The organism is Rhizobium sp. NLR10b (assembly GCF_019685435.1).
GTDB lineage: Bacteria > Pseudomonadota > Alphaproteobacteria > Rhizobiales > Rhizobiaceae > Rhizobium.
Genome location: NZ_JABDWV010000001.1, coordinates 1 through 56,477 on the forward strand (window position 1 = coordinate 1; position 56,477 = coordinate 56,477).

Genomic DNA, 56,477 nt, shown 5'->3' on the forward strand with positions numbered 1-56,477 from the left:
TGGTTGACGACGACCTTCTGGTAATCGAAATGGTTGGAGACGACGCCGACGATGTCGATCGGCAGCGCCCCGATCTTCCAGCGGTAGAGCAGGTCGTTGAGGCAATGGCCGAAGCGCGACACCATCAGCAGCACCTTCATGCGGCTCTCGCTGTCGTGGAAGTCGTAATCCATCTCGAAGGGCGCGGCGACGGCGGCAAAATCGGCGCTGATGGCGGAGCCCGACAGTCCCTCTTCCGAAATGAAGCTGACGCGCATGAAGAACCTGCCGGTATCGAGATCGTCGAACTGGCTGGAGTCGATGATGTTGCAGCCTTTGTCGGCCAGATAGCTCGAAATCGCCGCAACGATGCCGCGCGTCGATTTGCAGGATACGGTGAGTACGAAGCTCTTCATGCTGTCTCTTCCTTCACCCTTTCAGGTATAGAGAGTCCGGTCATGCCGAGCTGTCCAACCCGGCATGGCGAAGACGTCGGTCCGGCTGCTCAGATATCGAGCGTGCTGTCGCGTTCCCACTGGGTGAAATGCGAGCAGTAGGCATTCCATTCCCGGTGCTTGAGCTTGAGATAGGCGGAGGAAAACTCAGCCCCGATTGCCGCCTTCAGGCCTTCGTCGGCATCAAAGGCGCGCAGCGCATCGAGCAGGTTGAGCGGCAGGCGCGGCGCGTCCTTCACCAGGTGTCCCTCGGCATACATATCGATATCATAGTGCTGGCCGGGGTCTGCCTGGCTGCGGATGCCGTCGAGGCCGGCCGCGATGATGATCGCCTGTAAGAGATATGGATTGACCGCACCGTCCGGCAGGCGCAGCTCGAAGCGCCCGGGCCCCGGCACGCGCACCATGTGAGTGCGGTTGTTGCCCGTCCACGTCACGGTGTTCGGCGACCATGTCGCGCCCGAGGTCGTGCGCGGCGCGTTTATGCGCTTGTAGGAATTGACCGTCGGATTGGTGATGGCAGCAAGCGCCGAAGCGTGCTTCATGATGCCGCCGAGGAAGGTTTTCCCCTGCGCGGAGAGGCCGAAGGCCATTTCCTTGTCGGCGAAGGCGTTGACCCTGCCGTCGATGTCCCAGACCGAGATGTGGGCATGGCAGCCGTTTCCGGTCAGGCCCTTGAAGGGCTTCGGCATGAAGGTGGCGCGAAGACCGTGTTTTTCGGCGACCGACTTGACCATGAACTTGAAGAAGGAGTGCTTGTCCGCCGTCTTCAGGACATCGTCATATTCCCAGTTCATCTCGAACTGGCCGTTCGCATCCTCGTGGTCGTTCTGATAGGGCTTCCAGCCGAGTTCCAGCATATAGTCGCAGATCTCGGCGATGACATCGTACCGACGCATCACGGCCTGCTGGTCGTAGCAAGGCTTCTCGGCGGTATCGAACTCGTCTGAAATCACCGAACCATCAGCAGAGATGAGAAAGAATTCGGGCTCCACGCCGGTCTTCACCCGGAGCCCTTCCTGCGCAGCTTCAGCCACCAGTCTTTTCAGCACGACACGCGGTGCCTGTTCGACAGGCTGATCGTCCATGACGCAGTCGGCGGCGACCCATGCGACGTCTCTCTTCCAGGGCAATTGGATGACGGAGGAAGCATCGGGAACCGCAAACAGGTCCGGATGGGCCGGCGTCAGATCGAGCCAGGTTGCAAAGCCTGCAAAGCCGGCGCCATCCTTCTGCATGTCGGCGATGGCTTCTGCCGGGACCAGCTTGGCGCGTTGACCGCCGAACAGGTCGGTATAGCTGATCATGAAATATTTGATGCCTTTGTCTCTCGCAAAAGCAGCAAGGTCCAGTGTCATTCTCGTTCCCCTTTGGATTTCTTCGAGACACTTTGGTTATGGAGATGAGACGGCCGGGACTTTGGCCCGGCCGGTAGAAATCAGAAGCCTCCCTTGCCGGGAATCCAGTTGGTGCCGGCGAGCGGCACCTGCGCCATGGCCGATGCCTCGATCGTCAGCGCGACGAGGTCTTCCGGCTCGAGATTGTGCAGGTGGTTCTTGCCGCAGGCGCGCGCGATCGTCTGGGCCTCGAGCGTCATGACCTTGAGGTAGTTGGCGAGACGGCGGCCGGCCGCAACCGGGTCCAGGCGTTTTGCGAGCTCCGGGTCCTGGGTGGTGATGCCGGCCGGATCCTTGCCTTCGTGCCAATCGTCATAGGCTCCGGCCGTGGTGCCGAGCTTCTGATATTCCTCTTCCCAGCGCGGATCATTGTCGCCGATGGCGACGAGCGCCGCCGTGCCGATCGCGACCGCATCGGCGCCGAGCGCCAGCGCCTTCGCCACGTCGGCGCCCGAGCGGATGCCGCCTGATATGATGAGCTGCACCTTTCGGTGCATGCCGAGATCCTGCAGCGCCTGCACGGCCGGGCGAATGCAGGCGAGCGTCGGCATGCCGACATTCTCGATGAAGACGTCCTGCGTCGCCGCCGTGCCGCCCTGCATGCCGTCGAGCACGACGACATCGGCGCCGGCCTTCACGGCAAGAGCGGTGTCGTAATAGGGACGCGCGCCGCCGACCTTGACGTAGATCGGCTTTTCCCAATCGGTGATCTCACGCAGCTCCATGATCTTGATTTCCAGATCATCGGGGCCGGTCCAGTCCGGATGGCGGCAGGCCGAGCGCTGATCGATGCCCTTCGGCAGGTTGCGCATATTGGCGACGCGGTCGGAGATCTTCTGGCCGAGGAGCATGCCGCCGCCGCCGGGTTTGGCGCCCTGGCCGACCACGACTTCGATCGCGTCGGCACGGCGCAGGTCCTTCGGGTTCATACCGTAGCGCGAGGGCAGATATTGGTAGACCAGCGTCTGCGAATGGCCGCGCTCTTCATCGGTCATGCCGCCGTCGCCCGTCGTGGTCGACGTGCCCGCGATCGTCGCACCCCGACCGAGCGCCTCCTTGGCGTTGCCGGACAGCGCACCGAAGCTCATGCCGGCGATGGTGATCGGCGTCTTCAGCGTGATCGGGTTCTTGGCGAAACGCGAGCCGAGCACCACAGTCGTGTCGCACTTCTCGCGGTAACCCTCGAGCGGGTAGCGCGAGATTGAGGCGCCGAGAAACAGCAGGTCGTCGAAATGCGGAACCTTGCGCTTGGTGCCGGCGCCGCGGATGTCATAGATGCCGGTCGCCGCCGCGCGGCGGATTTCGGCAAGTGTGTAGTCGTCGAAAGTCGCGGACTTGCGTGGCGGGGTATAGGGGTTGTGATAGCTCATGAGTGTCCCTCGCCTCAGTATGCGTCGGCGTTGTCGATGTTGAAATTGTAGAGCTTGCGGGCCGATCCGTAGCGCTTGAACTCTTCGGGTCTGACGTCCGTCACCCCCGCCTTGTCGAGGAGTTCGGCAAGCTTCTCCAGATGCTCCGGCCGCATCTCTTTCTCGATACAGTCGGAGCCGAGGCTCTTGACCTCGCCGCGGACGAACAGCTTGGCTTCGTAGAGCGAATCACCGAGCGCATCGCCGGCGTCGCCTAGCACGACGAGATGGCCGGACTGGCCCATGAAGGCCGACATGTGGCCGATGCTGCCATGAACGACGATGTCGATGCCCTTCATCGAAATGCCACAGCGCGACGCGGCATTGCCCTTGATGACCAGCAGGCCACCCCGGCCGGTCGCGCCAGCATATTGGCTGGCGTCGCCCTCGATGACGACGGTGCCGGACATCATGTTTTCGGCAACACCCGGACCGGCCGAGCCATGAACCGTCACCTTGCCGCCGTCATTCATGCCGGCGCAGTAATAGCCGACCGATCCCCTGACAGCGACCGTCACTGGGCTGTCGATGCCGACGGCGACGGCATGGCTGCCGCGCGGGTTGATGACCTCGAACTCAGTGTCGTTGGCGCCTTTGGAAAGAGCGTGCAGCGCGCTGTTCAGTTCGCGAAGAGGGGTGCTGGAAAGATCGAATGTGGGCATTGATTCCTCGTTGGAAGCCTCGTTTGTCCGGGAGGCGGTCTGCGCCGCCTCTTGGCTTTCAGGCGCCCCTCAGGCGGCCTTGTCGTGATCCCAGAAGTAGACAGTTGCCGGCTCCGGCTCCCAGACACGGGCATTCTCGATGCCGGGAAGATTGACCAGCGCGCGGTATTCCGAACCGAAGGCGACGTACTGGTCGGTCTCGGCCATGACGGCGGGCTTGCAGGCGATGGGGTCGCGCACCACGCCGAAGCCGGACTTGGTGCCGACGACGAAGGTGAAGAAGCCATCGAGATCGTCAAGCGCGCCGGTCAGCGCCTGGCCGAGATCCTTGCCCTTGGCCATTTCGGCCGTCAGATAGGCGGCGGCGACTTCGGAATCGTTCTGCGTCTCGAAGGTCATGCCTTCGCGCACCAGTTCGCGGCGCAGATTGTTGTGGTTGGACAGCGAACCGTTGTGCACCAGGCACTGGTCGGCGCCGGTCGAGAACGGGTGGGCGCCGAGCGTGGTGACGGCGGATTCGGTCGCCATGCGGGTATGGCCGATGCCGTGGGTTCCGCTCATCGCGCGGACGCCGAAGCGCGCCACGACGTCCTTGGGAAGGCCGATTTCCTTATAGATCTCGACGCTTTCGCCCGAGCCCATGAGGCGGACTGCCGGGCGGATCCGTTCGAGCGCCTCGCGCACCTCTGCAAGCTTGGAAGCATCGAGCTCGATGACCGCATGCGTGCTTTTGATCCACACATGGGCCTTGATGCCGGCTTTCTCCAGGTCGCCGGCGAGGCCTTCGAAGTCCGCCCCTGGATTGCTGGACTGGACGGTGATCTTTGCCTTGCCCGCTGCGGAGCCGCCATAGATCGCGATTCCGGCCGAGTCCGGGCCGCGATCGGTCATGGTGATCAGCATATCCGAGAGCAGATTCCCGAGCTGGGGTTCAAGGCTCTTGTCCTTGAGGAACAGTCCTACAATGCCGCACATGGCGCGTGCCTCCGTTCATGTTGACAAAGGAGTAGCAGGTCTCTATCGGGACATCAACTGGGAAGAATAAAGTTTTCCTCTAAGGCAATTCAGCTCCGCGAGCTCTGCTGGGGATAACTGATGATCGACAGGTATTTGCTCGGCAGTTTCACCAACTGTTCCGGCCCATGCGGCGCATCGGCGTCGAAGAACAGGCTGTCGCCCGGCTGCATCTGGAAAAGCTGGTCGCCGTGGCGGTAGACCACCTCGCCTTCGAGCATATAGAGAAACTCCATGCCCTCGTGCTGGAAGGTCGGGAAGATGTCGGAATCGGCCGTCAGCGTGATCAGATAGGGCTCGACGATGACCCCGCTGGTATTGTTGTCGATATGGCCGAGCAGATTATATTGGTGGCCGGCGCGGGTGCCGCGCCGTTCGAGTTCGACGCCCTGCCCCGCCTTGACGAAGACGGCATTGCGCGGCTCCTCGAAGCGGCGGAAAAAGGCGGTCAGCGGCACGCCGAGCGCCCGCGACAACGATTGCAGCGTCGTCAGCGACGGCGAGATATTGCCGTTCTCGATCTTCGACAGCATGCCGAGCGAAATGCCGGTCGCGGCCGCGAGATCGGTGACGGTGATGCCGAGTTTCTTGCGGTAGGCGCGCACCTCATGGCCGATTGCCATTTCGAGGTTGTTTTCCTTCGGTTCCCGAACGGCGTGCGGGTCCTGGGAAAAGGCAGCACGGCCGCCATGCGGCTGTTCCGGCTGCTCCGCCGCTTCTCGCTTGGATTTCATGGATTTTCCCCTGCCGCCTGCGCTTTTGTTCGGATGCAATCCTATCGTCATAGTGAAATTTCCTCAACCGTGAAGAAAACTATTCCCGCCGCGCCTCACGCGGAGTGACGCCGTAGGCGCTACGGAACATCCGGGAAAAATGGCTGAGGCTGGAAAAGCCGGTGGCAACCGCGATCTCCGAGACGGAAAGCGGGCTCTGCTTCAGCAGGCGATGGGCATGCTGCAGCCTGATCCTGTGGTATTGATCGAGGAAGCTGGTGCCGAGGTGGGCCGCAAACAGCCGGTCGAGATGGCGGGTGGTGACGCCGGCGATCCGCGCCATGGCGGCACGCTCGAGCGGCATCTCGATCGTCTCCTCCATTCGTTCGAGAACGCTGAGCAAGCCGGGGTGGTGGACACCGTAGCGCTCGGCAAGCGACGCACGCTGTGGTGCTGCCGGCTCGTTGACCTCCGTGTGAAGATACCAGTCGCTGACGCGACGGGCGAAATCCGGGCCCATGCGCTCGGCGATCAGCACATGCATCATGTCAAGTGGAGCGATGCCGCCGCCGCAGGTAATCCTGTTGCCGTCGATCACGAAGCGTGCCTGGCGCGGCGTGAGATCCGGAAAGGCTTCGAGAAGGGCTGCCGCATGCTCCCAATGGATGGTGAAGTCGCGGCCGCCGAGCAGTCCGGCGGCGGCCATTAGATAGGGACCGCCCGAGATGCCGCCGATCCTCACACCTTCGCGCGACAGCTGCCGCAAACAGGCAAGCACGCCGGGATATCGCCAGTCGCGCGGCGAACCGCCGGCGCAGACGAAGGCCGTTCCGAGCCCCGAGCCTCTGACGGGCAGAGGTTCGGCGGGTACGCTGATGCCGGAGGAAGAGAGTGCCGATGCGCCATCCGGCGAGAAGATCTGTAGCCGATAGATCTCGCGGCCCGCCAGCAAATTTGCCGCCCGCAACGGCTCCGTTGCCGAGGCATAGGACATCAGCGCAAATCCAGGAACCAGGATGAAGCCGATCGTCTGAACATTTCTGCTATCAAGTGAGGACATGTCCCTTTCTTAGCGATTCATGTCCCTATTGTGCAAGTCTGCCCGCTTCTTTCTGGCATCATGCTTCCGTTCTTTCCGGGTGACCCATGCGCTATTCCGCTCTTTCGATTTTTTTGAACGGCCTTCGCGGCAACAAAGGCTGGGCGCCCGCCTGGCGCGATCCGGCGCCGAAGCCGCATTACGACGTCGTCATCGTCGGCGGCGGCGGTCACGGCCTTGCCACCGCCTATTATCTCGCCAAGGAGTTCGGCATCACCAATGTCGCCGTGCTCGAAAAGGGCTATCTCGGCTCCGGCAATATCGGCAGGAACACCACGATCATCCGGTCGAACTACCTGTTGCCGGGCAACAATCCCTTCTACGAACTGTCGATGAAGCTCTGGGAAGGACTGGAGCAAGACTTCAACTTCAACGCCATGGTCTCGCAGCGCGGCGTACTGAACCTCTTCCATTCCGACGCGCAGCGCGACGCCTATACGCGCCGCGGCAACGCCATGCGGCTGCACGGCGTCGATGCCGAGCTGCTCGACCGGCAGGCGGTGCGCAAGAAGCTTCCGTTCCTCGATTTCGACAATGCCCGTTTCCCCGTCATGGGTGGTCTATACCAGCCGCGCGGCGGCACGGTGCGCCACGACGCGGTCGCCTGGGGTTATGCCCGCGGCGCAGACAACCGCGGCGTCGACATCATCACCCAATGCGAAGTCACCGGCATCCGCACCGAAAACGGGAAGGTGACCGGTGTCGAGACCAGCAGGGGCTTCATCGGCTGCGGCAAGCTGGCGCTGGCGGCGGCCGGCAATTCCACCGTCGTCGCCGATATGGCCGGCTTTCGCCTGCCGATCGAAAGCCATGTGCTGCAGGCCTTCGTCTCCGAAGGGCTGAAACCTTTCATCGACCATGTCGTCACCTTCGGGGCCGGGCATTTCTATGTGTCCCAGTCCGACAAGGGCGGGTTGGTCTTCGGCGGCGATATCGACGGCTACAATTCCTATGCGCAGCGCGGCAATCTCGCGACCGTCGAGCATGTGGCCGAAGCCGGGATCGCGATGATCCCGTCGCTGTCGCGCCTGCGCTACCTGCGCTCCTGGGGCGGGGTGATGGACATGAGCATGGACGGCTCGCCGATCATCGACCGTACCCATATCGACAATCTCTATCTCAACGCCGGCTGGTGTTACGGCGGCTTCAAGGCCACGCCCGCCTCCGGCTTCTGTTACGCCCATCTGATTGCCCGCAACACGCCGCACCAGACGGCGCGCGCCTTCCGGCTCGACCGCTTCGCGCGCGGCTACCCTATCGACGAAAAGGGCGTCGGCGCCCAGCCCAACCTGCATTGAGGACATTTAGACGATGGCAAGCCTGATTTCATGTCCTCATTGCGGCGTCCGGCCCAAGGAGGAATTCTCGATCCGCGGCGATGCGAACCTTGTCCGGCCGGCGCCGGATGCCGGCGCAGATGTCTGGTACGACTATGTCTATCTGCGTGACAATCCGAAGGGCCGGCATAGCGAATATTGGCACCATTCCTCCGGATGCCGCCGCTGGCTGATCGTCGAGCGCGATACCGTCACCCATAAGGTCCACGGCGTCAGGGATGCCGCCCTTGCCAAGCTCGGCGGAGAACCGGCATGACGAGCTTTCGTCTTTCCTCCGGCGGCCGCATCGACCGGGCCAGGACAATCGGCTTCACCTTCGACGGCAAGGCGCTGCAAGGCCATTCGGGCGATACGCTCGCCTCGGCGCTGCTGGCCAACGGTATCCAGCTCGTCGGCCGCAGCTTCAAATATCACCGCCCGCGCGGCATTCTGACGGCGGGGGCCGCCGAACCGAACGCGCTGGTGACGACAGGCAGCGGCGGGCGCACCGAACCGAACACACGCGCGACGATGATCGAGCTTTATGAGGGGCTGACGGCCAAGAGCCAGAACCGCTGGCCCTCGCTCGGTTTCGATGTCGGTGCGGTCAACGGCCTGCTCTCGCCTTTCCTCAGCGCCGGTTTCTACTACAAGACCTTCATGTGGCCGGCAGCCCTCTGGGAAAAGCTCTACGAGCCGGTGATCCGCAAGGCGGCGGGCCTCGGCCGCTCCTCCTACGAAGCCGATCCCGATGCCTATGAGAAATGCTGGGCGCATTGCGACCTGCTGGTGATCGGCGCCGGCCCTGCCGGCCTCGCCGCGGCGCTGACGGCCGGGCGCGCCGGCGCGCGCGTCATCCTCGCCGACGAAGGACCCGAACTCGGCGGCAGCCTGCTCTCGGACAATGGCGCCGTCGATGGCAAGCCGGCGGACGCCCTTCTCGGCGAGTTGCTGGCCGAACTCGAAGGGCTTTCGAATGTGCGCCGCCTGCCGCGCATGACCGTGTTCGGCTGGTACGACGACAATGTCTTCGGCGCCGTCGAACGTGTGCAGAAGCATGTGGCGCTGCCCGATCCCGAGGGCCCCGTCGAACGATTGTGGCGCATCGTCGCCCGCCAGGCGATCCTGGCGACAGGGGCCGAGGAGCGGCCGCTGGTCTTCGGCGGCAACGATATTCCCGGCGTGATGATGTCAGGCGCCATGCGTAGCTATCTCAACCGGCAGGCGGTCGCGCCGGGCCGAGGCACGGTGATCTTCACCACCAACGATAGCGGATATGACACCGCCGCTGACCTCGAATCCGCCGGCCTTCGAGTTGCGGCGATCGCCGACAGCCGCCCCGACGGCGGCAAGAACTGGCCGGGCCGCGCCGAGGTGCTGAGGGGCGCGCGGATTATCGATGCCCATGGCGGCCGGCGTCTGCGCGGCGTCAGCGTTAAAGCCGAAGACGGCATTCGCCGGATTGAAGCCGATGCACTTGCCATGTCGGGGGGCTGGAGCCCGGTCATCCATCTTGCCTGCCATCGCGGCGGCAAACCGCAATGGTCGAACGAGATTGCGGCGTTTCTGGCGCCGGCTGCGCAGGATGGTCTTGCCGTTGCCGGCGCGGCTGCCGGTCTTGCGCAGACTGCAGCCTGCCTCGGTGATGGAGCGGCAAAGGCGGCCGCTGCCCTGAACGCGATTGGTTTCGCAGCTGAACCGGCCTTTGCCTCAGCCACCGACACGGCTCAGCGCACGAAGTCGCTCTGGTCCGTCAAAGGTTCGAAGGGCAAGGCTTTCGTCGATTACCAAAACGACGTGCATCTCAAAGATCTCGGCCTCGCCGTCCGCGAAGGTTACGGCCATGTCGAACTTGCCAAGCGTTACACCACATCAGGCATGGCGACCGATCAGGGCAAGCTTTCCAACATCAACGCCATCGGCATTCTTGCCGAGGCGCGCGGCGTCTCGCCTGCCGAGGTGGGCACGACGACCTTCCGTCCCTTCTACACACCTGTCTCCTTCGGCGCTTTGACGGGGGCATCGCGCGGCAAGGATTTCCAGCCGGCGCGCAAATCGCCGTTGCATGGCTGGGCGAAAAAGAACGGCGCGGTCTTCGTCGAAACCGGCCTCTGGTACCGCTCCTCCTGGTTCCCGCGCGCCGGCGAAACGACCTGGCGTCAAAGCGTCGACCGCGAGGTGCTGAACATCCGCAAAAATGCCGGCCTCTGCGACGTCTCGACTCTCGGCAAGATCGAAATCTTCGGCAAGGATGCAGCGACCTTCCTCGATCGCGTCTATTGCAACGGTTTTGCCAAGCTGGCGGTCGGCAAGGCGCGCTACGGCATCATGCTGCGCGAGGACGGCTTCATCTATGACGACGGCACCACCAGCCGCTTCAGCGACGACCACTTCTTCATGACGACGACGACGGCGCTGGCCGCCGGCGTGCTGACCCATCTCGAATTCTGCGCCCAGACGCTGTGGCCGGAACTCGACGTCTACTTCGCCTCCTCGACCGATCAATGGGCGCAGATGGCCGTCGCCGGGCCGAAGTCGCGCGCGATCCTCTCGGAAATCGTCGACGAGGATCTTTCCGATGCGGCCTTCCCCTTCATGAGCGCCCGCAAGGTGTCGCTATTTGCAGGCCGCCTCGAAGGCCGGCTCTTCCGGATCTCCTTCTCGGGCGAACTGGCTTACGAGCTGGCGGTGCCGGCCGGCTACGGCGAAAGCGTTGCCGATGCCATCATGGCGTCAGGCGAGAAGCACGGCATCTCAGCCTATGGCGCGGAAGCGCTCGGTGTCATGCGCATCGAAAAGGGCCACGTCACCCATGCCGAGATCAACGGCACGGTCACCCCAGGCGATCTCGGCTTCGGCCGCATGGTTTCATCGACCAAGCCGGATTTCATCGGCAAGGCGATGCTCGCCCGCGAAGGCCTGCAGGATCCCGAGCGCCCGCGCCTCGTCGGTGTCAAGCCGCTCAATCCGGCAAGCGGCTTTCGCACCGGCTCGCATATCCTTGCCGAGGGCGCAGCGGCGACGCTCGAAAACGACCAGGGTTATGTCACCTCGAGCGCCTTCTCGCCGAGCCTCGGCCATACGATCGGCCTGGCGCTCGTCCGGCGCGGGCCGGAGCGCATCGGCGAAAAGGTGACGGTCTGGAACGGCCTGCGCAACGAAATCACCGATGCGGTGCTCTGCCATCCCGTCTTCATCGATCCCGAAAACGAGAAGCTCCATGCCTGAACTTCCCCAGCACAGACCGGTTCTCGCAGGAGCCAGATATAGCGGCATGGCAGGACCCGGCCTCCGGCTGGAAGCTTTGCCGGAGGGCCATCTCCTGCACGTGCTCGGCGCAATCGAGCCGACCGCACTTGCCGCCGAACTGGCGAAGATAGGCCTTGCGAAAAGTTCGATCCGCAAGGCCGGCTTCCGCCAATGGTTCGTCGCCGGCGACGAGCCGCTCTCGCCTGCCGGTCTGGACGCGCTTGCGGCGGCCCTTGCTGGAAAGGCCTTCGTCATGGACCAGAGCCACGGTCGCGTCCGCATCGGCATTTCCGGAGGGTCTTCGCGCGTGCTTCTTTCAAAGGGCACCGCAGTCGATCTCGATCCCGCCGTCTTTGCGGAAGGCAGTTCGGCGATGACCATGATGGGTCACATCTCCGTACAGATCGCCCGCACCGGCGATGACAGCTTCGAACTCACCGTTCTGCGCAGCTTCGCCGAAAGCCTCTGGGACGAGCTTAATCATATGGCGGCGAGCGCTGAAAAGGACGGTGGCGCATAGGGCCGTACCGGCACAAAGATCGATTATTAACCCAAATTAGCTGGAAGGTTCAACTTTTCGGTGCGATGGCACGCAGCCGTTGACCATCGAGCCCACACGAGAATTCGCTACAGTGGAGAGGATGGCGGCGAAATTGTTAGGCCGTGGAGATCGAGTTCACGGGGTCGCCGGCAAAAAATCTGCTGTTTCGGTAAAGGTCCGTTCGGGGCGGAAGATGTTAGATGTGTGAACATAGCCGCTAGCCAACGAGCTCGTGTGTTACTTTGCAGATCTAAGCAAGTTGACTTGAGGTTTACACCGGAGCTAGGGAAGGTAGGGCCATCGTAAATCAGTCGCATCTACAGGCACAGTATGAACCTTCAGTCTGGTAAGACTCTATATCGCAGGATAGTAGTATCCTTCGTATTTTGTATTGTGGTTATTTATATATACGGCGGATCTCTCCAGTCACATAAGAGCCCGAAAGAACAGACAATAGATATATTAAAGAAATACCTTGCCGAATTTGGGGAGGCTGATCGACTACAGTTTGCGAATTGCTTCAGAATCGAAAAATCAGAAACCGATCAGCTTCCAGATGTGAGCTTCTTTATTGGGTGCGAGGTTAAGAAACCGCTTTCGGCGGCCCCCCTTGCTCTCTCAGTGGCGTTCGGTGCTCGCGGGCAGGTTGAATTTACGGATATGTCGAGGGGCGAGAAATGATGGGAGGCTTTTCTAACCTGAATCTAAAAGCCGCCGCTGGACATCCTGGCCGAGGCGCGGCGGCAGCTGGCGCGTTATCCCACGATCAAGCTCGTCAGTGCCCGGGCCGAAAGTGTCTCCGGCGGCATCGACAACTTCTCCGTCCTCACTGGCGATGGCGAAAGCCTCACGGCGCGCCGCGTGATCCTGAGCTATGGCATCGTGGACCAGATGCCTGATGTTCCGGGCTTTGCCGAAAGCTGGGGCACCTCCATCGTGCCCTGCCCCTATTGCGACGGCTTTGAAGTCGCCGGCCAGCATTGGGGCCTCGTCTGGTCCGGCCGGCAGTCGCACAATCAGGCCAGGCTTTTCCACGATTGGACCGACAGGTTGACGCTGTTCGCCGATGGTCATGACATTCCGCCCGATATCCGGGCCGATCTCGCACCTCGCAACATACCTGTCGTCGAGGGCCGGATCACCGGGATCGTCCATCACGGGGGCCACAGCGCCGCCGTCAAACTCGATACCGGCCCCGATGTCGCGGTCGACATCCTGTTCGCCCATCCGCGCAACAAACCGTCCGCCAGTCTGCATGAATCACTGGGCCTCGCCACAGTCGATACGCCCAGCGGCATCGCCCTCAAGGTCGATGAGCGCCGCGAGACCAGCATGCCTGGCATCTACGCCGCCGGCGACCTCGCCAATCCCGGAATGCCCTCGGTCACCACGGCATCATGGCAAGGCGCGATGGCGGGTATCTTCGCCCAGCAGTCGATGCTGGTTTGAGAGCCGCGAATTCCTTCTCCGGGTTCTGGCGGGACGAGCGCGCCACCGGCGCTGGTTCCTCAGCCTCGAAATGTGTAGCCGCTGATCGAGGCCGGTTTCATCTCGATGGAGAAGCCCGGCAGGGTGGGCGGCATATAGGCGGCGTTGTCGATCCGGCAGGGGTCGAGGAAGTGTTCATGGAGATGATCGACATATTCGATCACGCGGCCATCCTTGGTGCCGGATACCGCGATGTAATCGATCATCGACAGATGCTGCACATATTCGCAGAGGCCGACGCCGCCGGCATGCGGCCAGACCGGCAGGCCGAACTTGGCGGCGATCAGCAGGACGGATAGGACCTCGTTCAGCCCTCCCATACGGCAGGAATCGATCTGGACGATGTCGATCGCGCCCTCGGCAATGAACTGCTTGAACATGATGCGGTTCTGGCACATCTCGCCGGTCGCGACCTTCACCGGGCTGATTGCCTGGCGGATCTTGCGGTGGCCGGCGACATCGTCGGGGCTTGTGGGTTCCTCAATGAAGAAGGGCTTGGCGAAAGCAAGCGCCCTGACCCAGTCGATCGCCTGGTCGACATCCCAGACTTGGTTGGCGTCGATCATCAGGTAACGATCGGGACCGATCACTTCGCGGGCGATCCTCAGACGCCGGATATCGTCTTCGAGATCGCGGCCGACCTTCATCTTGATATGGTTGAAGCCGGCATCGATCGCTTCCTGGCAGAGCCGGCGTAATTTCTCGTCCTCGTAACCCAGCCAGCCGGCCGAGGTCGTGTAGCAGGCGTAGCCCTCCTTTTCGAGGGTGGCGACCCGTTCCGCCTTGCCGGCTTCCGCCTTCTTGAGGATAGCGACCGCTTCGTCACGCGTCAGCACGTCGGTGAGGTAGCGGTAGTCGACGATATCGGCGATCTCTTCCGGCGACATCTCGGCGACCAGCCGCCAGACCGGCTTGCCGGCCTGTTTGGCGAGCAGATCCCAGACGGCGTTGACGATCGCGCCGGTTGCAAGGTGAATGGCGCCCTTTTCCGGGCCGATCCAGCGCAACTGGCTGTCGCTGGTCAGATGCCGCCAGAATTTGCCGGGATGGGCAAGCACCTCGCCGAGGTCGGCGCCGACGACGAGGTGGCGCATCGCTTCGATCGCCATGCAGCAAATGTCGTTGCCGCGGCCGATGGTGAAGGTCAAGCCATGGCCGGCAAGGCCTGGGACATCCGTGTCGAGGATGACATAGGCGGCCGAATAGTCGGGATCGGGATTCATCGCATCGGATCCATCCAGGCTTTGCGAGGTGGGAAAGCGGAGATCGAAGACGCGAAGGTCGGTGATGCGGGTCATTGTTGTTCCTCCCGATTTATGGGGCCACTTGCGATAGCCGGATCGGCCGGTTATCTGCCGATCGACCGGCCGACGTCAGATCGTCCAGCCGCCGTCGATGGCGATCGCCTGACCGGATGTGTAGGTGGCGCCGGCGAGATAGACGGCGAGATCGGCGATCTCTTCCGGCGAGCCGAGCCGGCCCATGGGCTGGCGGGCGATGAAGGCGGCGCGCGCCGCATCGTAATCGCCCTGGGCTCGCATGCGGTCCTGCAAGGATGGACTTTCCACCGTGCCGGGGCAGATGGCATTGCAGCGAATGCCTTGAGCAACATAGTCGGCGGCGACCGATTTGGTAAGGCCGATGACCGCCGCCTTGGTGACACCATAGGCGAAGCGATTCGGCACGCCCTTGATGCTGGAGGCGACGGAGGCCATGTTGATGATCGACCCGTCCTTGCGTTCGAGCATGCCGGGCAGCACCGCCCGGATGGTGCGGATCATCGCCTTGACGTTTAGATCGAAAGCGAATTCGAGATCGGCATCCGGCATTTCCAGGATCGAGCCGGCATGGACGAAGCCGGCGCAGTTGAACAGAACGTCCACAGTGCCGATTTCGGCGACGAGCGCCGCGACCGCATTCCCATCGAGCACGTTGAGCTTATGCGTGAAGACGCCGGTTTCCGCGGCAAGGGTCGCCAGCGCATCGGTATTTATGTCGGTTGCATGGACCTTGGCGCCGGCCGCGGCAAAGGCTGCCGCCGTCGCCCGGCCAATGCCCTGGCCGGCCGCGGTGATGAGAACGGTCTTGCCGGAAAGTCTGTGTGTCATGTCACGGGCCTCTTCTGGATTGTCTACATGAGACGATGCATGCGGTTATCTTGCCGAAGGCCGAGCGGTGATGGAATAGCTCGTCCGTCAAGGCCTGCCACTTTCTCTCTTTACGCGTTTCGGCCGGCCTTGGGTGGGCATGAAGCCTCGCCTCTCGTCGTTTCCGCTGATCGGTTGTCTTCAGTTATGATTTGTCTGTTTATAGACAAACAGACGATGGGCCAAGGGTCAAGCGTGAAGTTTTCCTTTTCCGGCCGTGGTTCTGCGTATATGCAGAATAATATTCACAGGAGGAAAGAATGGAGACCGACGAGTCAGACCGCTACCGCGCTCCTGCCCTCGACAAGGGTCTCGATATCCTGGAGCTGCTCGCCGGCGTCGACAGCGGCCTGACCCAGGCGGAGATCGCCAAGCGGCTCGACCGCAGCCCCAACGAATTCTATCGCATGCTCGACCGGCTGGTGCGTCGCGGTTACGTCACCCGGCTGGATGGCGACCGCTATTCGCTGACGCTGAAGCTCTTCGGCCTTGCGCAATTGCATGCGCCTGTGCGCCGGCTTGCCTCCTATGCCACGCCGCTGATGCGCGACCTTGCCCAGCGCACCCGCCAGGCCAATCATCTCGCCGTGTTCGATCGTGGCGCCGCGGTTGTCATCGCCCAGCAGGAAGCACCGGACTATTGGGGCTTCTCGATCCGCATCGGCGCCCATATCAGCCTGTTCGACACCGGCTCGGGGCATGTGCTGCTCGCCTTCCGCAGCGACGAGGAGCGGGAGATGATGATATCGGAACATGCGCGCAACCGCGCCGAGATCGACCTCGGTGCCGAATTCTACGATCGTCTCGACCAGATCCGCGAGCGCGGCTACGAGATGATGGCAAGCGCCCAGACATCGGGCGTCTATAATCTGTCGGCGCCCGTTCTCGGGCCGGATCGGCGTTGCATCGCCGCCCTGACCTGCCCCTTCATCGCCCTTGTCAACGCGCCGTCCGCCCCCGACATCACCCAGACGATCACGCTGGTGCAGAAGACCGCCACTCAGCTTTCGCTGCTGGCCGGGGCGGATGTCATCAATTCCGGCTGAACAGGTGGGAGGATCTCGGGAATTTCTATTTGAATAATCCATTCACGAGAAATAGGGTGCGGCAAAGCCAGTTCTGGAGGAGGAAAACGTGCTCATCGACACTCACCTGCACATTATCGACCGGTCGGCGCTTCCCTATCCCTGGCTCTCCGGCGTGCCGGCTCTCGATCATGACTTTCTCTATGAGACCTATGCGGCCGAGGCGCGGCGCTGCGGCATTACGACCGCGCTGCATATGGAGGTCGACGTCGATCCGGCCGTCATGCAGGCCGAGACCGACCACATTGCCTCTCTCGCCAAAAGGCAAGGCAACCTGATTGCTGGGGCGATTGTCTCCTGCCGTCCCGAGGAGGAAGGCTTTGCCGCCTATCTCGAGCGGCAGAAGGCCGATCCCTTCGTCAAAGGCTTCCGCCGCGTGCTGCATGTCGTCCCCGACACCGTCTCAGAAAGTGTCCTGTTTCGAGACAACATCCGGCGCATCGGTGGCAGCGGCCTGACCTTCGACCTCTGCACATTGCCGCATCAGGCCGGTCACGTCACCGCTCTCATCGATCTCGCGCCCGACGTGCAGTTCATCCTCGATCATTGCGGCGTGCCGGATATCCGCTCCAATGCTTTCGAGCCATGGAAAGCCGGCATATCGGAGATCGCCCGCCGGCCGAACGTGATCTGCAAGATATCAGGCGTCGTCGCTTATGCGGATGCGCAGACATGGACAGCCCAGACGCTGACGCCCTATATCGAACATGTGATCGCAAAATTCGGCTGGGATCGTGTCGTCTGGGGCAGCGACTGGCCGGTCTGCACGCTCGGCGGCGGCCTTTCCACCTGGGTTGCCGCCACGCATGCGGTGCTCGCCGGCAGCAGCGAAGCGGAACGCTCCAGGCTGCTCTTCGACAATGCCCAGCGCCTCTGGTCATTGTAACATTTTGTTTACGCCGTCCCGATCCTTTGGCTGGAAGGGCCGCAGCAAACCACCATGCTCGACACCCTGAAATCGGATGATGTACCCCCCAAAAGTGCTACTTTGGCATGTTTTTTGCTGCTGCTAATATGAAGCGATGCAATGTTTCGGTTTGGGACGACTTACAGCCAAACAATTGCTAGCTTTGTGTGTCTCAGGTACAAGTTGTCAGACACGGATATGGCGAATAACCTCATGTCCGTGTCCTCAGGAGGGAAAACAAAATGAAAGAAGAACCGCACGCAGTGGATGTTCATGTCGGAAAGACGATCCGCATACAGCGTCTGCTGCGCAAAGTTTCGCAGACGGAATTGGGCGACCGTGTTGGCGTAACGTTTCAGCAGATCCAGAAATACGAAAAAGGCTCCAACCGCGTTTCCGCCAGCATGCTGGTAGAAATCGCCGGTGCGCTGAATGTCGACGTCAGGACGTTCTTCGACGACCTGTCGACCCCTGAAACGGCTAACGACAACCCCGCTCCCAGCGAGGAATTCGTTATTTCGCGCGAGGGTGTCCTTTTGAACGCGGCGTTCTTCTCGATCAAAAACGAAGCGCTTCGCAAGAAGATCCTGAAGCTTGTTCAGGCAATCGCCCACACCGAACAGGCCGACGGTGAAGCGGCCGAATAGCCGGATCTCCTTCACGCGATCCTAACGGCGGCATGAAGGTCAATGGCGATCGATCAGGATCAGATTCTCGCTAGCGTCCTTCATTGCGATCTTGGCCTTGCTGCCGAGCAGTTTCTCGAGGTTGACGTCAAGCTCCCTGTCCGGATCTATGCCGTCCCAATCGATTACGACCTGCAGCAGTGCCATGTTCGTCAGGTGCATCAGATTACGCAGCTGAAGCTTTTCAGCCTCCTCCTTGGCTGCCGACAGCAGCCGGAAGATCCTTGCGTATTCACTGCCTGTACCTTCATTATGTTGTTCAAACATTGTTCCCGCCCCTTTGGCCGTGAAGCCTCAGATTCCATCACCACTGCATCATTTCGCCGAGACCGTTATTCTAGCGTTACAGGAGTCACATTGCGTGTGACTTCGGCGTGCAAAAGCTCCCAATGCGAGGTTGCGGCAAAGCGCCAGTCACGGTTGACGGGGGCGAATTCGTCGCGGTGCAGCCACTCCAGCACCAGCCGCGCGTCGTCGCGTTTGCGTTCGACGCGGTTCTTGCGCAGAGCGGCGAGGAGGTGGTCGCGGCGCGGCTTGCGGAAATGGCACTCGTCGAGCACGTGCGCATAGGTGCGTTCGGAGAAATGCAGGAAGCGGCCGGAGAGCAGCAGTTTCTTGCGCTCAGCCGTCGAAATCTCGCCGCAGGCATAAAGCGCATCGATCGTCGGCTCGAAATCGACCCAGGGTACGGAAAGCGGCAGCCAGCCAAGCGCCTGCGGCGCATGTACCAGCGCGACGGCCTCGTCGTCGAGCAGCCGCCCGGACTCGTAATCCTCGAAGATCGAGCCGAGGCCGACCATGCCGAACGGTGCGCATTCCGCGGCCCGCAACGCGCCCATGCTGGCGCCGCCGGCTACGGCGACATCACGTTCGAGCGCGTAGAGAATTTCCTTGTGCCAGACCGAAGGCAGATCGCCGAAATAGCCGTCGACGAGGCCGATCGCGGTGGCGCCATCCTCCACCGCCTTCAGGATGTCGCCGCGGGCGGCGGGCGGGCGGAAATCGATGCAGGGAGACATGTTTCTCGCTGCGGCAAGGCCGCCACCAAGGCTCGGACCGACGAACAGAACCTTCATGACTGCGCTCCTCTCATGGTGTTGACGGCGCGCAGGCCGAGTTGGACGTACTGTCCTGATATATCGACCTCCAGGCCCGGCACGATCACCCTGACGACCGAGACCGGCAAAGCCGGATGGGCAAAGGGCACGGCGACGATCTGCTCGATCCCGCTCGCCACCAGCCGGTCGGCTATGTGGCGGATGGTCTTCTGGATCGTCGCGGCACGGCGATGGCGGCTCTGGAAGGCGCGCATCCGGCCGTCGCTCTCGCAGAGTTCGACCAGCTGCTGCATCGCCGCACTCCGATCGAGCCGCTGATAGATGCGCGGCGAGAAATCGTCGCGGCTGCCGGCGATCGCGGTCAGCCGGCTCTGGGCCGCTTCGGTAATGGCGCGCAGCGCGGCGCGCACAGGATCGGGATGGCAGCCGCAGCCGCCGCAGACATGCGACCAGCGCGCGTCGACGCGGTCGGAAAGATTGCCCGGCATGATGACGGCCAGAAAAGCCGGAACGCCGATATCCGTGGTCATGTCGAGCAGCAGCAGCCGCATGCCAGCGCGCGTGATCCGGTCGGTCATGACGTCGATGACCGCATCGCCGAAGGAGACGGGGTCGATGCGGCTCTCCTTGAGGCGCTGCGGCGATTTCAACTGGGTCAAAGCCCAGGCATCACGCTCCACCAGCTCGCAAAGTCCGTGCAGGACGGCTTCGGCCGGCGTATTGCCGGAGGCAAGCCCATCGCTCGACTGCTCGAAGCCCGGCGGCCGCTCGCCGCGATGGTCGAGGCCGACAAGCCACCAGGGGACGAAGACGCTGCTGCCGGACAGAATGTCGAGGCCGGAGCACCATGGGATGGGGTCGCCGCCGATTTCATCGGGCGCACAGCGTGCGACATTATCGAGATCGATCATGGCGGCGCGTTCCGCCCGCATGCTCTCCACCGTCGCCTGCGTCAGGTCGGCAGGCGCATTTTCCGCGATCCGCGTCTCGATCGCCTCCATGGCGGCCGAGGCCATGGCGGCATCATTATCGATGCCTTTGCCCTGGAAGACCGAAAGCGTGTGGCTGTTCGGCCTCGTTGCGAAGGCGACGGGGATGTTCAGCACGTCGAGAGCGGTCAGCAGACCGACGCGCGTAATACCGAATTCGCGCAGATGCGGCCTGATGGCTGCAAGTGTCTGTGCCGGCGTGACTGCACGGTCGTGATAGTCGCTGACGCCGGCCGATGATCGCTTGAGATCATCGGCTAGCATTTCAAGATCGGCGAAGGCGGACATACCGATCTCGCTCTTAGCGGAACTTCAGCGCATGGGTCAGGTTTTCGAGAGCATTTGCCGTGACGTTGAGTTCGTCCTGCTTCATCGCAGCCTTGGCTGCGGCCGAGAAGCGCGGCTGAGAGGGCATTGCTGCATGGGTTTCAACAGTGGTTTTCATTGTCCATCTCCAATGGGATAGGCAGCCGGCTGCCGTTAACCATTGCAGAGGAACACTGTCTGCGTCATTTAACCGTTACAGGCTTCGTTAAAAGGCCATGCAATCAGGGAAGTCCGGCCAGTTGGAGGCCATGAATCAGCGTTTCCGTGTAGCGGGGATCGCGGTCGGGAACGAAATGGCGGATGTCCTCGCTGCGGAAATCCGGGAAATTTTCCAGAACGACGTTGGCGTATTTGCCGGCTTTTTTCATATCGCCCGCCATGGCATGGGCAGCCGCCAGCAGTCGCGCGGTCGCCTGTTTCGACTGCACCGGCTCAAGCGCCTCGATCGCCTGGTTATATTCGCCGCGATCGAAGTGGATGCCGCCACGATTCCAGTAGTAATAGTCCGGCGGCAGCGGATTGAGCTTGAAAGCCGCGTTGTTCAGATCCAGCGCCTTGTCAAAGTCGCCGTAGTGGCAGAGCGCGTCGGCATAATCGGCAAGGATGTCGGCGTCGTTGGGATTGAGATCCTGAGCCTGCTGGAAATAGTCCAGGCTTTCGTCGAAACGGCGGCGATACAGCGCCACGAAACCGAGTTCGCGGTAGGCCCGGCCGCTGTTCGGGTCGGATTGCTGCGCCAGTCGGGCGGCGCCATTCGCCTCGTCGAGCAGTTCGGTGTCCTGCATGCCCCGGATCAGCCATTCCATGCCGAGCGCGCGCGACACGCCGGCATGGGCGGCCGAGAAATTCTCGTAGCGATTGAGCGAGGATCTGAACCACTTGCGCGCCTGGCGCAGATGCTGCAGGTCTGTTTGGGCGATCAGGCGCTTGCCTTCGAGATAAAGACGGTAAGCCGATGGCGGCGCCTCGCCGATCGGCATCGCCAGCTCGCAGCGTTCGACGGTGTCGGCGAGCGAGGAGACGATGCGCCGTGTCAGATGCGCGAAGGATTCACTGATCTTCTGCATGACCAGCGGCAGTTCCAGAGCCCAGATCACCTCTGAGGTCGCCGTCCGCGTCAGACGGCAGGTCGCATAGACATCCTCGTCGCGGCCCTGGATGGTGACGTAGACCGCATAGTCGAAGCTGAGGTCGAGCGCACGTGGCACAGCGCGAGCCGGATCGACCGAACGGCTGAGGATTTCAAGGCTCGTATGGGCTGCGATCACCTTGAAGCCGCGCTGCTGGCTGAGGCCGATGGTGACATCTTCAAGAAGGGCCCTGCCGACGCGCTCCATCAGCGGATCGGTGAAAATGCTTTCCGGCGGCAGGATGATGATCCGCGGCTGGCCGAGCAGATCGGCGAAGCCGCCGGGCGCTGCCGACGGACGTTCGGCCGCCGCGGGTTGAGCTGCCGGGATCAGGCCGAGTTCGCGGGCGAGCGCGGTGGTGCTTTCCTCCGGCTCGGTGTCGAATTCGTCCTTCAGCTGGCTCTTGCACTTCAGATAGGATTGGCGGGCCGCGGCCGGATCGTTCATCCTGACATAAGTGCGCATCAGGGCGCGATAGGCCGTCTCGCTGGCGGGATCGAGCTCCAGCAGGCGACGGGCAAAGGCCACCTGCTCATCATCCGATCTGTCGTCAGCGGTTTCCACCAGCCGCGTCAGATGGGCGGCGCGCAATTCGTCGACGCGCTGGCGCTCGTATGTCAGCCAGTCTTCGGCGCCCTGCGTCGGCGACTTGGCGCCTTCAAGCAATTCGCCGTTCAGAATGTCGCCGTCTTCGGCTGCGATGGGCCCCTTCTGTTTCATTATATGGACGTCGACTTCCCAGCCGTCGGCAAGGCCGATATGGGTTCGGGTCGCTTTCAGCAGCGGCGGCAGGTCGGCGGGAATGCTTTGCTCGATACGCGCCAGCAGCTGGCGCAGACTGCCCGCGCGTTTTTCCGGGGCTTCCGATTGCCAGAGCTGCCGCCTGACGGTTTCGCGGTCGAGTTCGAGATTGGCTTCGGCGGCGAGCATGGCGAAGAGAAAATAAGACTTCTCCGGCAAGGGGAGTTCCCTCCCCGCTGCCAGCAATCGCGGTCTTCCGAGCAGGCAGAGCCTGTTCGTCGACATCTGTCCGGATGTCCGTTGCATCCCGCTTCTCACCCCTGAAGACCAGACGCGCATGCGCGCCGGCCACTCAGGAACATGTTAGAGCGATAATAAGCCCGCGCATAGCGCAAAAAGAAGTTTTTACACCGAATATTTGCATTTTCTCACATGAGCGGCCGGAAATGCTTGCCAACACTTTGCCCCCGACGTGATTTGGATCGATTATTCCAGCCGCTGCGGCCTCTACAGCCGCAACCAACAGCAAGCGAGCCTGATCGATCACAGCATCTGCGCGATCTATTTGGTGCTGGTTTGCGTCGCGCCGGCGGCCTCGACGAAATCGAGGCCGATATCCAGCACTGGTGCGCTGTGCGTTAGCCAACCGACCGAAATAAGGTCGACGCCGGAAGCGGCGATTGCGGCGGCCGTTGCCGGCGTCACCCGGCCGGATGCCTCGGTGATTGCCCGCCCGGCAACGATTGCGACGGCCTCGCGCAGCTGGTCCGGCGTCATATTGTCGAGCAGAACGGCATCGACACCGACGGCCATCGCTTCCTGCAACTGATCGAGCCTGTCCACTTCGACCTCGATCTTGACCAGATGACCGACGCCGGCCCGCGCCCGGCGGATCGCCTGGGCAACACCCCCTGATATGGCCACGTGGTTGTCCTTGATCAGCACTGCGTCATAAAGCGCGAAACGGTGGTTCACGCCGCCGCCGGCCCGCACTGCATATTTCTCCAGAGCCCGCAGCCCGGGCGTCGTCTTGCGCGTGCAGGCGACCGAGGCCTTGGTGCCGCTGATGGCTGCGGCAATCCCGGCCGTGACGGTGGCGACGCCCGAGAGATGGCCGAGGAAATTCAGCGCGGTGCGCTCACCGGTCAAGAGCCCGCGCGACGGGCCTTCGATCGTGGCGATGACGTCACCTGATTTGACTGCATCACCGTCGTTGAGATGGCGGCGCATGACGATCTGAGGATCGACGAGCGTGAAAGCGAGGTCGGCCGCATCGAGGCCGGCGATCACGCCCGGTTGGCGAGCGGCCATCACCACCGTGGAGCGGTGATCTGAGGGAATGACCGACGCCGAGGTGATGTCGCCGGCAAGGCCGAGATCTTCGAGCAGGGCTGCCCGCACCAAGGGTTCGATAATCAGACGCGGAAGCGGAACGAGGCTCATGTCAGGCGCTCCTGGCCAGCGAATAGGGTGGTGTGGCGCGGGCAATCTCCAGCGCTTGGGAAAGGCGCATCCGGCGGCGTTGCGCATCGGCGAGCTGCAGGGGAAAATCGGTGCGGGCGTGGGCGCCGCGCGATTCCACCCGTAGGCTGGCAAAGACGGCGATCAGCAATGCAACAATGGCCGGATCGGAGCCGGGGCCGTCGCCCTCGGCAAGTGGCAGCAATGCGGCGATTGCGCCTTGGAGGGCATCCGCATTGCGCAGCACGCCGAGATGGCGCGAGACGATCGTGCGGATGGAGGATGCGTCGGCCGGCTCCGGAAGCTGTTCTGCGAAGATGGCACCGGCGCCGCCCGCCGGCATGGCCGATATGTCGCGCGCCGCCCGCATGCCCATGACAGCCGCCTCGAGCAGCGAATTGCTGGCAAGCCGGTTCGCGCCGTGCAGACCGGTCGAGGCGGCCTCGCCGGCGACCCAGAGGCCGGCGACCGAGCTGCGGCCATTCGCATCCGTCGCGACGCCACCCATTTGGTAGTGCACGGCCGGACGCACCGGGACGAGGTCTTTGGCCGGATCGATGCCGGCCTCGCCGCCAAGGGCAGCGATGACGGGGAAGCGCGCGGCAAAGCGACTGCCGAGCGCCTTGCGAGCATCGAGGAAGACGCGGCCGCCGCGGGCGATCTCGGCACTGATGGCGCGCGCCACCACGTCGCGCGGCGCAAGTTCGGCGCCCGCTATGCCGGCCATGAACCGTTCGCCGCGTTCGTTGACAAGCAAGGCCCCCTCGCCGCGCACCGCCTCGCTGACAAGCGCCAGGGGCCTGCGGCGTGAATCGAGCGCCGTCGGATGAAACTGCACGAATTCCATATCGGCAAGCTCGGCACCCGCCCTTGCCGCGAGCGCAATCCCCTGACCAAAATTGCCCATCGGATTGGTCGTCGCATCATAAAGTCCGCCGATCCCGCCGGTGGCGAGCACCAGCCTTGTCGTCGAAAGGACGGCGGCCGCGCCGCTTGCGGTCGCGCAGAGCAGCCCGGCGACGCGCTCGCCGTCCATCAAAATCCGTCGCGCCTCGAGGCCTTCGAGCACGGTGATGGCCGGCGTCCGCGCCACGGCCCGCACCAGCGCTGCGATGATCGCCGCACCTGAGCCGTCGCCTTCGGCATGGACGATGCGGCGGCGGCTATGGGCAGCCTCCAATCCGAGCGAGAGTTCCCCGGAGTCATTGCGGTCGAAGCGGACCCCGGCTTGTTCCAGTGCTGCAATGGCCGCCGGCGCCTCCGCAATGATGCCGGCGGCGACCCTTCGGTCGCAGAGCCCGTCGCCGGCGGCAAGCGTATCGGCAAGATGCAGTGCGGCGCTGTCGTCGGCGCCGATACTGGCGGCAATGCCACCCTGCGCCCACGCGCTGGAAGTCTCGGCGCCGAGGCCGGCGCGGGTGACGATGACCGAAGGTTCCGGCGCCAGCGTCAGCGCCGTCATCAGCCCGGCAAGGCCGCTGCCGACGATGACGGTGCGGCCAGTCAACTGCTCAAGGATCTCGGTCATATCGAAAGCATCCTCTCGACGGCGCGGCGCGCGGCCACAGCGATTGCCGGATCGACCGTCACCTCGTGGCGGTTTTCCTCGAGTGCGGCGCGGATATTGGCGAGCGTGATCCGCTTCATATGCGGGCACAGATTGCAGGGGCGGATGAATTCGACGTCAGGGTGGTGGACGGCGACATTGTCGCTCATCGAGCACTCGGTGAGCAGCACCACCCGTGCCGGCTTCTGCCTGCCGACATAATCGGACATGACAGCGGTGGAGCCGGCAAAATCGGCCTCCGCCACCACGTCGGGCGGGCATTCCGGATGGGCAAGCACCGTCACGCCGGGATGGTTTTCACGCAGCTGGCGGACATCGTCAGCGGTGAACAGTTCATGCACTTCGCAATGCCCATGCCAGGCGATGATCTCGACATCGGTCTCGCGGGCGACGTTGCGGGCGAGATATTCATCGGGGATCATCAGCACCTTCGGCACGCCGAGCGACTCCACCACCTGTTTGGCGTTGCCCGAGGTGCAGCAGATGTCGGAGGCGGCCTTCACCGCGGCCGAGGTATTGACATAGGTGATGACGGGGACGCCGGGATGGGCCTGGCGCAGCAGCGCAATATCCTCCGGCGTGATCGATTCCGCCAGCGAGCAGCCGGCGCCGAGATCGGGGATCAGCACGGTTTTTTCGGGATTGAGAAGCTTGGCAGTCTCGGCCATGAAATGCACGCCGGCCAGCACGATGACATCGGCATCGACCTCAACCGCCTTGCGGGCGAGCGCCAGGCTGTCGCCGACAATATCGGCCACGCCGTGAAAAATCTCAGGCGTCTGATAATTGTGGGCGAGAATGACGGCGTTGCGGCGGCGCTTGAGCTCGAGAATGGCGTTGACGTCATCCTCGAACGACATCCATTCGGCTTTGGGAATGACGCGGCTGACGCGGTTATAGAGCGAGGATGCGGAAACTGGGTGGTTCATGGCCGGCTCCTAATTATGCTCTACTTGAGCATATCATAGGCAAAGACATATCCTCGCTGTGAGCATATGTCAATTGCGGGAGAGCGGTAATTTCGTTCCTGCAAGCGCCCGTTCTTCGAGCACTGTATGGCGGAAGCGGAAGAGCTTGGCCGGCCGGCCGCCGGTTTCGCTTTCCGTTCCGCCGGTCTCCTCGACCAGGTCCTGCTGTTCGATGAGGCGGCGGAAATTCTGTTTGTGCAGTGTCAGCCCCGCCAGGGCCTCGATCGTGCGCTGCAGCCGCAGAAGCGTAAAACTCTCCGGCATCAGTTCGAAGACGACGGGGCGGTATTTGATTTTGGCGCGCAGCCGGGCAATCCCGGTCGCCAGAATGCGGCGGTGATCGGCAAACATCGCCCGGCCGAGATTGGCCTCCACCCGGCATCCGGCTTCGGCCACGAGGCCGGCTTCATAAAGCAGTTCATAGCGTTGCAGGGCGAGATCCTCATTCCAGCCGCCGCCGTCGAGGCCGAAGGTGAAGTCGGCGCGGCGGTGGCGATGGTGCCGCCGGGCCGGATCGGCATCCGCCCAGCGTCTGAGCCGCGCGACGATCTCGTCCAGCACGGCCGGCCGGCCCTGCCGGTGGTCTTCCCAGGGAAAATAGTCGTACCAGCCGTGCCACCCCGGCCGGCCGGAGCCCGCCTGCTCGTTGACGAGGCCGAGATAGCTGATCGAGATCGTCCGTCCGCCAAGAATCTCGTTGTTCCGGTCGCGGTCGGCGAAAGTATAGAGCTGTTCGAGGTAACCGACCGGGTGTTCGGTCTGCTCCTGCACCCATTCGCGCAGGCCCGATTGCAGGGTTCGATGGCCCATTTCGAACGGACCCGACGGCAGCGCGTTGCCGGATCGGATGGTCATGACGCGTGGCTCATCCCCCGTCACCGCGACGAGCACCGCAATCAGTTCCGCATGCGCAAAGCCGATCGTCACAGGGGCCGAATACTCCGTTCCGAATGAATCGAACGTATCATTCCTGCCACAGGCGGCGACGGAAGCCAATGGAACGTTCCCCCTCTCCTCCTGGCAGAGGGGGAGCCCCGGGGCAAGCGTCAGCGCTTGCCCGTCTCGTTAGTCAGCCGGTCGAGGAAAATCTTCAGTTCGGCGTCGTCGATACCGACGCAATGACGCTTTTCCGGATAGGCGCCGGTCCTGACGTCCTCTCCGAATTCGGTGAAGGCGGCGATGCGTTCGCGCTGCAGCCTGTCATGTTCGGCGGCGAAGTTGCGGTAGACCTTGGCATGGCGCGGGTAATGGTCGCGATTGGCTCCGAGCACGTCGTCGGCGAAGAGATATTGGGCGTCGCAGCCGCTGCCCGCGCCCATCGAGATCATCAGCATCGAGGTGTTGTCGCTGATGGCGGCGGCGACATCCCCCGGCACGACTTCGATTTCGGCGGCAAAGGCGCCGGCCTCTTCCAGCACCTTGGTCTGTCGCCAGATCTCGGCCGCACTCGCCGCCGTCTTGCCGACGGCGCGGAAGCCGCCCGTCCAGGTGGCTTTCGAGGGGATCAGCCCGAGATGGCCGCAGACCGGGATGCCCTCGTCACGCAGGCGCCGAATCGTCTGCAGGCTGGCGGCGCAATAGACGGCGTCGCCGCCGGCCTTCAGCGCGGCGAAGGCGGCGCGCAGATAGTCTTCAGCCGAGACATGGTCGCCATATTCGAGACCCGGAATGGCAAAGGGCGTGGGGGCGATCTCGCGGAAGACCGGGCCGAGCAGCGACGGTGGTACAGAGACCATGTCGATCCCGGCCTTTTCGGCGGCTTCGGCCTCCTCGAGCGAGGTGACGCGCAGCATGGTCAGCTGGCGCCTGCCCTTTTCCGCAAGCAGGTCGGCAACGGTTGCACGCTTATGTTTTTTCATCATCAATTCCTTTGAAAATATGGGATTCAGGCGGCCAGAAGGGATTTCAGCTTGATGTTGCTTGATGTCAGCGCGACAGGGTCCGGATGGGCACCAGCCGCGATCAGCATTTCCGCAAGCCTGATATCACGCGCCACGGCATTGCCCGGTCCGATGCCGCTCGCCGCAATCAACCGGCCATGGGCGTCGAGGTGGAAGAGAATGAAGGCGCCTGGGCCGAGGTCGCGGCGCAGATGCAGGACCGCCCCTCCGGCGAGGCCTGCAATCTGCAGCGTCACGTCGTATTGATCCGACCAGAACCACGGCACCGATGAAACGGCTTCGTCGAGGCCGAGCATGTTGGCTGCGGCCAACGTGCCCTGCTCCTGGGCATTGCGCCACGATTCGAGCCTTACACGCCGGCCGCCATAGATCGGCAATGGGAAGGAGCAGCAATCGCCGGCGGCAAAGACATCCGGCGCCGAGGTCCGGAGATAGGTGTCGACGGCAATACCGTTTTCGATTGTAAGCCCCGCCCTTTCGGCGATGTCGACATTCGGCCGCGCGCCGATGCCGACGAGGGCGAGGTCGGCCTCTACCATCTCGCCCGTCGACAGTTTGATCACGGCCTTCCCGCCTTCCTCGGTCAATGTCTCGATCGAGACGCCGCAGCGGATATCGACACCTTCGGCGCGGTGGCGTTCGGTGAGCAGATGGGCGATCTCCTCCGGCACGCCGCGTTTCAGCACCCGCTCCAGCCCCTCGATAACGGTGACGTCGGCGCCAAGCAGGCGCGCCGTCGCGGCAAGTTCCAGCCCGATGAAGCCGCCGCCGATAATGGCGATATGGCGTCCCGGCTTCATCGCCTTGCGCAGAGCGGCCGCATCGTGATGGGTCCGAAGCGAACGGATATGCGGATTGCCTTCCGGAGCGCCGGGGAATGATCGCGCGGCCGCGCCCGTCGCCAGCAGAAGCTTGTCGTAGGAAAGCGCGGTGCCATCCGAAAGCATGACCCTCCGCGAGGCAGGATCGAAATCCCTGGCTTCAAGACCGGTCAGCAGCCGGATGTCGCTTTCGGCGTATTTTTCCGCAGCGGCGATGAATTTCGGATCGCCGGCATCGGCGGAGGCAGCCTTGGAAAGCGGCGGCCGTTCATAAGGGTGAAGGGGTTCGGCGCCGACAAGCGTTATCTCGCCGGCAAAACCTTTTTCCCGCAGAGCGAAAGCGGCGCGGGCACCACATTCGCCCGCACCGAGAATAACGAAATGTGCCACATCGACCTCCGTCAGACCGAGATGAAGACGGAGCCGCCTTCGACCTTGACCGGATAGGTCTTGAGATTGACGCAGACCGGCGCACCCTTGGCTTCGCCTGTCTTGTAGTTGAAGCGGCCGTTATGTTTCGGGCATTCGATGATTTCATCCATGACAAGCCCGTCGGCGAGATGGATCTGTTCATGCGTGCAGAGCCCGTCGGTGGCGAAGAATTCGTCGTCGGGACTGCGGTAGACCGCGAAGGTGCGCCCGCCGTGATCGAAGCGGATGACATCCTCTACATCGATCTCGTCCTTGCCGCAGACTTCGATCCAGTTTCCGCTCATCTCTAACCTCCCTCGATTGTGATTATTGCGCCGCCGGGGCGAGTTCTTTGTGGAATTCTTCGCGATAGGGCCGCGCGGTGTCCGGCAGTTCCCGCTTCAGGAAATAATCCTCGTTGCGCAGCTGGCGCAGGAAAGCCGGGATCATCTCGCGGTAGCCCGACCAGATCGACGGGTTCGGTGCCGGCAGATCATGCTTGATCATTGCGTGCAGCCGGGGCAGCGCGTGATAGGGCACCATCGGGAACATGTGATGTTCGACGTGGTAATTCATGTTCCAATAAATGAAACGGCTGATCGGGTTCATATAGACCGTACGGCTGTTCAGCCGGTGATCGATGACGTTATCGGCAAGGCCGCCATGTTGCAAAAGCCCCGTCAGCACGTGGTGCCAGGCGCCGTAGAGGCGAGGCAGGCCGATCAGCATCAGCGGCAGGATCGAGCCGGTGGCGACCGCGACGGCGATTGTCGCGAGATAGATCGCCAGCCAGATACGGGCGAAGCGGATCGCCTTCGGCTGCTCCATCTCCGGAATAAAGGTTTTTTCCGTCGCGCTGATGACGCCGAAGGCGTTGCGCAGCATGTCGACGACGGCATGCCAGACGTCGAGGATGCCGAAGAAATTGAGGACCAGCCGGAAGAGGTCCGGCGGCCGCATGACGGCGATCTCCGGATCGCGGCCGACGATGACCGTATCGGTGTGGTGGCGCGTATGGCTCCAGCGCCAGGTGACCGGATTGCGCATGATCATGAAGCAGGCGATCTGGTAGACGACATCGTTCATCCAGCGCGTCTTGAAGGCGGTGCCATGGCCGCATTCGTGCCAGCGGCTGTCGGAGGCCGAGCCGTAGAGCACGCCATAGGCGAGAAAGAAGGGCAGCGCGATCCAGGAGCCCCAGAAATAGATGCCGAGACCGGCAAAGACCATCATGCTGCCGAGCCAGATGACCGTGTCACGGATCGCTGGCGCATCGGAGCGCTGCATCAGCGCCTTCATCTCCTTGCGCGAAATCTCGGTGTGATACCATTCGGCAGCCGCCAGTCCCGTCTCCACCGCGATGCGGCCGCTTTCCCCGAGCAGGTCGTAGTCACGTTTCTTTGTCTGGGTCGCCATTATCCGCCTCCCTATGCCGTTGTCGGAAGAATAGGTTGACTTTGGGCGACGCTCAATGCAGGCTTGATGTAATCTATCAAAAGCCATCATGAATGGCTCGCATCCATGAGCGAATACATCACCATGCGCCGCCCCACCATTTCCGATCTCGCCCGCGCCTCCGGCGTCAGTGTCGCCACCGTCGACCGCGTTCTCAACGCTCGTCATCGTGTGCGGGAGGAAACGGCGCGGCGGGTCTATGATGCAGCGCAGGAGATCGGCTATCATGCCGTCGGCCTCATCCGGCAGCGCGTCTTCGAAGATTTGCCGCAATACAAGCTCGCCTTCCTGCTGCAGAAGCCGACGCAGGCCTTCTATCAGAGCTTCGCCCGGGAAATCGAAGCAGCGGCACGCGCCGTCACCACCGCCCGTCTCCAGATCCAGATCGAATACCCGTCTGCGACGACTCCTGCCGCCATCAATGAGAAGATCAAGTCGCTCGGCGCCCGCAACCAGGCCGTTGCCGTTGTCGGCCCCGACTACCCCGCGGTTACAACGGCGGTCGAGGAATTGAAGGAGCGCGGCATCCCCGTCTTCTCGCTGCTCTCGGACCTCGCCACCGGCGTGCGTGACGCCTATGTCGGCGTCAACAACCGCAAGGTGGGACGCACTGCCGCGTGGATGATTGCGCGTACGGCGCACAGGCCCGGCAAGGTCGCCTGTTTCGTCGGCAGCCACCGCTTCCACGGCCATGAACTGCGGGAGATCGGTTTCCGCTCCTATTTTCGCGAGAATGCGCCTGAATTCGATGTCGTCGAAACATTGATCAACCTGGAGACCGCCGAAATCACCCATGAGGCAACGCTGACGCTGCTGCAGAAACATCCCGACCTCGTTGGGCTTTATGTCTGCGGCGGCGGCATGGAGGGGGCGATTTCGGCGTTCCGTGAAGAGGATGTCGGCGGCCGGATCGTGCTTGTCGTCAACGAGTTGACGCCAGAGAGCAAGGCGGGTCTCGCCGACGATATCGTCACCATGGTGGTCGCCACTCCCCTGCCCGCTCTCTGCAAGGAGCTTTTATCGCTGATGCTCGGCGCGATAGAGCACGGTGAGGCCACCGTTCCCGGCCAATCCTTCCTGCCTTTCGATATCTATATTTCCGAGAATATCTGAGCAATGATGGAGTTCTATCATCGCGCCTGAAATTCTTTCAGCAATGAAGGCTGGCGCCGGCAATGACGGATGGATTGCCCCGTAAATTCGGATAGAGATTCGCTCGCCCATTCACGAGTACCGCTCCGCTCATGTCGCGGAGACGAGGAGGATATAACCGTCATGACTTCGATCCGCTTTGCCCTCAACCATATGGCCGCGCCATCGCTTGCCGTCGACGATTTCTTCGCGCTGGCAAAGTCGCTCGGCATTGATTCCGTTGAGATCCGCAACGACCTTTCCGGCAATGCCATTCTCGACGGCACCAAGCCTGAAGCGATCAGAGAAGCAGCCGCCCGCCACGGGCTGACGATCATTTCGATCAACGCGCTGCAGCGCTTCAACGAATGGAATGAAGCACGCGCCCGGGAAGCTAGGGAATTGATCGATTATGCCAGCGCATCGGGCGCCAAGGCGCTTGTCCTCGTTCCGAAGAATGACGGCACCGGCTGCGCCGACGGCGAACGCCAGGCCAATCTGCGCGAGGCTCTGTCCGCGCTGAAGCCGATGCTCGATAAGGCCGGCATCATCGGCCTCGTCGAGCCGCTCGGCTTCGAGATCTGCTCGCTGCGTTCGAAGACCGAGGCGGCCGAGGCGATCAAGGAGCTCGGCGCGCAATCGACCTTCAAGCTCGTTCACGACACCTTCCACCATCACCTTGCCGGCGAAGCAGCGACCTTCCCGGAATTGGCCGGCCTCGTGCATATTTCCGGCGTGAGCGATCCCTCCGTGTCCGTTGCCGATATGCGTGACTCCCATCGCGTGCTCGTGGACGGCGACGACCGGCTCGACAATGCCGGGCAGATCAAGGCGCTGCTGCAGGCGGGCTATAGGGGCCCGTTCTCCTTCGAACCTTTTGCTGCGGAAGTTCATGCGGTCAAGGATCCGGCCGCTGCGCTGCGCGCCAGCATGGATTACCTGACGGCGCGAGTCTGAGACCCGATGCACGCTTCTCTTCACGATCGGCCGCCGGCGAGCGGCCGATCGTGAGACACTATTCCCGCCCCCTGAACCGGCGCTGATAGGCCGGATCATAGAGCGAGCTCTCGCGAAAATCCTCCGCCGCGAGCGACGGTCCGACGAAGATGATCGCGGTGCGTTCGATCGGTTCGGCCGCAACTCTTGCCTCGATATCAGCGAGAGTGCCGGAGAGGATGCGCTCGTCCGCCCAGGAGGCTTTGACGACGATGACGATCGGGCAGTCTGCGCCGTAAAGTGGCGTCAACTCGTCGACCACCTGCTTCAGAGCATGGATCGCCAGATGGATCGCCAGCGTAGCACCCGTCGCGCCGAATTTTGCGAGCCTCTCTTCGTTCGGCATCGGTGAAGCGCGACCGGAAACGCGGGTCAGCACCAGGCTTTGGGCGACGCCAGGGATCGTTAGTTCGCGCCCCAGTGCTGCGGCCGCGGCCGCAAAGGCCGGAATGCCGGGGGTCATCGTATAGGCGATGCCGTGCTTCTGCAGCCGGCGCGCCTGCTCGGCCACGGCACTCCAGACGGAGAGGTCGCCGGAGTGCAGCCGGGCGACGTCCTGGCTGGCGGCAGCGGCACGGAGATATTCCGCCTCGATCTCATCGAGCGACATCGGGGCAGTATCGACGATGCGCGCGCCAGGCGGGCAATATTGCAGCAGTCCCGGCGAGACGATTGAGCCGGCATAGAGGCAGACCGGGCAGCGGGCGATGAGATCGCGGCCACGCACCGTGATCAGATCCGCAGCGCCCGGCCCCGCGCCAATGAAATGCACCGTCATCCCGTTATCCTTTCGTCCAGCGCCATTGCGTTACCGGCATCGCCGGCCGCCAGCCGCTCATGCTGCCGAGCGGCGCAGCGCGCGATATTTCGATCCGCGTGAGGGAGCCGCCGCGTTTGCCATGTTGGGAGATCAAAAACGCTTCCATGTTAAGCGTCACGGCATTGGCGACAAGCCGCCCTCCCCGCTTCAGCGCGGCGGCGGCAATGTCGATGACATCGGCTTCGCTGCCGCCGCCGCCGAGGAAGATCGCATCCGGTTCTGGCAGACCTCGCAGCGCATCGGGCGCTGAACCCTCGACGACGGCGAGATGCGGCACGCCGAAGGCGGATGCGTTGCGGGCAATCCGCGCCGCCCGCTCCGGCGATTGCTCGACGGCGATCGTCTTCAGGCTGGGATCGGCCAGCATCCATTCGATGCCGATCGATCCCGAGCCGGCGCCGACATCCCAGAGCAGTTCGCCATGACGTGGCGCAAGCGCCGAAAGCGTCATCGCCCGGATCTCCCGTTTGGTGATCTGGCCGTCGTGCTCGAACAGATCATCCTCGAGACCTGCGGCAAAAGGCAGGATGCGAGCTCGCTCCCCTGCCGCAATCTCGAGCGCGCAGACGTTCAGGGGATCGATGTCAGCGAGATCGAAATCCGCCGCCACGACGCATCTCTGTCGTTCCCGCGCACCGCCCAAGGCTTCGAGCACGGTAAGTCTCGACTGCCCGAAGCCGATGGTGACAAGCAGGGCAGCGAGCTCGCGGGGTCCTTTCTCATCAGAGGTCAGAGCAATGATGCGCCGCCCGGGGTGCAAATGCGGTCGGACCAGGTCGAGCGGCCGTCCGTGCAACGAGATTGTCGTCACGTCCTGCTGCGGCCAGCCGAGCCGGGAGGCGGCAAGGCTGAAGGCCGAAGGCGCGGGAATGACACGCATCTCTTCGGCCGCGACACGGCGGCAGAGGGTTGCGCCGACGCCATAGAGAAACGGATCGCCGGAGGCGAGCACGACGACAGGCGTGCCGCGCCTTTCAAGGACGGCGTCGACCGAGCGCTCGAAGGGGCTCTGCCAGGCAAGCATTTCGCCGGATATCAGGGATGCGGCAAGCGCATGGTGCCGCGTTCCGCCAAACACGGCGGGTGCAGTGGCGATCAGCCTCTTGGCCTCCTCGCCCAGGGCGGCTGGACCATCTTCGCCGATGCCGATAATAGTCAGCCAGCGCTTGTTGCAAGTGGAAAAGACATCAGACATGGGAAGACTTCGCATCCTGATCCTCGGTGGCACCGGCGAGGCGCGCCTGCTCGCCGAAGCGCTCGCGGCGCGTGATGATTGCGATGTTCTGCTGTCGCTCGCCGGACGTACCGAGAAACCGGCCGTTCAGCCTGTTCAGGTCCGTATCGGTGGTTTCGGCGGCGCCATGGCACTGGCTGATTTTCTGAAAGCCGGCAGCTACGGGCTGCTGATCGACGCCACGCACCCTTTCGCCGAGCGAATTTCCAAAAATGCCGCGGTCGCGGCCGAGACCGCCGCTGTCGCTGCAATCGCTCTGCGCCGCCCCGAATGGCAGCGCTTGGCGGGCGATCGCTGGCGGGAAGTACAGAGCATCCCGGCGGCCATCGAGGCGCTCGGCCAATCCCCCCGCCATGTCTTCCTGGCGACGGGCCGGCAGGGTGCTCACCACGCAGAAGCGGCGCCGCAACATCACTATCTCATCCGCAGCGTCGACCCCGTCGAACGGCCGCTTAGGCTTGCGAATGCCGAATATATCCTCGATCGCGGCCCGTTCACGCTGGAAAGCGAATGCACTTTGCTGAGGCAGCATCATATCGATGTCATCATTGCCAAGAACAGCGGCGGCACGGCCACCTATGCAAAGATCGAGTCGGCGCGGCTGCTCGGCATCGAGGTGATGATGGTGGCGCGCGCGCCGTCGCCGATGGTCGCATCGGTCGAAACCGTCGAGGCGGCGCTTGCGGCGATCGATCACCTCTTCCCCCCCGCCATGAAACGTGGCGTGTAGACCAGGTCCGGCTTGCCGGCGCGCGTGACGATCCGCGTTTCGGCGGAGCCGATGATGATGCAGGTCGCCATATCGGCGATCGATGCATCCGCTTGCGATAGCGGCTGCACCGCAATGCGCTCGTTTGCCCGCCCGGCCGCGCGCCCGAAAATCACGGGGGTTGTTGCCGGCAGATGGTGGCGCAGCAGCTTGAAAGCCTCACCGAGTTGCCACGGCCGCGACCGGCTGATCGGATTATAGAGCGCGATGACGAAGCCTGCCTTTGCCGCCAATGCAAGCCTGTTTTCTATGACATTCCAAGGCTTTAGGTTATCTGATAACGATATTGCGCAGAAGTCGTGACCCAGCGGCGCCCCGGCTCTTGCGGCCACCGCCAGCATCGCCGTGACGCCGGGCAGAACGGTGAGATCGACGGCGCGCCACGCCGCCGGCCCATTCTCGATCGCCTCGCAGACGGCAGCGGCCATGGCGAAGACACCGGGATCGCCGCCGGAGACAATGCAGACGTTGGCGCCATCCGCTGCCATGGAAAGCGCCGCCCCTGCCCTGTCGAGTTCCTCGCGATTGTCCGACGCATGCCGCAGCTGATCGGAGCGGAGCTGCAGCCGGTCGAGATAAGGTCCGTAGCCGAAGAAATCCGTCGCCGCCTCGACGACCGCCAGCGCTTCCGGCGTCATCTGCTCGGGATTGCCGGGACCGGTGCCGATGACGAAAAGCCTGCCACTCATCGGCTGCCCTCCCAGCCCGGCACCAGCACGAGCGAGAAGTAGGGCGCATCGCCGTCGTTCCTGTCGGCAAGCTTTTCCATCGCCGCATTCGACATGGTGCCGCGCTCGACATAGAGGGCGTCCGCAAGCCGTCCGGCTGCCGAAAGCGCCCGGCGTATTTTCGGCAGATTGCGACCGACCTTCATGATGACGGCGGCTTGCGTATCGGCGAGCCGGCGCGTCAGCTCTGCCTCGGCCATTGTACCGGGCAGTACGGACAGCACGTCGTCCCCCTGGACGATCGCCATGCCGGCCAGCGACCAGCAGCCCGACATGGCGCTGATGCCGGGGATCACTTCGGTGGGGTAGTGCTTGGAGAGCCTGACATGCAAGTGCATGTAGGAGCCGTAGAAGAGCGGGTCGCCTTCGCTGAGAACAGCGACGGTCCGCCCGGCCTCGAGGTGCCCGGCGATGTCTCTTGCAGACCGGTCGTAAAACTCGGTGATCAGGCTTTGGTAGCGTTCGTCACCTTTGTCGATCTCAGTGGTGACGGGATAGTAGAGTGGCAGCAGAGTGACCCAAGGTTTCAGCAGCGGCTCGACGATCGCCTTGCCGTTACCGCCCCTGCCCTGCTTGGCAAAGTAAGCGATGACATCAGCGCGTTCGATGGCGCGCACGGCCTTGAGGGTCAGAAGCTCCGGGTCGCCGGGACCCGTGCCGACGCCGATGAGACGGGGTGTCGTCATAGGCCCGGCCTCGCCAGCGCATTAATGGCGGCAGCCGTCATGGCGCTGCCGCCGAGCCGGCCGCGCACGATGGCGAAGGGGACGCCATAGGAATTTTCCGCCAGCGCATCCTTCGATTCCGCCGCGCCGACAAAGCCGACCGGCATGCCGAGGATCGCAGCCGGTTTCGGCGCGCCGTCGCGTAGGAGTTCGAGAAGATGGAAAAGCGCCGTCGGGGCATTGCCAATGGCGACAATGCTCCCGCCGAGCCTTTCGAGCCAGAGATGCATGGCGGCGGCCGAGCGTGTATTGCCGATCTCGCGTGCGAGCTCCGGCGTTGCGGGATCGCGCAGTGTGCAGACCACCTCGTTCAGCGCCGGCAGCCGTGCTCGCGTGACGCCGTGCGATACCATTTCCGCATCGCAGAAGATCGGTGCGCCGGTCCTGAGTGCGTCGCGCGCGGTGCTGACGAAATCTGTGGAAAAGACGAAATGCTTCGCCGCTTCCACGAGCCCGCAGGCATGGATCATGCGAACGGCGATTTCAGCCTCGTCTTCGGTGAAACGCGAAAGATCGGCCTCGGCGCGGATGATCGCAAACGAACGCTCGTAGATCGCGTCGCCACTGCGGATATAATCGTAGTCTGGCATTCCTATTCCTGTCGCGGCGCCTTCGAAACGCTGGTTGCGCCAAGCCGTGTAAGGCAGGCGGCGGCCGATTCGCCAGCGCCCCTGTTGTCTTCGATGGACCGGGCGAGCCTCTCTATAGCGAAATCGATCCGACCGCCAGCGATCCGTTCATCCGGCAGATCTGAAGCAAGGCCGTTGAGGATGAGGCCGAAACCATCCGCCGATCCGGTCAGTGTCAGCGCCGGCCCGGCGCGGGCGCAGCCTTTCGAACAGCCGGAGAGATGGATCGTCAGAGATCCGTCGAAGAGAACGGGTGCTGCGGCCATAAGGCGGCGCGCCAGGGCTCTCGTCTCGTAAAAAGCGGAGCCGCAGGCGCCGGCGCCGGCGCAGGCAGCGACATATTCGCTTTTCTCGCCGGGTTGCACGGTAAAGCCATGGTTGCTCGCGGTGATCAGCAGAGCCGGCGCCGCATCTGCCGGAAAGCCGATGAAAAAGAAGCCGCGGCCGGGCGCAAGTCTGATGGCTGTTGCGCCGTCAGCTTTGGCGTCGTCGAGCAGGGCGGTCAGATCGGACGCGCTCATCTGGCCGAATTCCGACCGCACGCCAAGCACGTGTTTTCCGTTCTTCAGCCGGTGCAAGCCGGAAAGCGGCGTCTGTTCTTGGTGGGACGGATGAAATCGGATGGCGTCCATAGCGGGAAAGCGCGCCCGCAGAAGGGCCGGATCGATATCCCTTGCCCGCTTGCTCTGCCCGACCGCCAGAAGATCGAGAATCTCGCCAACGGCTGATATCGCCGCCTCCGCGGGCCCCATTGCGACGGGTGTTGCCGTCTCGCCGTCGCCGTTGATCGCCACGAGCCATTGTGCGGCGGGCTGTGCGACGATACGGATATCGGCCGAGAGCGCCGATAAACCGAACGCTCCGCCGCCGTCGATGATGAGCGAGAGTTTCGGCGCGAGCCGCGGCGAGGCGAGTAGTCCTACGAGCTTGCTGCGCAATGTCCTTTCCAGCGCTGCCGGATCGCCCGTTTCCTCGGGATCGATGCCGTGCAGCGGCGATACTTCGATTGCCGGACCGTCCGGCACGGCGATCCCGGCGGCATCGATATCGGCGGCGAGACGCTTCACGGTCTCAGCCCGCAATCCGCGGATCTGCAGGTTGCCGCGCGCGGTGATTTCCACGATGCCGTTTCCATGCTCCGCGGCCGAGCGGGCAAGGGCTGAGAATTGCGATAGCGTCAAGGCGCCGCCGGCAGGACGCAGCCGTACGAGCAAACCATCGCCGGTCGGCATGGGTGCGGCAAGGGCCGGGCAGGCGCCGCGTGGGCGTGGCTTCGCCGGCGGTCGATCATCGAGATCCGCCTCGCCTGTCCTGTCGATTGTCTTGGCGGCCTTCGTGCCCATTCTCAATCCTCTGATCATCTCTTACATGATCGCGGCCGGTGCGGCAAAACCTGACGGCGACGGCTATTCCTCGAACTCGCGTCCCTTGCGCAGCAGATATATGTCCATGATCCAGCCGTGCCGCTGTCTTGCCTCTGTCCGCAGCGCCTGAATATCGGCCGCGATGTCTGCGAGCCGTCCCGATCGGATAATCTCGTCCCCTGTCCCGAGATAGGCGCCCCAGAAGATCTCGGCGTCGGCATCGTCGATCTTCGCGAAAGTCTGTTCGCCATCGAGCATGACGACCGTGCTGCCGCCCCGAAGTCCATCCCGCGCCAGCCGCCGCCCGGTGGTAATCTCGACCGGCTGGCCGATGAGGTTGAGCGGAATTTTGTGGCTGGCCGCTAAGGCCTGGATGCTGGTGATGCCGGGAACGACGCTGAAGTCGAAATCAATGCTGTTTGTTTGGCGCACGCGTTCAATGATGCGGATGGTGCTGTCGTAAAGGCTGGGATCACCCCAGACGAGAAAGGCGCCGGTGGCGCTGTCCGGCAGGCCAGAGATCAACTCTCCATAGATATTGGCGATCTCGCCGTGCCAGGCATCGACACTTTGTTTGTAGGTCCTGTCTGCGGTCTGCCTTTGCGGCACCTCGAATTCCGCGATCCGGATATCCGGCCGGGTGACATAGCGCTCGCAGATCTCCCGCCGGATCTCGGCGAGCTCCTCCTTGCCGGTGCCCTTGAGCGGCAGGAAGATCACCTCGGCGGCGTTCATCGCCTTGACCGCCTGTATGGTGACGTGCTCCGGATTGCCCGTGCCGATTCCGATGATAGTGATATGTTTCAAGCGGATGTTCCCCGTGAGTCCAGGCGGTCTTGCCGAAAAACTGGGCCGGTCGCAAGGGCAGGGCAGGGAGTTGGCCGCGGCCAACTCGGCCCGCCACGACGGCTAGACCCCTATTGTTGCCGTAAATCCCGAATCGTGTCACTTTCGATACGCTTTTTGACGCTATGTTGACAGAAAAGCGCATCGAAAAGGATTGGGTGTTTTGGACAACATTAGCGTATCGACGACAGACGTGCGGATCGAGCGGCATGCGAGCCAGCTTTCGCGGCAACTGAAGCTCCTCCGCGACAAGCTGTTTCCGCCGCTTGCGCAGAAGACGCTGCGCACGTTCTCTTCCGGCGAAGCCGCGCAGATGATCGGTGTTTCCGACGGTTATCTTCGTCAGCTTTCGCTGGACGGCAAGGGGCCGCAGCCGGAACTTTCCTCGAATGGTCGACGCTCCTATACGCTCGGTCAGATCAATGAATTGCGCCATTATATGGCGAACCTCAAGCCGAAGGACGCGCTGAGCTACCTCCCGTGGCGTCGCCCCGGCGAAAAGCTGCAGACGGTCGCAGTCACCAATTTCAAGGGCGGTTCGGCCAAGACGACGACGACGCTTTATCTGGCGCAATATCTGGCGCTGGAGGGTTACCGGGTGCTGGCAATCGATCTCGACCCGCAAGCCTCGCTCTCCTCCATGCTGGGCGTTCAGCCGGAATTCGATCTTTCCGACGGCGATACGCTTTACGGCGCCATCCGCTACGATGCGGCTCGCAAGCCGCTGAAGGAGATCGTCCGCAAGACCTATTTCGACGGACTCGATCTGGTGCCCGGCAATCTCGAGCTGATGGAGTTCGAGCATGAGACGCCGCGGGCGCTCAATGATCGCCAGAAGCCGGCCGAGCTGTTTTTCCGTCGCGTTGGCGTCGCTATTGCCGAGGTCGAGGCCGATTATGACGTGGTGGTGATCGACTGCCCGCCGCAGCTCGGCTACCTCACCCTCGGCGCCGTTTGCGCCGCCACGTCGCTGCTCATCACCATCCACCCGCAGATGGTCGATGTCGCCTCCATGTCGCAGTTCCTGTTGATGACCTCGGATCTTCTCTCTGTGGTTCGCAGGGCCGGCGGCGACCTGCAGCACGACTTCATCAAATATGTCGTCACCCGCCACGAACCCTTCGATGCGCCGCAGTCGCAGATCGTTGCGCTGCTGCGCAGCCTGTTCGGCGACGACGTGCTGACGGCAACCATCCTCAAATCGACGGCAATCGCCGATGCCGGGCTGACAAAGCAGACGCTTTACGAAATCGAGAAGGGGCAGGTGCGCCGCTCAACGTATGACCGGGCGCTGGAATCGGTCAATGCTGCCAATGGCGAGGTTCTTGCCGGCATTCACAAAGCCTGGGGCCGCACATGAGCAGACGCGACCGCCTGAAAGGTCTTTTCGACGATACGGCGCAGGAGTTGGCCGCGGCCAACTACGAGGAGCCTTCTTCGCGCGGATCGGCCGGTCCGGTTCGGACAATGGCGCTGACCCTTGGCCGCATGGAGGAAGAGAGCAGGGCGATGCAGGAGGCTTTGCTCTCCGGCGAGCGCATCGTCGAACTCGATCCCGATCTGATCGATTCTTCCTTCGTCCGCGACCGCCTTGCCGACCAGCCGCTCGATTTCGAGGACGAGCTGGTGCAGTCGATTGCCGATAATGGCCAGGAAGTGCCGATCCTTGTTCGGCGCCATCCTGAAGACGGCGAGCGTTACCAAATTGCCTACGGCCATCGCCGCCTGCAGGCCGTCAAACTGCTCGGCCGCAAAGTGCAGGCGATCGTCCGTCAGCTCGACGATACCGATGTCGTCATTGCACAGGGCATTGAGAATTCGGCGCGCCGGAACCTTTCCTATATCGAACGCGCCGTCTTCGCTCTCAATCTCGAGCTCAAGGGCTTTGAGCGTCCCGTCATCATGAAGGCGCTGTCCACTGACAAGACGGAGCTATCGAAGCTGTTGTCGGTCGCCAAGGCCATTCCGGCCGAAATCATCAGGTTGGTGGGGGACGCGCCTGGTATCGGACGGCGCAAGTGGATGGCGCTTGCCCAGGACTGGAATGGGACGACGGCGGCGCGGCTTGCAAAGCTAATCGACTCGGAAGGGTTCAGGGCGCAGGAGAGCGACCGCCGATTCGAGCTTCTGGTCGCCGAGCTTGCCAGGAAAGAGGCCAAGCCCGTGCCAACCGAATATGACTGGATGCCGAAGAGCGGCGGCAAGATTGCCGGCCGAATCAGGAGCGCCGGCAATTCCTTCACGATCGCGTTGAAAACAGGCGATGCGCCGGATTTCGGCGCTTACATTTCACGCCGTCTCGATGAGCTTTACGAAGCCTATCAGGCCGGCAAGTTGCAAGCAGGAGAGTAGACCGCAAAAGAAAAAAGCCTCCGAACGTTGCCGCCGCGGAAGCCTTTCTCATATCTGGACAATCTGAGAATCGCACTTCCTCGAATCAGTGTCAAGCATCTTCGGCATCCTTTTGGGTGGTAGATTTCTTTTGCCTTGAAAAAAGGTGAGGGACATGGAGCCTCAATATGTATCGACGCCTTTTGGGCGGCGATCGATGACGCTTGGCATGCTGGCAAATCAGGAAAATGCCAGCAAGGTCGATCCGGATGCATCGGTCGACAAATGGAAGATCTTTCGCGCGCTCTGCGAAGCAAAGGAGATGGTCGGCGTATCCGATCGTGCGCTTGCCGTTCTCAACGCGCTGTTGACCTTCTATCCGAAGAACGAGATTGCCGAGGCCAACGGTTTCGTCGTCTTTCCTTCGAACGAACAGCTGTCGCTGCGCACGCATGGCATGGCCGGCACCACGCTGCGGCGAAACCTGGCGATGCTGGTGGAGTCTGGCCTGATCATCCGGCGCGACAGTCCGAACGGGAAACGTTTCGCCCGCCGTAACGGCGAGGGCGGGCTTGGGGAGGCCTTCGGCTTCAGCCTGGCGCCACTCCTCGTGCGCGCTCGCGAGATCGAGGCACAGGCCGCCCAGGTGCAGGCCGACAAGCTCGAATGGAAGCGCCTGAGAGAGCGGCTGAGCCTTTGCCGGCGTGACATCGCCAAGCTCATCGAGATCGCGTTGGAAGAGGAAATCGCCGGCGAATGGATCGAGATGCAGCAGCATTTCAATCGCCTGTCGGCAAGCCTGCCGCGCCGTCCGTCGGCAGCGGAGATTCAAAGCCTGCTGACCGATCTCGAAGCTTTCCGCCAATTGATCGTCAAGACGCTGGAATCGAAGACGAAAACAGAAAAAACGGACGCCAATGACAGCCGAAACGGTTGGCACATACATAATTCAAACCCACACCCCACATCTGAACTTGAACCAAGCTTCGAAACGAAGCAGGGCGCAAAGTCGGAGGAAGAGCCGCGGCCGTGGCGGGAGCCGCCGAAATCCTTCCCCCTTGCCATGGTGCTGCAGGCCTGCCCCGAGATTGTTGCCTATGGGCCGGGCGGCGGGATCGGCAGCTGGCGGGATTTGATGGCCGCCGCGGTCGTCGTTCGTTCCACCCTCGGCGTCAGCCCCAGTGCCTATCAGCAAGCCTGCAACGTCATGGGGCCGGAAAATGCTGCCACCGTGATCGCCTGCATTCTGGAACGCGGCGGCCATATCAATTCGGCCGGCGGCTATTTGCGTGATCTGACGCGGCGGGCGGAGCGCGGCGAGTTCTCGCTCGGTCCGATGCTGATGGCATTGATGCGGGCCAATGGTCCGATGGCGAGAAAAACGGGATGAAGGGCTCAAAAGCTTCGCGCCAGTCGCAGCGGTTTAAAGGGATTGTGGATCGGCAATCGCCATCTTCTTTGCTTGCTTCTCCGCGCTTTTGTTGAAACAAACCGTTAACCATGTCATAGATGGCGGAAGAAAATAGCTGTTTTGCTTCCATTTGTGAAAAACCGCAAAGCTTAACAATGCGCTATGATATCGACGGTACGATGCTTCAGACCCTACTTCCATTGCTCGCTGCGGCGGAGGATGCGTTGGCGCGACTGGACGAGCGGGTGTTGCGCTCGCCGGTGGGTGAGGGGTTTGCTGAACGCAGCCATTTCTTCGATGCCGCCGGCGCATTATGGGTTGCCGGCGAACTCGTTCATGTCGAGGATCTCGTTCTGCACGACGCGCATATGGATAGCCGCGCTCCGAGCCATGAATTGACGATCGCCCATTCGGTGCTGCGGACGCGTCGGCGCATCTGGACCGGCGAGCCGTCCTGGGCGCTCGGCGCCTCGGGGCTGGCGACGCTGACGGCGACCACGGGGGAAGGGGAGGGCCTCACTCAGGAGGCCAAGAGCCCGGCCGCTGCGGTCGAGGCCGACGATGAGGGCGAGGATGGAGACGCGCCGCTCGCCGCCGAGATGGCCGAGATCGATGCCATTCTTGCCCGCTCGCAGAAGCTCATCGACATCCATACGGGCAAAGCGCCGTCCGGCGAGGCGGCGGCAATATCTCCGGCCAAGCGCAACGATGACCCCCTCGGCCTGCTGGGCGACGAGGAATGGGATGAGGAGCAGCGGCTTGCGGAGTGGCGAGGCGTGCTGCCCCTGGCCGACAGCCTGCCGCCGGTTCTCGGCGCCGTCATCCTGTTCGAAACCTGGGACAGGATCGAGCCGTTGCGGCGTCAGCATTGGCTCGGCGGACTTCTCGTCGAAAGCTACCTGCGCGCCCGCGGCAAGGTCGCTTCCCATCTCTTTTCCTTTTACGGCGGGCTGAAATTGGTGCGCCACGAGCGGCGTCGGGCCCGTGACCGGGCGACGCGGCTGCAAGCCTTTCTTGAGGCGATGCAGTTGGCTGCGGCGGCCGGCCTCAAGGAAATCGACCGGTTGTCGCTGGCTCGCACGCAAATGGAGTTGCGCTTTCGCGGCCGCCGCTCGAACAGCAGCCTGCCGGAACTTGCCGACTTCATCCTGTCGCGGCCGATGGTGTCGGCAGCGATGATCGCCCGTCAGCTGCGCATCACGCCGCGTGGCGCGCTGAACCTCGTCAACGAGATCGGCATTCGTGAAATCACCGGCCGCGGCCGCTACCGCGCCTGGGGCATCATCTGAAACAGAAAAAACCGGCCGGGTCGACGTCCGGCCGGGTCTTTGCGAGTGAGCGCCCGGTCTGCCATCCTGTCACAGATTGCAGACCGGACGCTCTTGCGCTTCCATTGCCCCCAGAAGCGCAGTTCTATTCCCGCTCGCCCGTGAAGTTGAGCAGAAGCTGGAAGATGTTGACGAAGTTCAGGTAGAGCGAGAGCGCACCGAAGACGGCGAGCTTCTGGTTCGATTCCTGATCGTAGTTTTCCGAATACTGTTCCTTGATGTTCTGCGTGTCGTAGGCGGTGAGGCCGACGAAGACGACGATGCCGATCACCGAGATCGCGAACTGCAGCGCGCTCGAACCCAGGAAGATGTTGACGATGCCGGCGATGATGATGCCGAACAGACCCATCATCAGGAACGAGCCCATCTTCGACAGGTCACGCTTCGTCGTGTAGCCGTAGAGGCTGATGGAACCGAACATCGCGGCAGTGATGAAGAAGGTCTGTGCGATGCTCGTCTTGGTGAAGACCAGGAAGACGGAGGCGAGCGACAGGCCCATCACGGCGCAGAAGGCCCAGAAGGTGACCTGGGCGGTGCTGGCCGACATCGTCTGGATTTTGAACGAGAAGAAGAAGACGAAGGCGAGCGGCGCCAGCATCACGACCCACTTCAGCGGCGAGCCGAAGATCGGGACGTAGAGGGCCGGCGTCGAGCCGACGACGAAGGCGACGATGCCTGTGATGACGAGGCCGAGAGCCATATAATTGTAGACGCGCAGCATATGCTGGCGCAGGCCCTCGTCGAACAGGGCCTGGGTGCCGGCCGCGGCACCGTAGCGGGAATTGATCGGGTTCATGCTGATCTCCTCGGTTTGAATTAATAGAGCGAGCGGGCGAGCCGTTCGGCCGCCTGGTCGAGATTGAGACCGCTGTCGTCGGCGATCAGCGCATAGGCGACCTCGCCGATCTGCCAATAGGCGGCTTCTGCTTTTTCCAGCGTGAGATGACTGACCGGCTTGACCTCGAAGGCCCCGGGACGGACCGCGAAAAGCGACAGCCGCTTTCCATCCGACTGCTCGATCGCCATTTCGACGCTGGGGCCGAATTCGGACGGGAAGATCTGCACGTCGGCGACTTTCCAATCCCCAGGCAGTTCGGGCATGACGATGGCGGTGGCGGCGCGAATATCGTCCGCGCTGTAGGTGGCCGGCGTCTGCGGCGGCATTGATTGGCGCAGTGCCGCGGTCTGATAGGCGCGGACGGCATCCTCGACATAGGCGGGTGCGGGCACCGACGCCGATACCTCGGTCGCCGAAAAGGCGCCGAACGAATTATGCGCCACCCAGCCGGTGGTGACCAGAATGCCGACGGCAGCGATGCGCTGCATGGAATGGAAGATACGGCCATAGGAAAGGCCACGTTCCAGCCGGCGGGCGGCATCGCGGGTCTCGGGACGGCCGAGGGCATTTTCGCCGGCAAGCGCCAGGCGCAGCTCACCCTTCATGCTCAGATCGGCCATGACCTTGGCGGCAATCGCCGGATTCTCCGAGAGATAGGACTCGACCTGAATGCGGCGGGCGACATCGAGCTCGCCATCCACGTAGGCGTCGAGATCGGCATCGATGATCGGATCAACTGCTTTCATTGCCGCTCCCTCCGATTAATTTGAGATGCGAAACGCGCGGCGACCTCTCCTCGAATTCGCGCAGCTGCGCCCGGGCGCGGGAAATGCGCGACATCAGCGTGCCGATCGGAATACCGAGCGCATTGGCGGCTTCCTGATAGGAAAGGTCTTCGATGGCAACGAGATGCAGCGCTTCGCGCTGCTCCTCCGGCAGGTCGAAGAAGGCGTCGCGCACCTGCTGCAGGCGCACCGCATGTTCCTGGCCGGCCGGCAGCGACTGCTCGGCGTCGACAGCCGCTTCGTCATGGCGACGCGCCAGCGACCGGTTCTGGCGAAGACGATCGATGTGGGCATTGTGCAGGATGGAAAGCAGCCAGGTACGCAGGTTGCCACCGCTTCGGAAGCTCTTTCGCTTCTCGAAGGCGCGCACCAGAGCATCGTGCACCAGATCCTCCGCCTCATCCGAGTTGCGCACCAGCGCGCGAGCATAGCGCCTTAGCGCTGCAAGCTGTCCGATGACATCGAAGGGGCGGTCTTTGCGTTCCATGCTTGAGTATACGCAAGCGCGGCTGGTTTTATTCCCGGCGGCATAAAAAAATCATGCCAGCCGGAAATCGCCGCCGCCGAACCGGGGAAATAGCATCAGCAAACGCATGTGTGCCTTAAATCGGCGATTGTTTATGACAATTACATGACGGATCATCACGCCGCTGATTTGGAGGGGAAGGTAAAGGATGAAGGAAAAGAAGCGGGTCTACGAAGCTCTCGTGGACGGCGCCATGGAAGGGCTGACGGGTGAGGCGCTCTATGAATTCGTCAAGGCGCGATGCCCGAAGGCCACCAGCAAGAAGATCGTCAGGGCTTCGCTTCTCGCTCTGACCGATCCTCATCTCAAGGACCGCAATATTCTCGACGTGATTTACGCGCTTGCGATCAAGCATCGCCTCGATGAGGGCGTGTTTGAGGACGGCGACGAGGACGAGCCCGCCGAGCCAGCGCCGTTCCAGACGGTCAGCTAGACCCTCCCGGCTTTCCCAGAATGTCAGCGACCGTCCGAGAGCTCCTCGAGGATTGGACAGTCCGGCCGGTCGTTGCCATGGCAGGCATGCACGAGATGCTCGAGAGCGTGGCGAAGTTCCGTCAGTTCGCGGATCTTGCGGTCGATCTCCCCGAGTTTCGTCTCGGCAATGTCCCTGACATCGGCACTCGCCCGGGCTTTGTCCTCATAAAGCGCCAGCAATTGCCGGCATTCCTCGACGGAAAAGCCGAGGCCGCGTGAACGCTGCAGGAAGCGCAGCTTGTGAACATCGGCCGCAGCATAGTCGCGATAGCCGTTTGCGCCCCTTTCGGGGCGGATCAGGCCGATATCCTCGTAGTAGCGGATTGTCTTCGAAGGCAAGCCGGACCGCTCGGATGCTTCGCCGATATTCATGGCCGTCTCCTATAATTTTGCAAAGCGCAGTCTCAGCGCATTTGATATCACCGATACGGACGAGAGGCTCATCGCCGCCGCCGCGATCATCGGCGAGAGCAGCAAGCCGAAAACCGGATAGAGGATGCCGGCGGCGACCGGCACGCCGAGCGCGTTGTAGCCGAAGGCGAAGCCGAGATTCTGGCGGATATTGCGCATCGTCGCCTCCGCCAGCCGCCGCGCCCTGACGATCCCGTTGAGATCGCCTTTAACCAAGGTAATGCCGGCGCTTTCCATCGCAACATCGGCGCCGGTGCCCATGGCGATGCCGACATCGGCGGTCGCAAGTGCCGGGGCGTCGTTGACCCCGTCGCCGGCCATGGCGATCACCCCACCTTTGGCGCGCAGTTCCTCGATCAGCGCCTTCTTGCCTTCCGGCAGCACGTCGGCACGGACCTCGTCGATGCCGAGGCTTTTCGCCACCGCCCGCGCCGTGCGCTCGTTGTCGCCGGTTGCCATGATGATCTTCAGCCCGCTGTCGTGCAGCGCCTTGATCGCGGCTGATGTCGTCGGCTTGATTCGGTCGGCGACGGCGACGAGACCGGCAAGCTTGCCGTCGAGCGTCACGAACATCACCGTCTTGCCGTCGCCGCGCAGGGCTTCGGTCTTCTCCGACAGCGCCGACCGATCGACGCCGAGATCGGCGAGCAGCGCCGCATTGCCGAGCGCCACCTTTGCACCGTCGGCTATGCCCTGGACCCCCTTGCCGGTTTTCGCCTCGAAACCGGTCACCTCCACGAAGGCGGCCCCGCGCTCTTCGGCGCCGGCAACGATCGCTTCGGCCAGCGGATGCTCGGAGCCGCGCTCGAGGCTCGCGGCCAGCGACAGCAGCCGGTTCTCCTCGACGCCGCCGACGGCGACGATGTCGGTGAGCACAGGCTTGCCTTCGGTCAGCGTGCCGGTTTTGTCGACGATCAGCGTGTCGACCTTGGAAAAGCGCTCCAGCGCTTCGGCGTCCTTGATCAGCACACCTTCGCCAGCGCCGCGCCCGGTCGCGATCATGATCGACATCGGCGTTGCAAGACCGAGCGCACAGGGGCAGGCGATGATCAGAACGGCGACCGCGGCAAGCAGCGCGTTTGCCAGGCTCGGCTCCGGTCCGATGGCCGCCCAGATGACGAAGGCAAGGATGGCGACGGCGACGACGGCGGGCACGAAGAAGGCCGACACCCGATCGACGGCGCCCTGAATCGGCGCCCGCGAACGCTGCGCCTTGGCGACCATGTCGACGATGCGCGACAGCACCGTGTCTGCGCCGACCTTCTCGGCCGACATGACGAGGGAGCCGTTCTTGTTGATCGTGCCGCCGGTCAGCCCGTCGCCCGTCGTCTTCTCGACGGGCAGGGGCTCGCCCGATATCATCGATTCGTCAACGGTCGACTGGCCCTCCAGCACGGAGCCATCCACCGGTACGCGCTCGCCCGGGCGCACGCGCAGCCGGTCGCCGGTCTGGATCTCCTCCACCGGCACGTCCCTCTCGTTGCCATCGGCATCGAGACGCCGCGCCATCTTCGGCGCGAGGTCGAGCAGAGCGCGGATTGCCGAGCCGGTCCGCTCGCGTGCCTTCAATTCCAGCACCTGGCCGACGAAGACCAGGGCGACGATGACGGCGGCCGCCTCGAAATAAACAGGCACCGAGGCGCCATGGCCGCGAAAGCTCATCGGGAAAAGACCGGGCGCAAGCGTGGCGACGACGCTGTAGACATAAGCGGTGCCGACACCGATGCCGATCAGCGTCCACATGTTCGGGCTGCGGTTGACGAGAGAGGCCCAGGCGCGGCGGAAGAACGGCAGGGCGGCCCACAGCACGACCGGTGTTGCCAGCGCTAGCTCAATATAGATCGCCAGCGGTTCGCCGATCGCTTCCCGGAGCGGCAGGCCGAGCATCGGTCCCATCCCGAGCGCCAGCAGCGGCAGGGCAAGGATGGCGCTGACCCAAAGCCGCCTGACGAAATCGACAAGTTCCGGATTCGGTCCTTCGTCGGCCGGAGGAATGCCCATCGGCTCCAGCGCCATGCCGCATTTCGGGCAGTCGCCGGGCCGGTCGCTGACGACTTCCGGATGCATTGGGCAGGTATAGAGCGTACCCTTCGCCGCCGGTTTTGCCGCCGGACGGGCGCCGTTGCGATAGGCCGAGGGGTCAACCTCGAATTTGGTTTGGCAGGCGGCCGAGCAGAAGTAGAATTTCTCGCCTTCGAATTTGGCGAAGTATTTTGCCGTCGAACGATCAACGGCCATGCCGCAGACCGGATCCTTCGCCGTCAGATAATCCTGCGGCTGCGCCGCAAACTTCGTGCGGCAGCTCTCGGAGCAGAAATGATAGAGGCGGCCCATGTGGTCGAACGAGGGTTTGCCGGCTCGCGGATCGACCGTCATGCCGCAGACAGGATCACGGATCACCGCTTCGGCAGCCTTCTCCTGATGATCATGGCCGCAATGGCAGTGACCGTCGCCGTGGCTGTGATGATGATGGTCGTCGTGTTCGTGCTTGGTATCCATGGCTATCTCCTGTGCCCCAAAGGGCAGTTGGAGAGGCTTATCCACCTTCCAGCAACTGGAAGGTCAAGTGCTAATCTTGACGACATCGATTTTTTCGAAACCGCCGCGTTGCGCAGCGCGACGGCGATCGTCGCCCGATCCTCAAATCGCGCCCGAGGCTCAGATCGGACTGATCAGCCCGAGCGGCTGGCTCCCGAGCAGTGCGGCGACCGAAATGCTGCCTCCCGGCTCGATCGTTTTTCCCGTCACGAGATCCGCCTTCAAGCCATGGAGAGGGGAGGGGACCGCGATCGCCGTGTCTTCCCAGAATTCCGGACCGGCAAAAAGCACGCCGGGATCGAGCCAGCCGAACATCAGCCGCGGGGCGGCGGTGATTGCGAATTCGCTGTTGTGCACGCGGGCGAAAGCAAGCACATGATCACGGCGGCTGCCCGTCGTCTTCAACGGAAGATAGTCACCCCCGGCAAAGAGAACCGGGTGCCGCTGGCGCAGCTGCAGGCCGATTGCGATGATGCGCTGCTTCAAGGCCGCCGCCTGGAGCTTGGCGATGGGTCCGGCTTCATCCAGCCAGGCCGTCAGGCTGGCGTGATCGACAGGCCGGCGATTGTCCGGATCGACAAGGCTGAAGTCGAAACCTTCCGCGCCCTGGTAAATGTCGGGAATGCCAGGCGCCGTCAGCTTGAGCAATGTCTGCGACAGGCTGTTGACGTAGCCGGCCGCAATAAAGGGCTGCAGCACCCTTTCGAAATCTTCCAGGAAGGCGTCATTGTCCGGCGACACCAGCGCCGCCGCATAGACTGTGATCGCCTCCTCGTAGGCGCCCTCCTGGTCGGTCCAGGCGCTGCGCAATTTCGCCTCGCGCACCGCCTTGACCGCGTAATCGGTAAAGCGGGCGCGAAGGTTTTCCATCTGTGCTCTGTCGAATTCCTCCGGCCAGACGCCGGCGAGCGCCTGATACAGCATCCATTCGATATTGGGCTCCGGCGCCGCCCCATCTGGCAGATCCTTCAGCCAAGGCCGGTTCATATCACGCCAACGCGCTACCGCCTGGGCAAACACATCCGCACCCTCGCTCAGGACATAGAGCCGCGCGCGCGCATCCTCGCCACGTTTGGTATCGTGCGTGGAGCTTGCCGAAAGCCCATGCGGCTGCAGCCGCGCCCGCTCGGCCATGCGACGATGGAAGCCATCCGGGCCCTCGGGCGCCTTGCCCGGTTCGCCGCCGACCTCGTTTGCGGCAAGCAGCCTGTTATAGCGGTAGAACAGCGTATCCTCCATCGCCTTCGCCATGACCGGCCCGCTCAGCTGTTGAAAGCGGATTCGGAATTCGTGTGCCGCATCGCCTTCGATCTTGCCTTCGAGAAGCTTCAGCACGTAGTCGAGCGCGCGCCGGTCGTCGAGCCGCGCCATCACTTGCGATGCGGTTGCGGCAAGAACGGCCGAATCCTGCCAGCTCAGCTGACCACCGTCGCCATAGGTGCGGTAGACGGGGAATGCGATCAGCAGCTCGCGTATGGCGGTGGCAATCTCTTCCCGGCTTATCTCGGGAAAGATGCCGGCCGCCATCGCTACCAGCCTGCCGGTCTCACCGGCGAAATTGCGCTCGACCATCTGTCGCTTGGCCTGCCGGCGGCCCTCATCGAGATCGCCCGCTTCGCCGGCGAGGCTGCGATAGGCATCGTCCAATATCCGCAGGCCGCCGGCGTCGATGAAGAGCTCGCCGAGGGCGGCGATGAATTCATATCCGGTGGTGCCGGCGACCGGCCAGCTCTCCGGCAGGACCTCGCCCGCCCCGAGGATCTTTTCGACGACGATATAGGTGTCTGTCCCGACTGCTGCCCTCAGCCTGTCGAGATAGGCCTTGGGTTCGGCGAGCCCGTCGACATGGTCGATGCGCAGGCCCTGCACCTTGCCATGGCGCACGAGTTCGAGCACCAGCCGGTGCATGTCGTCGAACACATGGGGATCCTCGACGCGGGTGCCGACCAGTCCGGTCACCTCGAAAAAGCGGCGGTAACTCAGATGCCGCGCCGCTTCCTTCCAATGGATCAGCCGCCAATGCTGCTCGTCATGCAGGCTCTTGAGGAATTCGCGATCGGACGAGACGTCCTCGAGTTTCTCACGAAGGACCGCCCGATCGCCTCCCTCGAAGAGGATGTCGCGCAGCGCGCGGGCGAAGTCCTCGCCTGAGGTCGCGGCCGCGGCCTCGGCCATTCGCATTGCGACCGGATCGTCAAGCCGGTTGGCGATCGCGCCGTAGCTGCTCGGGTTCGCCGGCAACAGCGTCTGAAAATAGGCCAAGGCGAAATTACCGTGCGTCTCGTCGAGCACGAGGCGCAGTTCGCCTGATGCCAGCGCCTCTTCGAAATCCTGGCCGAGCTGCGGCAGGGTCAGCGGTTCGCTCCAGTCGATGTCGAAATGGCTGGCATAGGCGCTCTGCGGGCCGAAGGCCAGCACGTCCCGCCACCAGGCGTTGTCAGGCGAAGCGGCCATATGGTTCGGAACGATGTCGAGAACCAGTCCCATGCCCGCCGAGGCGAGGCTTTCCGTCAGCCGGTCGAACCCGGCGCGGCCGCCGAGCGCCGGATCGATCTCATTGGCGTCGGTGACGTCATAGCCGTGAGTCGAGCCGCGGACGGCGGTGAAGATCGGCGAGGCGTAGAGGTGGCTGATGCCGAGCGTCTTGAGGTAGGGAACGAGGTCGCAGGCACGATCGAAAGTCATGCCGTTGCGGAACTGTATCCGGTAGGTCGCTGTCGGAAGAGTCATGAGGCCGTCTGACGTTGGAGGGAGACCTTTTCCAACGGTTGTGCCCGGTCTTTGGTTCCTTCAGTCGATGAAAACGCCCACACTTGCGGCGCGTCCGGCTGAATCGATGACGGTCAGTTTCGAATAGCCGCCGCCGTCGGGTAGCCATTGCTGGGTGCGCCGGCGCGAGAGATCGGGTAAGGGCTTGCCGTTGGCGAGCCAGCGGAAGGGCGCGCGGCCGCCCTGCAGCTTCAGCATCAGCGGCGATAGATCGCCAGCTCCAGCGCCGAGATCGATATGGGCGCCCTCGGGCGGATAGACGATCTGCGGCGCGGGCTCGCGGCCGGAGGCGACGAGCAGGCCGCTGGCATTCAGTGCAAAACGCCGCTGGCTGATCGGCAATTCGGACTGGGCGATGCGCACGGCGCCTGCCGGCGGGCGGGGCAGGGGCGTCGTGGCGATGCCGGATTTGGCGAAGGCCTCGAACAGGATCGGCGCGGCGGTGCCATAGCCGGTCAGACCGGGCACGGCGCTGTTATCAGGCCGTCCGGCCCAGACGCCGAGCACATACCGGCCGTCATAGCCGACCGACCAGGCGTCGCGATAGCCGTAGCTGGTGCCGGTCTTATAGGCGATGCCGCGCTGCGGCGCGCCGGCCGGTGGAATGACACCGGAGAGAATATTGGCAACGTTCCAGACGGCGACCGGCTCCAGCAACGGTTCGCCGTCGATTTTGCCCGGCGTGCCGGTGATGCCGTCGCCAAGCCTTGCCGGTTGGCCGCGATTGGCGAGCGCCGTATAAAGCTGCACCAGATCCTTCAGCGTGAGGCCAACGCCGCCGAGACCGATCGCCAGTCCCGGCGTCTCGTTCGGCGGCAGGACCGGGCGCACCCCGGCGCGGCGGAAGCGCACCATGAGCCGCGACGGCCCGACGGCGTCGAGCAGCTTGACGGCCGGCACGTTCAAGGAGAGCTGCAAGGCCTCGCGCACGGTGACGTCGCCCTGATAGCTCATGTCGAAATTGCGCGGCCGGTAGCCGAAGAAATCGGCGGGCCGGTCTTCGATGATCGTCTCCTGGGAAACGAGGCCCAGCTCAAAGGCGAGCCCGTAGATGAAAGGCTTCAGCGTCGAACCGGGCGAGCGGTTGACGCGGGTCATGTCGATCCAGCCGGAGCGGCTGGCGTCGAAATAATCGGCCGAGCCGACCTCGCCGACGATCGCGCCGGTCTGCGCGTCCGCCATTACCATGGCGAGCGAAAGCTTCGGCCCGAGTTTCATCGCCGCGGCGCGAGCAACGGATTCCAGCCCCTGCTGCACCTGCTTCTTCAACGTCGTCTGGTGCTTGAGGACCAGAGGCTCCTTGCGCAATGCGGCTTCGCCGAGATGGGCGGCAAAGGCAGGCAATTGCAGGCGTCGCGGTGGAATGGCGACAGCTTCGGCCCGTTCCGCCTCACCGTCGCCGACGGCCTCGGCCACTGCGACGCGGTCGAGCACGCGCTTGCGCGCCTCCTGTGCGGCCTGGAGATTGCGGTCCGGCCGCCGCCGTTCCGGCAATTGCGGCAGGGCGACCAGCAGCGCCGCCTCGGCCACCGTCAGGCGGCGCGGCTCCTTGCCGAAATAGGCAAGGCTTGCGGCGCGTACACCTTCCAGGTTGCCGCCATAGGGGGCATGTGTGAGATAAAGGTCGAGGATCTCTTCCTTCGACAGCCGCCGTTCGATCTGCGCGGCGCGTGCAAGCTGCAGAAGTTTTGCCGAAAACGAGCGTTCCGCGCGCGGCTCGATCAGCCGGGCCACCTGCATCGAAAGCGTCGAGGCGCCGGAGACGATGCGGCCGTTGCGGACGAACTGCAGGCTGGCGCGCCCGAGCGCCCAGACGTCGATGCCGGCGTGATCGTAGAAACGCTGATCCTCGTAGGCAACAAGCATGCGCAGGAATTGCGGATCGACGTCGGCGACCAAAGTCTTCAGCCGCCAACGGCCCTCCGGCGTCGCAAAGGCGCGCAACAGCTGCCCATCGGCATCCAGCACCTCGGGTGAAACCACCGCTGCCTTGTCGAGCGGCGGCGGAAAGGCCCGGTCGGCCGCGTCGAGCGCGACGAGAGCCGCGCCGGCAAGAAGGATGCCGGCGGCGGAGCCGATCGCGAACTTGTGCCATAGCCTCATTATTGTGCTGCTATGACCTCCATCTTGCCGGTCGCCGTGCGGGCCGAAAGCTCCGGCCGGTACATGTCCTCGACGCTTGCGGCCGGATGGTCGTACGTGCCGGGGGTGACGGCGCGTACGACATAGGCGACGTTGAATTCACGCTCCTCGCCGGGCGCGCGGTTGAAGGCGGCGACAAAGCGGTCGTAACGGAATTCCGTATGGGCGGCTGATATTTCGCCGATCCAATCGAAATTCGTCATCTGGGCGCTGTCGACGAGGTTCGGATTGTCGATCTCGAAGCCGGCCGGCAGAAGGTCGGTAATGACGATGCGCGACGACCAGTCATTGGTCTCGCGCACATGGATGACGACCACATAGCGCTCGTTCTGCTTCGCCTCGCTGACATTGGCCTGCTCGCCGTCGAGCGTGTAATAGCTGCGCTCGATGAGGAAGCCGTCGCCACCGGCTGGCAGCGGCACGGTGGGAGCGGCAACGGTGGTGACGACAGCCGAGACGGAGTCGTTCGTCTGGTTGGTCAGCGTCAGCGGGTGACCGGCGAGCGCATCGCCGGTCATGCGCGCCATATAGGCGCCGCTATGCGCCGCGCCATTGACATCGATCTTCAGACCGTCGTCACCGCCCTGGAGGGCGCGCGCGGCAAGCAGCATCCAGGCTTCTTCCTGAGTGCTCTTGTATTTGCTGCGGCCCCATTCCTTGGCGACGGACTTGGCGAGATCTGGGATGACAGGCGGCACCGGCCGGC

The 56,477-nt window shown here is 63.1% G+C and carries 52 protein-coding genes and 1 pseudogene (1 of these 53 running past the window's edge); 16 read left to right on the forward strand and 37 right to left on the reverse strand.

The features are described 5' to 3' along the window. The 7 genes from HJB91_RS00005 to HJB91_RS00035 all read right to left on the reverse strand — a co-directional run. Positions 1–395 (reverse strand): ACT domain-containing protein (locus tag HJB91_RS00005; protein WP_221153248.1); only part of this gene is annotated, 395 nt, incomplete at its 3' end. Between the two features lie 89 nt (positions 396–484). Further along, entirely contained in the window at positions 485–1,792 is a 1,308-nt protein-coding gene (glnT, locus tag HJB91_RS00010; RefSeq protein WP_221153249.1) for a type III glutamate--ammonia ligase, read from the reverse strand. Positions 1,793–1,872: 80 nt separating this feature from the next. Beyond that, positions 1,873–3,201 (reverse strand): FMN-binding glutamate synthase family protein, encoded by a 1,329-nt coding sequence (locus tag HJB91_RS00015; protein WP_210632431.1) that lies wholly within the window; start codon positions 3,199–3,201, stop codon positions 1,873–1,875. Between the two features lie 14 nt (positions 3,202–3,215). Further along, on the reverse strand, positions 3,216–3,902 hold the full coding sequence (locus HJB91_RS00020; protein WP_210632432.1) for a GXGXG domain-containing protein: 687 nt from the start codon (positions 3,900–3,902) through the stop codon (positions 3,216–3,218). A gap of 69 nt (positions 3,903–3,971) precedes the next feature. Beyond that, positions 3,972–4,877, reverse strand: a complete 906-nt coding sequence (locus HJB91_RS00025; protein WP_210632433.1) for a glutamine amidotransferase family protein — start codon at positions 4,875–4,877, stop codon at positions 3,972–3,974. An 89-nt stretch (positions 4,878–4,966) separates the two neighbouring features. Next, on the reverse strand, positions 4,967–5,650 hold the full coding sequence (locus HJB91_RS00030; protein WP_210632434.1) for a helix-turn-helix domain-containing protein: 684 nt from the start codon (positions 5,648–5,650) through the stop codon (positions 4,967–4,969). Positions 5,651–5,729: 79 nt separating this feature from the next. Beyond that, positions 5,730–6,689, reverse strand: a complete 960-nt coding sequence (locus HJB91_RS00035; RefSeq protein WP_210632435.1) for a GlxA family transcriptional regulator — start codon at positions 6,687–6,689, stop codon at positions 5,730–5,732. Positions 6,690–6,775: 86 nt separating this feature from the next. Between HJB91_RS00035 and HJB91_RS00040 the strand changes: the two genes are divergently transcribed. The 5 genes and pseudogenes from HJB91_RS00040 to HJB91_RS00060 all read left to right on the forward strand — a co-directional run. Then, positions 6,776–8,026: a sarcosine oxidase subunit beta family protein gene (locus HJB91_RS00040; RefSeq protein WP_210632436.1), complete on the forward strand. Its 1,251-nt coding sequence runs from the start codon at positions 6,776–6,778 to the stop codon at positions 8,024–8,026. Between the two features lie 13 nt (positions 8,027–8,039). Further along, positions 8,040–8,321: a sarcosine oxidase subunit delta gene (locus tag HJB91_RS00045; protein WP_210632437.1), complete on the forward strand. Its 282-nt coding sequence runs from the start codon at positions 8,040–8,042 to the stop codon at positions 8,319–8,321. Further along, complete coding sequence (locus HJB91_RS00050) at positions 8,318–11,272, forward strand: sarcosine oxidase subunit alpha family protein (RefSeq protein ID WP_221153250.1); 2,955 nt, start codon at positions 8,318–8,320, stop codon at positions 11,270–11,272. The genes HJB91_RS00045 and HJB91_RS00050 overlap by 4 nt, the downstream gene beginning before the upstream one ends. Beyond that, complete coding sequence (locus HJB91_RS00055) at positions 11,265–11,813, forward strand: sarcosine oxidase subunit gamma family protein (protein WP_210632439.1); 549 nt, start codon at positions 11,265–11,267, stop codon at positions 11,811–11,813. The genes HJB91_RS00050 and HJB91_RS00055 overlap by 8 nt, the downstream gene beginning before the upstream one ends. Before the next feature lie 729 nt (positions 11,814–12,542). Further along, a pseudogene (locus tag HJB91_RS00060) lies at positions 12,543–13,283 on the forward strand (NAD(P)/FAD-dependent oxidoreductase); the annotation flags it as partial. A gap of 59 nt (positions 13,284–13,342) precedes the next feature. Here HJB91_RS00060 and HJB91_RS00065 read toward each other — a convergent pair. Then, complete coding sequence (locus HJB91_RS00065) at positions 13,343–14,620, reverse strand: L-fuconate dehydratase (protein WP_221153251.1); 1,278 nt, start codon at positions 14,618–14,620, stop codon at positions 13,343–13,345. Between the two features lie 75 nt (positions 14,621–14,695). Then, the gene (locus tag HJB91_RS00070; protein WP_221153252.1) at positions 14,696–15,430 is read right to left on the reverse strand and encodes an SDR family oxidoreductase; all 735 of its coding nucleotides are present in this window, start codon (positions 15,428–15,430) and stop codon (positions 14,696–14,698) included. Positions 15,431–15,729: 299 nt separating this feature from the next. Here HJB91_RS00070 and HJB91_RS00075 point away from each other — a divergent pair, with 299 nt between their 5' ends. From HJB91_RS00075 to HJB91_RS00085, 3 genes are all read left to right on the forward strand, one after another. After that, entirely contained in the window at positions 15,730–16,515 is a 786-nt protein-coding gene (locus tag HJB91_RS00075) for an IclR family transcriptional regulator (protein ID WP_221153253.1), read from the forward strand. An 88-nt stretch (positions 16,516–16,603) separates the two neighbouring features. Next, the gene (locus tag HJB91_RS00080; protein WP_221153254.1) at positions 16,604–17,440 is read left to right on the forward strand and encodes an amidohydrolase; all 837 of its coding nucleotides are present in this window, start codon (positions 16,604–16,606) and stop codon (positions 17,438–17,440) included. A gap of 263 nt (positions 17,441–17,703) precedes the next feature. After that, entirely contained in the window at positions 17,704–18,108 is a 405-nt protein-coding gene (locus HJB91_RS00085; protein ID WP_184458547.1) for a helix-turn-helix domain-containing protein, read from the forward strand. A 39-nt stretch (positions 18,109–18,147) separates the two neighbouring features. Here the strand turns inward: HJB91_RS00085 and HJB91_RS00090 are convergent, their stop codons facing one another. The 13 genes from HJB91_RS00090 to HJB91_RS00150 form a co-directional block, all read right to left on the reverse strand. Beyond that, on the reverse strand, positions 18,148–18,414 hold the full coding sequence (locus HJB91_RS00090; RefSeq protein WP_004668299.1) for a hypothetical protein: 267 nt from the start codon (positions 18,412–18,414) through the stop codon (positions 18,148–18,150). Between the two features lie 65 nt (positions 18,415–18,479). Further along, entirely contained in the window at positions 18,480–19,223 is a 744-nt protein-coding gene (locus HJB91_RS00095) for a TfuA-like protein (RefSeq protein ID WP_210632444.1), read from the reverse strand. Further along, a complete protein-coding gene (locus HJB91_RS00100; protein WP_221153255.1) occupies positions 19,220–20,482 on the reverse strand; it encodes a YcaO-like family protein in 1,263 nt (420 codons plus the stop codon). The genes HJB91_RS00095 and HJB91_RS00100 overlap by 4 nt, the downstream gene beginning before the upstream one ends. 13 nt (positions 20,483–20,495) lie before the next feature. Further along, positions 20,496–20,639 carry a hypothetical protein gene (locus tag HJB91_RS00105; protein ID WP_176536271.1) on the reverse strand — a complete coding sequence of 48 codons (144 nt, stop codon included), beginning with the start codon at positions 20,637–20,639 and terminating at the stop codon, positions 20,496–20,498. Positions 20,640–20,742: 103 nt separating this feature from the next. Then, positions 20,743–22,698: a BTAD domain-containing putative transcriptional regulator gene (locus HJB91_RS00110; protein WP_210632446.1), complete on the reverse strand. Its 1,956-nt coding sequence runs from the start codon at positions 22,696–22,698 to the stop codon at positions 20,743–20,745. Between the two features lie 255 nt (positions 22,699–22,953). Next, entirely contained in the window at positions 22,954–23,835 is an 882-nt protein-coding gene (gene nadC / locus HJB91_RS00115; RefSeq protein WP_221144769.1) for a carboxylating nicotinate-nucleotide diphosphorylase, read from the reverse strand. A gap of 1 nt (position 23,836) precedes the next feature. Then, a complete protein-coding gene (locus tag HJB91_RS00120) occupies positions 23,837–25,381 on the reverse strand; it encodes an L-aspartate oxidase (protein ID WP_210632448.1) in 1,545 nt (514 codons plus the stop codon). Then, positions 25,378–26,349 carry a quinolinate synthase NadA gene (nadA, locus tag HJB91_RS00125; protein WP_221144771.1) on the reverse strand — a complete coding sequence of 324 codons (972 nt, stop codon included), beginning with the start codon at positions 26,347–26,349 and terminating at the stop codon, positions 25,378–25,380. Before nadA ends, HJB91_RS00120 begins: the two co-directional genes overlap by 4 nt. A 69-nt stretch (positions 26,350–26,418) precedes the next feature. Continuing rightward, positions 26,419–27,315 carry an NrtR DNA-binding winged helix domain-containing protein gene (locus tag HJB91_RS00130; RefSeq protein ID WP_221153256.1) on the reverse strand — a complete coding sequence of 299 codons (897 nt, stop codon included), beginning with the start codon at positions 27,313–27,315 and terminating at the stop codon, positions 26,419–26,421. A 119-nt stretch (positions 27,316–27,434) separates the two neighbouring features. Beyond that, a complete protein-coding gene (locus HJB91_RS00135) occupies positions 27,435–28,250 on the reverse strand; it encodes a 3-methyl-2-oxobutanoate hydroxymethyltransferase (RefSeq protein ID WP_221153257.1) in 816 nt (271 codons plus the stop codon). 23 nt (positions 28,251–28,273) lie between these two features. After that, the gene (locus HJB91_RS00140; protein WP_221153258.1) at positions 28,274–29,500 is read right to left on the reverse strand and encodes an FAD-dependent oxidoreductase; all 1,227 of its coding nucleotides are present in this window, start codon (positions 29,498–29,500) and stop codon (positions 28,274–28,276) included. An 11-nt stretch (positions 29,501–29,511) separates the two neighbouring features. After that, complete coding sequence (locus tag HJB91_RS00145) at positions 29,512–29,826, reverse strand: MocE family 2Fe-2S type ferredoxin (RefSeq protein ID WP_221153259.1); 315 nt, start codon at positions 29,824–29,826, stop codon at positions 29,512–29,514. A gap of 22 nt (positions 29,827–29,848) precedes the next feature. Beyond that, entirely contained in the window at positions 29,849–30,937 is a 1,089-nt protein-coding gene (locus tag HJB91_RS00150; RefSeq protein ID WP_210632454.1) for a fatty acid desaturase family protein, read from the reverse strand. 123 nt (positions 30,938–31,060) lie between these two features. Between HJB91_RS00150 and HJB91_RS00155 the strand changes: the two genes are divergently transcribed. Together HJB91_RS00155 and HJB91_RS00160 are read left to right on the forward strand one after the other, a co-directional pair. Continuing rightward, positions 31,061–32,089, forward strand: coding sequence for a LacI family DNA-binding transcriptional regulator (locus tag HJB91_RS00155; RefSeq protein ID WP_221153397.1), 1,029 nt, complete (start codon positions 31,061–31,063; stop codon positions 32,087–32,089). A gap of 162 nt (positions 32,090–32,251) precedes the next feature. Then, the gene (locus HJB91_RS00160; protein WP_221144775.1) at positions 32,252–33,064 is read left to right on the forward strand and encodes a TIM barrel protein; all 813 of its coding nucleotides are present in this window, start codon (positions 32,252–32,254) and stop codon (positions 33,062–33,064) included. Positions 33,065–33,122: 58 nt separating this feature from the next. Here HJB91_RS00160 and cobM read toward each other — a convergent pair whose 3' ends face one another. Beyond that, positions 33,123–33,881 carry a precorrin-4 C(11)-methyltransferase gene (cobM, locus tag HJB91_RS00165; RefSeq protein WP_221153260.1) on the reverse strand — a complete coding sequence of 253 codons (759 nt, stop codon included), beginning with the start codon at positions 33,879–33,881 and terminating at the stop codon, positions 33,123–33,125. A 4-nt stretch (positions 33,882–33,885) separates the two neighbouring features. Next, complete coding sequence (cbiE, locus tag HJB91_RS00170; protein WP_221153261.1) at positions 33,886–35,118, reverse strand: precorrin-6y C5,15-methyltransferase (decarboxylating) subunit CbiE; 1,233 nt, start codon at positions 35,116–35,118, stop codon at positions 33,886–33,888. On the opposite strand from cbiE, the gene HJB91_RS00175 reads away from it, so the two are divergent. Further along, positions 35,117–35,887 carry a cobalt-precorrin-6A reductase gene (locus HJB91_RS00175; RefSeq protein WP_221153262.1) on the forward strand — a complete coding sequence of 257 codons (771 nt, stop codon included), beginning with the start codon at positions 35,117–35,119 and terminating at the stop codon, positions 35,885–35,887. The genes cbiE and HJB91_RS00175 overlap by 2 nt on opposite strands. On the opposite strand, the gene HJB91_RS00180 is transcribed toward HJB91_RS00175, so the two are convergent. The 5 genes from HJB91_RS00180 to cobF all read right to left on the reverse strand — a co-directional run bounded on the left by HJB91_RS00180 (position 35,851) and on the right by cobF (position 40,179). Further along, positions 35,851–36,615: a precorrin-3B C(17)-methyltransferase gene (locus HJB91_RS00180; RefSeq protein ID WP_221153263.1), complete on the reverse strand. Its 765-nt coding sequence runs from the start codon at positions 36,613–36,615 to the stop codon at positions 35,851–35,853. The genes HJB91_RS00175 and HJB91_RS00180 overlap by 37 nt on opposite strands. Further along, positions 36,612–37,340 carry a precorrin-2 C(20)-methyltransferase gene (locus HJB91_RS00185; RefSeq protein WP_210632460.1) on the reverse strand — a complete coding sequence of 243 codons (729 nt, stop codon included), beginning with the start codon at positions 37,338–37,340 and terminating at the stop codon, positions 36,612–36,614. The genes HJB91_RS00180 and HJB91_RS00185 overlap by 4 nt, the downstream gene beginning before the upstream one ends. Beyond that, positions 37,337–37,969 carry a precorrin-8X methylmutase gene (locus tag HJB91_RS00190; RefSeq protein ID WP_210632461.1) on the reverse strand — a complete coding sequence of 211 codons (633 nt, stop codon included), beginning with the start codon at positions 37,967–37,969 and terminating at the stop codon, positions 37,337–37,339. The genes HJB91_RS00185 and HJB91_RS00190 overlap by 4 nt, the downstream gene beginning before the upstream one ends. A gap of 2 nt (positions 37,970–37,971) precedes the next feature. Next, positions 37,972–39,351, reverse strand: coding sequence for a precorrin-3B synthase (cobG, locus tag HJB91_RS00195; protein ID WP_221153264.1), 1,380 nt, complete (start codon positions 39,349–39,351; stop codon positions 37,972–37,974). Positions 39,352–39,414: 63 nt separating this feature from the next. After that, positions 39,415–40,179, reverse strand: coding sequence for a precorrin-6A synthase (deacetylating) (gene cobF / locus HJB91_RS00200; RefSeq protein ID WP_221153265.1), 765 nt, complete (start codon positions 40,177–40,179; stop codon positions 39,415–39,417). Between the two features lie 202 nt (positions 40,180–40,381). Here cobF and repA point away from each other — a divergent pair, with 202 nt between their 5' ends. The 4 genes from repA to HJB91_RS00220 all read left to right on the forward strand — a co-directional run bounded on the left by repA (position 40,382) and on the right by HJB91_RS00220 (position 45,249). Then, positions 40,382–41,578 (forward strand): plasmid partitioning protein RepA, encoded by a 1,197-nt coding sequence (gene repA / locus HJB91_RS00205; protein ID WP_210632464.1) that lies wholly within the window; start codon positions 40,382–40,384, stop codon positions 41,576–41,578. Next, on the forward strand, positions 41,575–42,570 hold the full coding sequence (gene repB, locus HJB91_RS00210; RefSeq protein ID WP_210632465.1) for a plasmid partitioning protein RepB: 996 nt from the start codon (positions 41,575–41,577) through the stop codon (positions 42,568–42,570). The genes repA and repB overlap by 4 nt, the downstream gene beginning before the upstream one ends. 154 nt (positions 42,571–42,724) lie before the next feature. Next, a complete protein-coding gene (gene repC / locus HJB91_RS00215) occupies positions 42,725–43,939 on the forward strand; it encodes a plasmid replication protein RepC (RefSeq protein ID WP_221123083.1) in 1,215 nt (404 codons plus the stop codon). Between the two features lie 176 nt (positions 43,940–44,115). Then, complete coding sequence (locus tag HJB91_RS00220) at positions 44,116–45,249, forward strand: RHE_PE00001 family protein (protein ID WP_221123084.1); 1,134 nt, start codon at positions 44,116–44,118, stop codon at positions 45,247–45,249. Between the two features lie 124 nt (positions 45,250–45,373). Here the strand turns inward: HJB91_RS00220 and HJB91_RS00225 are convergent, their stop codons facing one another. Genes HJB91_RS00225 through HJB91_RS00235 form a run of 3 tightly spaced genes read right to left on the reverse strand, consistent with a single transcriptional unit; the run spans position 45,374 to position 47,398 of the window. Then, positions 45,374–46,084, reverse strand: a complete 711-nt coding sequence (locus tag HJB91_RS00225; protein WP_184473408.1) for a Bax inhibitor-1/YccA family protein — start codon at positions 46,082–46,084, stop codon at positions 45,374–45,376. Positions 46,085–46,104: 20 nt separating this feature from the next. After that, positions 46,105–46,872, reverse strand: coding sequence for an anti-sigma factor (locus HJB91_RS00230; protein ID WP_221153266.1), 768 nt, complete (start codon positions 46,870–46,872; stop codon positions 46,105–46,107). Further along, positions 46,859–47,398 carry a sigma-70 family RNA polymerase sigma factor gene (locus tag HJB91_RS00235; RefSeq protein WP_210632469.1) on the reverse strand — a complete coding sequence of 180 codons (540 nt, stop codon included), beginning with the start codon at positions 47,396–47,398 and terminating at the stop codon, positions 46,859–46,861. The genes HJB91_RS00230 and HJB91_RS00235 overlap by 14 nt, the downstream gene beginning before the upstream one ends. A gap of 187 nt (positions 47,399–47,585) precedes the next feature. Between HJB91_RS00235 and HJB91_RS00240 the strand changes: the two genes are divergently transcribed. Continuing rightward, entirely contained in the window at positions 47,586–47,870 is a 285-nt protein-coding gene (locus HJB91_RS00240; RefSeq protein WP_210632470.1) for a hypothetical protein, read from the forward strand. 23 nt (positions 47,871–47,893) lie between these two features. Here HJB91_RS00240 and cueR read toward each other — a convergent pair whose 3' ends face one another. The 5 genes from cueR to HJB91_RS00265 form a co-directional block, all read right to left on the reverse strand. Further along, complete coding sequence (cueR, locus tag HJB91_RS00245; RefSeq protein ID WP_210632471.1) at positions 47,894–48,283, reverse strand: Cu(I)-responsive transcriptional regulator; 390 nt, start codon at positions 48,281–48,283, stop codon at positions 47,894–47,896. 9 nt (positions 48,284–48,292) lie between these two features. Further along, positions 48,293–50,821, reverse strand: a complete 2,529-nt coding sequence (locus HJB91_RS00250; RefSeq protein WP_221153267.1) for a heavy metal translocating P-type ATPase — start codon at positions 50,819–50,821, stop codon at positions 48,293–48,295. A 159-nt stretch (positions 50,822–50,980) separates the two neighbouring features. Then, positions 50,981–53,590, reverse strand: a complete 2,610-nt coding sequence (gene treY, locus HJB91_RS00255) for a malto-oligosyltrehalose synthase (RefSeq protein ID WP_221153268.1) — start codon at positions 53,588–53,590, stop codon at positions 50,981–50,983. A gap of 60 nt (positions 53,591–53,650) precedes the next feature. Continuing rightward, positions 53,651–55,732, reverse strand: a complete 2,082-nt coding sequence (gene pbpC, locus HJB91_RS00260) for a penicillin-binding protein 1C (RefSeq protein WP_221153269.1) — start codon at positions 55,730–55,732, stop codon at positions 53,651–53,653. Next, a protein-coding gene (locus HJB91_RS00265; protein WP_221153270.1) for an alpha-2-macroglobulin family protein crosses the window boundary here: on the reverse strand, positions 55,732–56,477 show its 3' portion. It continues 4,723 nt past the right edge of the window; 746 of the gene's 5,469 nt are visible here — the last part of the coding sequence; its start codon lies beyond the right edge, outside the window — the gene reads right to left on this strand; it ends in the stop codon at positions 55,732–55,734. Before HJB91_RS00265 ends, pbpC begins: the two co-directional genes overlap by 1 nt.

What these genes read in the sequence shown, in the direction of transcription:
- HJB91_RS00220 (WP_221123084.1), top strand. Translation starts at nt 44,116, where the DNA reads ATGCGCTATGATATCGACGGTACGATGCTTCAGACCCTACTTCCATTG.
- nadA (WP_221144771.1), bottom strand. Translation starts at nt 26,349, where the DNA reads ATGAACCACCCAGTTTCCGCATCCTCGCTCTATAACCGCGTCAGCCGC.
- HJB91_RS00150 (WP_210632454.1), bottom strand. Translation starts at nt 30,937, where the DNA reads ATGGCGACCCAGACAAAGAAACGTGACTACGACCTGCTCGGGGAAAGC.
- HJB91_RS00160 (WP_221144775.1), top strand. Translation starts at nt 32,252, where the DNA reads ATGACTTCGATCCGCTTTGCCCTCAACCATATGGCCGCGCCATCGCTT.
- HJB91_RS00180 (WP_221153263.1), bottom strand. Translation starts at nt 36,615, where the DNA reads ATGAGTGGCAGGCTTTTCGTCATCGGCACCGGTCCCGGCAATCCCGAG.
- HJB91_RS00090 (WP_004668299.1), bottom strand. Translation starts at nt 18,414, where the DNA reads ATGTTTGAACAACATAATGAAGGTACAGGCAGTGAATACGCAAGGATC.
- HJB91_RS00190 (WP_210632461.1), bottom strand. Translation starts at nt 37,969, where the DNA reads ATGCCAGACTACGATTATATCCGCAGTGGCGACGCGATCTACGAGCGT.
- HJB91_RS00120 (WP_210632448.1), bottom strand. Translation starts at nt 25,381, where the DNA reads ATGACCGAGATCCTTGAGCAGTTGACTGGCCGCACCGTCATCGTCGGC.
- HJB91_RS00065 (WP_221153251.1), bottom strand. Translation starts at nt 14,620, where the DNA reads ATGACCCGCATCACCGACCTTCGCGTCTTCGATCTCCGCTTTCCCACC.
- cobG (WP_221153264.1), bottom strand. Translation starts at nt 39,351, where the DNA reads ATGGGCACGAAGGCCGCCAAGACAATCGACAGGACAGGCGAGGCGGAT.
- HJB91_RS00235 (WP_210632469.1), bottom strand. Translation starts at nt 47,398, where the DNA reads ATGGAACGCAAAGACCGCCCCTTCGATGTCATCGGACAGCTTGCAGCG.
- HJB91_RS00015 (WP_210632431.1), bottom strand. Translation starts at nt 3,201, where the DNA reads ATGAGCTATCACAACCCCTATACCCCGCCACGCAAGTCCGCGACTTTC.
- HJB91_RS00240 (WP_210632470.1), top strand. Translation starts at nt 47,586, where the DNA reads ATGAAGGAAAAGAAGCGGGTCTACGAAGCTCTCGTGGACGGCGCCATG.
- HJB91_RS00225 (WP_184473408.1), bottom strand. Translation starts at nt 46,084, where the DNA reads ATGAACCCGATCAATTCCCGCTACGGTGCCGCGGCCGGCACCCAGGCC.
- repC (WP_221123083.1), top strand. Translation starts at nt 42,725, where the DNA reads ATGGAGCCTCAATATGTATCGACGCCTTTTGGGCGGCGATCGATGACG.
- HJB91_RS00050 (WP_221153250.1), top strand. Translation starts at nt 8,318, where the DNA reads ATGACGAGCTTTCGTCTTTCCTCCGGCGGCCGCATCGACCGGGCCAGG.
- treY (WP_221153268.1), bottom strand. Translation starts at nt 53,590, where the DNA reads ATGACTCTTCCGACAGCGACCTACCGGATACAGTTCCGCAACGGCATG.
- HJB91_RS00250 (WP_221153267.1), bottom strand. Translation starts at nt 50,821, where the DNA reads ATGGATACCAAGCACGAACACGACGACCATCATCATCACAGCCACGGC.
- HJB91_RS00035 (WP_210632435.1), bottom strand. Translation starts at nt 6,689, where the DNA reads ATGTCCTCACTTGATAGCAGAAATGTTCAGACGATCGGCTTCATCCTG.
- pbpC (WP_221153269.1), bottom strand. Translation starts at nt 55,732, where the DNA reads ATGAGGCTATGGCACAAGTTCGCGATCGGCTCCGCCGCCGGCATCCTT.
- HJB91_RS00230 (WP_221153266.1), bottom strand. Translation starts at nt 46,872, where the DNA reads ATGAAAGCAGTTGATCCGATCATCGATGCCGATCTCGACGCCTACGTG.
- nadC (WP_221144769.1), bottom strand. Translation starts at nt 23,835, where the DNA reads ATGAGCCTCGTTCCGCTTCCGCGTCTGATTATCGAACCCTTGGTGCGG.
- HJB91_RS00025 (WP_210632433.1), bottom strand. Translation starts at nt 4,877, where the DNA reads ATGTGCGGCATTGTAGGACTGTTCCTCAAGGACAAGAGCCTTGAACCC.
- HJB91_RS00045 (WP_210632437.1), top strand. Translation starts at nt 8,040, where the DNA reads ATGGCAAGCCTGATTTCATGTCCTCATTGCGGCGTCCGGCCCAAGGAG.
- HJB91_RS00070 (WP_221153252.1), bottom strand. Translation starts at nt 15,430, where the DNA reads ATGACACACAGACTTTCCGGCAAGACCGTTCTCATCACCGCGGCCGGC.
- HJB91_RS00155 (WP_221153397.1), top strand. Translation starts at nt 31,061, where the DNA reads ATGCGCCGCCCCACCATTTCCGATCTCGCCCGCGCCTCCGGCGTCAGT.
- cbiE (WP_221153261.1), bottom strand. Translation starts at nt 35,118, where the DNA reads ATGTCTGATGTCTTTTCCACTTGCAACAAGCGCTGGCTGACTATTATC.
- HJB91_RS00175 (WP_221153262.1), top strand. Translation starts at nt 35,117, where the DNA reads ATGGGAAGACTTCGCATCCTGATCCTCGGTGGCACCGGCGAGGCGCGC.
- cobM (WP_221153260.1), bottom strand. Translation starts at nt 33,881, where the DNA reads ATGACGGTGCATTTCATTGGCGCGGGGCCGGGCGCTGCGGATCTGATC.
- HJB91_RS00110 (WP_210632446.1), bottom strand. Translation starts at nt 22,698, where the DNA reads ATGCAACGGACATCCGGACAGATGTCGACGAACAGGCTCTGCCTGCTC.
- repB (WP_210632465.1), top strand. Translation starts at nt 41,575, where the DNA reads ATGAGCAGACGCGACCGCCTGAAAGGTCTTTTCGACGATACGGCGCAG.
- HJB91_RS00095 (WP_210632444.1), bottom strand. Translation starts at nt 19,223, where the DNA reads ATGAAGGTTCTGTTCGTCGGTCCGAGCCTTGGTGGCGGCCTTGCCGCA.
- HJB91_RS00075 (WP_221153253.1), top strand. Translation starts at nt 15,730, where the DNA reads ATGGAGACCGACGAGTCAGACCGCTACCGCGCTCCTGCCCTCGACAAG.
- HJB91_RS00105 (WP_176536271.1), bottom strand. Translation starts at nt 20,639, where the DNA reads ATGAAAACCACTGTTGAAACCCATGCAGCAATGCCCTCTCAGCCGCGC.
- HJB91_RS00135 (WP_221153257.1), bottom strand. Translation starts at nt 28,250, where the DNA reads ATGATGAAAAAACATAAGCGTGCAACCGTTGCCGACCTGCTTGCGGAA.
- HJB91_RS00040 (WP_210632436.1), top strand. Translation starts at nt 6,776, where the DNA reads ATGCGCTATTCCGCTCTTTCGATTTTTTTGAACGGCCTTCGCGGCAAC.
- HJB91_RS00030 (WP_210632434.1), bottom strand. Translation starts at nt 5,650, where the DNA reads ATGAAATCCAAGCGAGAAGCGGCGGAGCAGCCGGAACAGCCGCATGGC.
- HJB91_RS00100 (WP_221153255.1), bottom strand. Translation starts at nt 20,482, where the DNA reads ATGTCCGCCTTCGCCGATCTTGAAATGCTAGCCGATGATCTCAAGCGA.
- HJB91_RS00055 (WP_210632439.1), top strand. Translation starts at nt 11,265, where the DNA reads ATGCCTGAACTTCCCCAGCACAGACCGGTTCTCGCAGGAGCCAGATAT.
- glnT (WP_221153249.1), bottom strand. Translation starts at nt 1,792, where the DNA reads ATGACACTGGACCTTGCTGCTTTTGCGAGAGACAAAGGCATCAAATAT.
- HJB91_RS00185 (WP_210632460.1), bottom strand. Translation starts at nt 37,340, where the DNA reads ATGACGACACCCCGTCTCATCGGCGTCGGCACGGGTCCCGGCGACCCG.
- cueR (WP_210632471.1), bottom strand. Translation starts at nt 48,283, where the DNA reads ATGAATATCGGCGAAGCATCCGAGCGGTCCGGCTTGCCTTCGAAGACA.
- HJB91_RS00020 (WP_210632432.1), bottom strand. Translation starts at nt 3,902, where the DNA reads ATGCCCACATTCGATCTTTCCAGCACCCCTCTTCGCGAACTGAACAGC.
- HJB91_RS00085 (WP_184458547.1), top strand. Translation starts at nt 17,704, where the DNA reads ATGAAAGAAGAACCGCACGCAGTGGATGTTCATGTCGGAAAGACGATC.
- HJB91_RS00145 (WP_221153259.1), bottom strand. Translation starts at nt 29,826, where the DNA reads ATGAGCGGAAACTGGATCGAAGTCTGCGGCAAGGACGAGATCGATGTA.